This window comes from Comamonas terrae (assembly GCF_001544075.1).
GTDB lineage: Bacteria > Pseudomonadota > Gammaproteobacteria > Burkholderiales > Burkholderiaceae_C > Comamonas > Comamonas terrae.
In genome coordinates this window covers 1-55,488 of the sequence record NZ_BCNT01000005.1, presented here as the reverse complement: position 1 = coordinate 55,488, position 55,488 = coordinate 1, and the positions used below count along the sequence as shown (strand labels likewise).

The 55,488-nt window shown below is 67.0% G+C and carries 53 protein-coding genes (1 of these 53 only partly in view); 24 read left to right on the top strand and 29 right to left on the bottom strand.

The window, feature by feature from the left end; translation table 11 throughout:
* A protein-coding gene (locus Cte04_RS08695; protein ID WP_066475512.1) for an IclR family transcriptional regulator crosses the window boundary here: on the top strand, positions 1-562 show its 3' portion. It extends 266 nt beyond the left edge of the window; 562 of the gene's 828 nt are visible here — the last part of the coding sequence; its start codon lies beyond the left edge, outside the window; its stop codon occupies positions 560-562.
* A gap of 9 nt (positions 563-571) precedes the next feature.
* Here the strand turns inward: Cte04_RS08695 and Cte04_RS08690 are convergent, their stop codons facing one another.
* Positions 572-1,417 (bottom strand): IclR family transcriptional regulator, encoded by an 846-nt coding sequence (locus tag Cte04_RS08690; protein ID WP_066475510.1) that lies wholly within the window; start codon positions 1,415-1,417, stop codon positions 572-574.
* Positions 1,418-1,598: 181 nt separating this feature from the next.
* Between Cte04_RS08690 and Cte04_RS08685 the strand changes: the two genes are divergently transcribed.
* Both Cte04_RS08685 and Cte04_RS08680 read left to right on the top strand, forming a co-directional pair.
* Positions 1,599-2,585, top strand: a complete 987-nt coding sequence (locus Cte04_RS08685) for a Bug family tripartite tricarboxylate transporter substrate binding protein (protein ID WP_066475509.1) — start codon at positions 1,599-1,601, stop codon at positions 2,583-2,585.
* A 168-nt stretch (positions 2,586-2,753) separates the two neighbouring features.
* Complete coding sequence (locus tag Cte04_RS08680) at positions 2,754-5,105, top strand: cytochrome P450/oxidoreductase (protein ID WP_066475508.1); 2,352 nt, start codon at positions 2,754-2,756, stop codon at positions 5,103-5,105.
* 15 nt (positions 5,106-5,120) lie between these two features.
* Here the strand turns inward: Cte04_RS08680 and Cte04_RS08675 are convergent, their stop codons facing one another.
* Positions 5,121-6,971 (bottom strand): methyl-accepting chemotaxis protein, encoded by a 1,851-nt coding sequence (locus Cte04_RS08675; RefSeq protein WP_066475505.1) that lies wholly within the window; start codon positions 6,969-6,971, stop codon positions 5,121-5,123.
* A 158-nt stretch (positions 6,972-7,129) separates the two neighbouring features.
* Here Cte04_RS08675 and Cte04_RS08670 point away from each other — a divergent pair, with 158 nt between their 5' ends.
* Entirely contained in the window at positions 7,130-8,248 is a 1,119-nt protein-coding gene (locus Cte04_RS08670) for a 3-deoxy-7-phosphoheptulonate synthase (RefSeq protein WP_066475503.1), read from the top strand.
* Positions 8,249-8,352: 104 nt separating this feature from the next.
* Here the strand turns inward: Cte04_RS08670 and Cte04_RS08665 are convergent, their stop codons facing one another.
* Both Cte04_RS08665 and Cte04_RS08660 read right to left on the bottom strand, forming a co-directional pair.
* Positions 8,353-8,862, bottom strand: coding sequence for a GNAT family N-acetyltransferase (locus Cte04_RS08665; RefSeq protein ID WP_066475501.1), 510 nt, complete (start codon positions 8,860-8,862; stop codon positions 8,353-8,355).
* A gap of 623 nt (positions 8,863-9,485) precedes the next feature.
* Complete coding sequence (locus Cte04_RS08660) at positions 9,486-9,806, bottom strand: DMT family transporter (RefSeq protein ID WP_066475500.1); 321 nt, start codon at positions 9,804-9,806, stop codon at positions 9,486-9,488.
* Between the two features lie 273 nt (positions 9,807-10,079).
* Between Cte04_RS08660 and fos the strand changes: the two genes are divergently transcribed.
* Entirely contained in the window at positions 10,080-10,490 is a 411-nt protein-coding gene (gene fos / locus Cte04_RS08655) for a fosfomycin resistance glutathione transferase (protein WP_066475498.1), read from the top strand.
* On the opposite strand, the gene Cte04_RS08650 is transcribed toward fos, so the two are convergent.
* The 7 genes from Cte04_RS08650 to Cte04_RS08620 all read right to left on the bottom strand — a co-directional run bounded on the left by Cte04_RS08650 (position 10,481) and on the right by Cte04_RS08620 (position 17,643).
* Entirely contained in the window at positions 10,481-10,987 is a 507-nt protein-coding gene (locus Cte04_RS08650) for a putative toxin-antitoxin system toxin component, PIN family (RefSeq protein ID WP_066475496.1), read from the bottom strand. The two genes, fos and Cte04_RS08650, sit on opposite strands and share 10 nt — an antisense overlap.
* A complete protein-coding gene (locus Cte04_RS08645) occupies positions 10,984-12,273 on the bottom strand; it encodes a THUMP domain-containing class I SAM-dependent RNA methyltransferase (RefSeq protein ID WP_066475493.1) in 1,290 nt (429 codons plus the stop codon). Before Cte04_RS08645 ends, Cte04_RS08650 begins: the two co-directional genes overlap by 4 nt.
* Before the next feature lie 156 nt (positions 12,274-12,429).
* Complete coding sequence (gene rbsD, locus Cte04_RS08640) at positions 12,430-12,825, bottom strand: D-ribose pyranase (RefSeq protein WP_066475492.1); 396 nt, start codon at positions 12,823-12,825, stop codon at positions 12,430-12,432.
* A complete protein-coding gene (locus tag Cte04_RS08635) occupies positions 12,822-13,847 on the bottom strand; it encodes a ribokinase (protein ID WP_083526578.1) in 1,026 nt (341 codons plus the stop codon). Before Cte04_RS08635 ends, rbsD begins: the two co-directional genes overlap by 4 nt.
* Before the next feature lie 137 nt (positions 13,848-13,984).
* Positions 13,985-14,977, bottom strand: coding sequence for an ABC transporter permease (locus Cte04_RS08630; protein WP_066475491.1), 993 nt, complete (start codon positions 14,975-14,977; stop codon positions 13,985-13,987).
* On the bottom strand, positions 14,974-16,584 hold the full coding sequence (locus tag Cte04_RS08625) for a sugar ABC transporter ATP-binding protein (protein ID WP_157081900.1): 1,611 nt from the start codon (positions 16,582-16,584) through the stop codon (positions 14,974-14,976). The genes Cte04_RS08630 and Cte04_RS08625 overlap by 4 nt, the downstream gene beginning before the upstream one ends.
* Before the next feature lie 111 nt (positions 16,585-16,695).
* Entirely contained in the window at positions 16,696-17,643 is a 948-nt protein-coding gene (locus Cte04_RS08620) for a sugar ABC transporter substrate-binding protein (RefSeq protein ID WP_066475487.1), read from the bottom strand.
* Positions 17,644-17,832: 189 nt separating this feature from the next.
* On the opposite strand from Cte04_RS08620, the gene Cte04_RS08615 reads away from it, so the two are divergent.
* The 3 genes from Cte04_RS08615 (at position 17,833) to Cte04_RS08605 (ending at position 20,528) form a co-directional block, all read left to right on the top strand.
* Positions 17,833-18,171 carry a tRNA-binding protein gene (locus tag Cte04_RS08615; protein ID WP_066475485.1) on the top strand — a complete coding sequence of 113 codons (339 nt, stop codon included), beginning with the start codon at positions 17,833-17,835 and terminating at the stop codon, positions 18,169-18,171.
* Positions 18,172-18,195: 24 nt separating this feature from the next.
* A complete protein-coding gene (locus Cte04_RS08610; protein WP_066476148.1) occupies positions 18,196-19,428 on the top strand; it encodes a DUF711 family protein in 1,233 nt (410 codons plus the stop codon).
* A 176-nt stretch (positions 19,429-19,604) separates the two neighbouring features.
* Positions 19,605-20,528, top strand: a complete 924-nt coding sequence (locus Cte04_RS08605; protein WP_066475484.1) for an aspartyl/asparaginyl beta-hydroxylase domain-containing protein — start codon at positions 19,605-19,607, stop codon at positions 20,526-20,528.
* An 86-nt stretch (positions 20,529-20,614) separates the two neighbouring features.
* Here Cte04_RS08605 and Cte04_RS08600 read toward each other — a convergent pair whose 3' ends face one another.
* From Cte04_RS08600 to Cte04_RS08565, 8 genes are all read right to left on the bottom strand, one after another.
* On the bottom strand, positions 20,615-22,231 hold the full coding sequence (locus tag Cte04_RS08600) for an RNA polymerase factor sigma-54 (RefSeq protein ID WP_066475481.1): 1,617 nt from the start codon (positions 22,229-22,231) through the stop codon (positions 20,615-20,617).
* A 6-nt stretch (positions 22,232-22,237) separates the two neighbouring features.
* The gene (gene lptB, locus Cte04_RS08595; RefSeq protein ID WP_245633329.1) at positions 22,238-23,002 is read right to left on the bottom strand and encodes an LPS export ABC transporter ATP-binding protein; all 765 of its coding nucleotides are present in this window, start codon (positions 23,000-23,002) and stop codon (positions 22,238-22,240) included.
* 5 nt (positions 23,003-23,007) lie between these two features.
* Positions 23,008-23,667 (bottom strand): lipopolysaccharide transport periplasmic protein LptA, encoded by a 660-nt coding sequence (lptA, locus tag Cte04_RS08590; protein ID WP_066476145.1) that lies wholly within the window; start codon positions 23,665-23,667, stop codon positions 23,008-23,010.
* A 111-nt stretch (positions 23,668-23,778) separates the two neighbouring features.
* Positions 23,779-24,429, bottom strand: a complete 651-nt coding sequence (locus tag Cte04_RS08585; RefSeq protein ID WP_066475477.1) for a thiol:disulfide interchange protein DsbA/DsbL — start codon at positions 24,427-24,429, stop codon at positions 23,779-23,781.
* Positions 24,430-24,632: 203 nt separating this feature from the next.
* Entirely contained in the window at positions 24,633-25,358 is a 726-nt protein-coding gene (locus Cte04_RS08580; RefSeq protein WP_066475476.1) for an SPOR domain-containing protein, read from the bottom strand.
* Positions 25,359-25,380: 22 nt separating this feature from the next.
* Complete coding sequence (gene argS, locus Cte04_RS08575) at positions 25,381-27,090, bottom strand: arginine--tRNA ligase (RefSeq protein ID WP_066475475.1); 1,710 nt, start codon at positions 27,088-27,090, stop codon at positions 25,381-25,383.
* 81 nt (positions 27,091-27,171) lie between these two features.
* Complete coding sequence (locus tag Cte04_RS08570) at positions 27,172-27,618, bottom strand: DUF2214 family protein (RefSeq protein WP_066476143.1); 447 nt, start codon at positions 27,616-27,618, stop codon at positions 27,172-27,174.
* A gap of 159 nt (positions 27,619-27,777) precedes the next feature.
* The gene (locus Cte04_RS08565; RefSeq protein ID WP_066475471.1) at positions 27,778-28,713 is read right to left on the bottom strand and encodes a LysR family transcriptional regulator; all 936 of its coding nucleotides are present in this window, start codon (positions 28,711-28,713) and stop codon (positions 27,778-27,780) included.
* A 944-nt stretch (positions 28,714-29,657) separates the two neighbouring features.
* Between Cte04_RS08565 and Cte04_RS08560 the strand changes: the two genes are divergently transcribed.
* The 7 genes from Cte04_RS08560 to Cte04_RS08530 all read left to right on the top strand — a co-directional run bounded on the left by Cte04_RS08560 (position 29,658) and on the right by Cte04_RS08530 (position 34,597).
* Positions 29,658-31,850 (top strand): malate synthase G, encoded by a 2,193-nt coding sequence (locus Cte04_RS08560; RefSeq protein WP_066475468.1) that lies wholly within the window; start codon positions 29,658-29,660, stop codon positions 31,848-31,850.
* Positions 31,851-31,995: 145 nt separating this feature from the next.
* Entirely contained in the window at positions 31,996-32,682 is a 687-nt protein-coding gene (locus Cte04_RS08555; protein ID WP_066475465.1) for a CsgG/HfaB family protein, read from the top strand.
* Positions 32,683-32,695: 13 nt separating this feature from the next.
* Positions 32,696-33,064, top strand: coding sequence for a DUF4810 domain-containing protein (locus Cte04_RS08550; RefSeq protein ID WP_083526577.1), 369 nt, complete (start codon positions 32,696-32,698; stop codon positions 33,062-33,064).
* A 1-nt stretch (position 33,065) separates the two neighbouring features.
* Positions 33,066-33,737, top strand: a complete 672-nt coding sequence (locus tag Cte04_RS08545; protein WP_083526576.1) for a DUF799 domain-containing protein — start codon at positions 33,066-33,068, stop codon at positions 33,735-33,737.
* 102 nt (positions 33,738-33,839) lie between these two features.
* Entirely contained in the window at positions 33,840-34,094 is a 255-nt protein-coding gene (locus tag Cte04_RS08540; RefSeq protein ID WP_245633328.1) for a cysteine-rich CWC family protein, read from the top strand.
* Between the two features lie 48 nt (positions 34,095-34,142).
* The gene (locus tag Cte04_RS08535) at positions 34,143-34,331 is read left to right on the top strand and encodes a 4-oxalocrotonate tautomerase (RefSeq protein ID WP_066475461.1); all 189 of its coding nucleotides are present in this window, start codon (positions 34,143-34,145) and stop codon (positions 34,329-34,331) included.
* 77 nt (positions 34,332-34,408) lie between these two features.
* The gene (locus tag Cte04_RS08530; RefSeq protein WP_066475458.1) at positions 34,409-34,597 is read left to right on the top strand and encodes a 4-oxalocrotonate tautomerase; all 189 of its coding nucleotides are present in this window, start codon (positions 34,409-34,411) and stop codon (positions 34,595-34,597) included.
* Between the two features lie 156 nt (positions 34,598-34,753).
* On the opposite strand, the gene Cte04_RS08525 is transcribed toward Cte04_RS08530, so the two are convergent.
* The 10 genes from Cte04_RS08525 to Cte04_RS08480 form a co-directional block, all read right to left on the bottom strand.
* Positions 34,754-35,644, bottom strand: coding sequence for a 2-hydroxy-3-oxopropionate reductase (locus Cte04_RS08525; protein ID WP_066475457.1), 891 nt, complete (start codon positions 35,642-35,644; stop codon positions 34,754-34,756).
* A gap of 25 nt (positions 35,645-35,669) precedes the next feature.
* A complete protein-coding gene (locus Cte04_RS08520; protein WP_066475455.1) occupies positions 35,670-36,470 on the bottom strand; it encodes an HpcH/HpaI aldolase family protein in 801 nt (266 codons plus the stop codon).
* Between the two features lie 21 nt (positions 36,471-36,491).
* The gene (garD, locus tag Cte04_RS08515; RefSeq protein WP_066476137.1) at positions 36,492-38,057 is read right to left on the bottom strand and encodes a galactarate dehydratase; all 1,566 of its coding nucleotides are present in this window, start codon (positions 38,055-38,057) and stop codon (positions 36,492-36,494) included.
* 168 nt (positions 38,058-38,225) lie between these two features.
* Positions 38,226-39,227 (bottom strand): Bug family tripartite tricarboxylate transporter substrate binding protein, encoded by a 1,002-nt coding sequence (locus Cte04_RS08510; RefSeq protein WP_066475453.1) that lies wholly within the window; start codon positions 39,225-39,227, stop codon positions 38,226-38,228.
* Between the two features lie 52 nt (positions 39,228-39,279).
* On the bottom strand, positions 39,280-40,575 hold the full coding sequence (locus Cte04_RS08505; protein ID WP_066475451.1) for a glucarate dehydratase family protein: 1,296 nt from the start codon (positions 40,573-40,575) through the stop codon (positions 39,280-39,282).
* Between the two features lie 22 nt (positions 40,576-40,597).
* Positions 40,598-41,893: a TRAP transporter large permease gene (locus tag Cte04_RS08500; protein WP_066475447.1), complete on the bottom strand. Its 1,296-nt coding sequence runs from the start codon at positions 41,891-41,893 to the stop codon at positions 40,598-40,600.
* A gap of 8 nt (positions 41,894-41,901) precedes the next feature.
* Positions 41,902-42,384, bottom strand: coding sequence for a TRAP transporter small permease (locus Cte04_RS08495; RefSeq protein WP_066476136.1), 483 nt, complete (start codon positions 42,382-42,384; stop codon positions 41,902-41,904).
* Between the two features lie 100 nt (positions 42,385-42,484).
* Entirely contained in the window at positions 42,485-43,450 is a 966-nt protein-coding gene (locus tag Cte04_RS08490; RefSeq protein ID WP_066475446.1) for a TRAP transporter substrate-binding protein, read from the bottom strand.
* A 79-nt stretch (positions 43,451-43,529) separates the two neighbouring features.
* Entirely contained in the window at positions 43,530-44,480 is a 951-nt protein-coding gene (locus Cte04_RS08485) for an SMP-30/gluconolactonase/LRE family protein (protein ID WP_217997574.1), read from the bottom strand.
* 170 nt (positions 44,481-44,650) lie between these two features.
* A complete protein-coding gene (locus Cte04_RS08480; RefSeq protein ID WP_066475444.1) occupies positions 44,651-45,457 on the bottom strand; it encodes an NAD-dependent epimerase/dehydratase family protein in 807 nt (268 codons plus the stop codon).
* A gap of 61 nt (positions 45,458-45,518) precedes the next feature.
* Here Cte04_RS08480 and Cte04_RS08475 point away from each other — a divergent pair, with 61 nt between their 5' ends.
* The 9 genes from Cte04_RS08475 (at position 45,519) to Cte04_RS08435 (ending at position 55,470) form a co-directional block, all read left to right on the top strand.
* Complete coding sequence (locus Cte04_RS08475) at positions 45,519-46,337, top strand: FadR/GntR family transcriptional regulator (RefSeq protein ID WP_083526575.1); 819 nt, start codon at positions 45,519-45,521, stop codon at positions 46,335-46,337.
* A gap of 235 nt (positions 46,338-46,572) precedes the next feature.
* Entirely contained in the window at positions 46,573-47,553 is a 981-nt protein-coding gene (locus tag Cte04_RS08470) for a Bug family tripartite tricarboxylate transporter substrate binding protein (RefSeq protein WP_066475439.1), read from the top strand.
* A 45-nt stretch (positions 47,554-47,598) separates the two neighbouring features.
* Complete coding sequence (gene kdgD / locus Cte04_RS08465; RefSeq protein WP_066475438.1) at positions 47,599-48,510, top strand: 5-dehydro-4-deoxyglucarate dehydratase; 912 nt, start codon at positions 47,599-47,601, stop codon at positions 48,508-48,510.
* A gap of 58 nt (positions 48,511-48,568) precedes the next feature.
* On the top strand, positions 48,569-49,546 hold the full coding sequence (locus tag Cte04_RS08460; protein WP_066475437.1) for a Bug family tripartite tricarboxylate transporter substrate binding protein: 978 nt from the start codon (positions 48,569-48,571) through the stop codon (positions 49,544-49,546).
* A gap of 234 nt (positions 49,547-49,780) precedes the next feature.
* On the top strand, positions 49,781-50,746 hold the full coding sequence (locus Cte04_RS08455) for a 2-hydroxyacid dehydrogenase (protein WP_066476131.1): 966 nt from the start codon (positions 49,781-49,783) through the stop codon (positions 50,744-50,746).
* Between the two features lie 37 nt (positions 50,747-50,783).
* A complete protein-coding gene (locus tag Cte04_RS08450; RefSeq protein WP_066475435.1) occupies positions 50,784-52,121 on the top strand; it encodes an enolase C-terminal domain-like protein in 1,338 nt (445 codons plus the stop codon).
* Positions 52,122-52,189: 68 nt separating this feature from the next.
* On the top strand, positions 52,190-53,638 hold the full coding sequence (locus tag Cte04_RS08445) for an aldehyde dehydrogenase family protein (RefSeq protein WP_066476129.1): 1,449 nt from the start codon (positions 52,190-52,192) through the stop codon (positions 53,636-53,638).
* Positions 53,635-54,585 carry a DMT family transporter gene (locus Cte04_RS08440; RefSeq protein WP_066475433.1) on the top strand — a complete coding sequence of 317 codons (951 nt, stop codon included), beginning with the start codon at positions 53,635-53,637 and terminating at the stop codon, positions 54,583-54,585. Before Cte04_RS08445 ends, Cte04_RS08440 begins: the two co-directional genes overlap by 4 nt.
* A 117-nt stretch (positions 54,586-54,702) precedes the next feature.
* Positions 54,703-55,470, top strand: coding sequence for a class II glutamine amidotransferase (locus Cte04_RS08435; RefSeq protein ID WP_066475431.1), 768 nt, complete (start codon positions 54,703-54,705; stop codon positions 55,468-55,470).
* The last annotated feature ends 18 nt before the right edge of the window (positions 55,471-55,488 follow it).

Below are 55,488 nucleotides of genomic sequence, written 5' to 3'. Positions count from 1 at the left end.
GGGGCCGCTGGCCATCCAGATGGGCCTGATCAGCCTGCAGCAGGCCGATCCCGTGCGCATGGCGATCGCCGAGCTGCCCGCGCTGGCGCAGGAAGTGGGCTATACCGTTTCGGTGGCCATGTGGAGCGGCCAGGGGCCGACCATCATCCGCGTCGAGGAAGGGCCCACCCATGTCTACGTGGCCATGCGCCACGGCACGCCGGCCTCGCTGCGCCACACGGCCACGGGCAAGATCTTCGCGGCCTTCGGTGCGCCGCAGCGCATCGAGCCGCTGCTGGCGGCCGAAGGCCACAGCCTGGACGAGCCGGCCTTCGCCCGGGAGCTGGAAACCATCCGCGCCAGCCATCTGAGCGTGGTCGAGAACCAGCTGCTGTCGGGCGTGAGCGCGCTGGCCGTGCCGGTGTTCGACGGCTTCGGCCAGCTGGTGCTGGCGATTGCGGCCATCGGCCCCTCCGTCACGCTGGCGCTGGACCCGCAGGGCCTGCCCGCCCAGCGGCTGCAGGCCCAGGCGCGCCGCCTGTCCCAGCGCCTGGGCGCCCCGGGCATGCAGCCCGAGGCCTGAGCTCCAGGTCTAAGGGCGGTATCCCATCGAGGCGCTGACCCGCGCCGCCTCGGCGCGCAGGGCCAGCGCCACCTTGCCTTCGGGCTCGGCATCGAAGCCGCCGCTGGCGCCCAGCGCGCACAGCACGGCCACCACATGGCCCGTATAGTCGAACAGGGGCGCGGCCACGGCGCTGATGCCGGGCAGATTGGTATCGCGGATGGCGGCGCAGCCGGCTGCCCGTATCTCCTCGCGCAGCGCCTGCAGCGGCTGCCGAGCATCCAGCAGGGCCCGCCGCGCGGGCGGGGCCGCTGCCAGCTCGCGCTCGGCCAGGGCATCGATCTGGGCGCTATCGTCCATGAAGGCAAAGAAGGCGCGGCCCGTGGCCGACCACAGCAGGGACATGACCGAGCCCACGCGCGCATTCACGGTCACGGGCAGGCTGGGCTCCTCGATGCGGACGATGGTGGGCCCCAGATTGCCCATGACGGCCACGAAGCTCGTGACCTGCAGGCTTTCGCGCAGATGCACCAGGGCAGGCTCGGCCATGCGGATCGGGTCGTTCTGGCGCATGGCGGCCAGCCCGATGCGGATGGACTCGCGCCCCAGCGCGTACTGGGTGCCGCCGCGGTCCTGCTCCACCAGGCCCTCGGCCATGAGGCTGGCCAGATAGCGGTGCACCTTGGCCGGGCTCTCGTCCACCGCCGCGCCTATGGCCGTGAGGCTGGCCCGCCCGCCCAGGTCCGCCAGGGCCTTGAGCACGGCCAGGCAGGTCTCGGCGGCCTGCACGCGCTGGCGCCGCGGGCCGCGCTCCGATCCGGCCTCGCCGCCCTCTGCCGGTACCGGCCCGGAATCTTGTGTTGCATCGGATTTCATAGCTGGCAGTGCATTCCAGGAAACGTTTGCCGCCGATTTTCCCGAGATTTTTGCGGTATCTCGCGGGTTATCCCTCGGCATAAATTACGCAATGCGTAGAAAAATTACGCAAACGCATTACAACGCAAACGCGAGGCCCGGAGCAGCCCCGTAAACCCGCAATCCCCTGGAGACAACACCGATGCAAAAACGCCTCTTCACCGCCTCGTTCCTGGCCACCAGCCTGCTCTGGGCCGCGGGCGCACCCACAGCCGCCCTGGCCCAGGACCGTTTCCCCAGCAAGAACGTGCGCTGGATCGTGCCCTATGCGGCCGGCGGCGGCTCGGATTTCCTGGCCCGCACCATAGGCCAGGCCTGGGGCGGCCAGGTGCACCAGCCCATCGTGGTGGACAACCGCCCGGGCGGCAACACGGCCATCGGCGCATCGGAGACCGCGCGCGCTCCGGCCGACGGCTACACCGTGCTCTCGGCCGACAACGGCACGCTGATCTTCAACCCCGTGCTCTACAAGAGCCTGAGCTACAACCCCGGCAAGGACCTGGCGCCCGTCACGCTCATGGGACGCTTTCCCATGATCCTCGTGGCCGGCCCCGGCACCCAGGCCAGGACCGCCAAGGAATTCCTGGCCGAGGCCAAGGCCAGCAAGGAAGGCATCAACTACGCCTCGGCCGGTGCGGGCAGTCCGCACCACCTGGCCATGGAGCTGTTCAAGAGCGAGGCGGGCCTCAAGCTCACGCATGCGCCCTACCGCGGCGCGGCGCCGGCCCTGGCCGATGTGGCGGGCGGGCAGATTCCCGTGATGATGGTGGACCTGGCCGCAGGCGCGGGCTTCATCAAGGGCGGCAAGGTGCGCCCCCTGGCCGTGGCCAATGCCACGCGACTGCCCCAGCTGCCCGATGTGCCCACCTTCGGCGAACTCGGCCTGCCCCAGGTGCAGGCCGCCGCCCTGGTCGGCATGGTGGCGCCTGCCAAGACGCCGGCCCCGGTGATCGCCGCACTCAACAAGCAGGTCGTGGCCGCGATCAACGAGCCCGCCGTCAAGCAAAAGCTCATCGACTTCGGCGTCGAGCCCGTGGGCAACACACCCGAGCAGTTCCAGGCCCTGATCCAGAGCGAGAGCACGCGCTGGCACAAGCTGATCAAGGACCTGAACATCACGCTGGATTAAAACGCTCCCCCTGAGCGGCTACGCCTTGGCGGCCCCGCCGCTTCCCCCTCTCTCGCTGCGCGGGAGGGGGACGACGCCCTCGCTGCGGGGCGGCCCTTGCTCGGCGCCCCTGAGTCGGGACATGCCTAGTCCAGACGCAGCGCCATGGACTATTGACCCGTCTCCACTATGAACGCTTCTGCCGCAAAGACTTGCCCCATCGACCACAGCCAGCTCACCCGGCCTTCGGGCCAGACCGGCCCCACCGGCTGCCCGGTGAGCCACGGCGCCGCCGCCTTCGACCCCTTCAGCGATGGCTACCAGCAGGACCCACCCGAATACGTGCGCTGGGCGCGCGAGCAGGAGCCCGTGTTCTACAGCCCGCAGCTGGGCTACTGGGTGGTCACGCGCTTCGACGACATCAAGGCCATCTTCCGCGACAACATCACCTTCAGCCCGTCGATCGCGCTGGAGAAGATCACGCCCACGGGCGAGGAGGCCAACGCCGTGCTGGCCTCGTACGGCTTTGCGCTCAACCGCACCCTCGTCAACGAGGACGAGCCGGCCCACATGCCGCGCCGCCGTGCGCTGATGGAGCCGTTCACGCCGGAAGCACTCAGGCACCACGAGCCCATGGTGCGCCAGCTGGCCCGCGAATACGTGGACCGCTTCATTGACGACGGCCGCGCCGACCTCGTCGACCAGATGCTGTGGGAAGTGCCGCTCACCGTGGCCATGCATTTCCTCGGCGTGCCCGAGGACGACATGGACACGCTGCGCCAGTACAGCATCGCCCACACCGTCAACACCTGGGGCCGCCCCAAGCCCGAGGAGCAGGTGGCCGTGGCCCATGCCGTGGGCAACTTCTGGCAGTACGCGGGCAAGGTGCTGGACAAGATGCGCGCCAACCCCGAGGCCGACGGCTGGATGCAGTACGGCATCCGCAAGCAGAAGGAGCTGCCCGAGGTCGTCACCGACTCCTACCTGCACTCCATGATGATGGCCGGCATCGTCGCGGCCCACGAGACCACGGCCAATGCCACGGCCAACGCCGTCAAGCTGCTGCTGCAGCACCCCGAGGCCTGGCAGGCCATCTGCCGCGATCCTTCGCTGATTCCGGGCGCGGTGGAGGAATGCCTGCGCCACAACGGCTCGGTCGCCGCCTGGCGGCGACTGGCTACCAAGGATGTGGTGGTCGGCGGCCAGCCCATTCCCGCCGGCTCCAGGCTGCTCATCGTCACCTCGTCGGCCAACCACGACGAAGGGCATTTCGTCGATGCCGACTTCTTCGACATAGAGCGCGACAACGCCAGCGACCACCTGACCTTCGGCTACGGCTCGCACCAGTGCATGGGCAAGAACCTGGCACGCATGGAGATGCAGATCTTCCTCGAGGAGTTCACGCGCCGCCTGCCCCACATGCGGCTGGCCGAGCAGGAGTTCAGCTACGTGCCCAATACCTCGTTCCGCGGCCCCGAGCACCTGTGGGTGGAATGGGACCCGGCGCAGAACCCCGAGCGCACGAATCCCGCGCTGCTGCAGCTGCGCCAGCCCGTGCGCATCGGCGAGTCCTCGCATGGCCAGACCAGCCGCAGCATGCGGGTGGACAGCGTGGAGGCCATCGCCGAGGACGTGCTGCGCGTGCGCCTGGCGGCGGCCGACGGCCGCCAGCTGCCGCGCTGGACCCCGGGCTCGCACATCGACCTGCAATGCGGCGATACGGGCATCTCGCGCCAGTATTCGCTGTGCGGCGACCCGCAGCAGGCCGGCACCTACGAGATCGCCGTGCTGCGCGAGGAGCACAGCCGCGGCGGCTCGGCCTGGGTGCACAGCCATCTCCAGCCCGGCATGCAGGTGCAGGTGCGCGGCCCGCGCAACCACTTCGTGCTCGACGAAGGCGCCCGGCACCTGATCCTGGTGGCCGGCGGCATAGGCATCACGCCCATCGCCGCCATGGCCGCGCGCGCCAAGGCGCTGGGCATTCCATACGAAATCCACTACAGCGCCAGGCAGCGCAAGCGCATGGCGCTATTGGAATCATTGCAGGCCCTGCATGGCGAGCGCCTGCACGTCTACGCCGGCGAGGAAGGCCGGCGCGCCGACTACGGCGCGCTGCTGGCCGCCGTGCGCCCCGGCGCGCAGATCTATGCCTGCGGCCCGCAGCGCATGCTCGACGGCCTGGAGCAGGCCAGCCGCCACTGGCCCGAGGATAGCCTGCGCGTGGAGCATTTCTCCACCACGCTGGGCGCGCTGGACCCGAGCAAGGAACACGGCTTCGAGGTCGAGCTGCGCGAATCGGGCATCACGCTGCAGGTGCGCAGCGACCAGACCCTGCTCGACGCGCTGCGCGGCGCCAACATCGACATCGAGAGCGACTGCCGCGAAGGCCTGTGCGGATCGTGCGAGGTGCCGGTGCTCGCAGGCGATGTGGACCACCGCGACATGGTGCTCACGCGCAGCGAGCGCGCGGTCTGCACCAAGATGATGAGCTGCTGCTCGCGCGCCAGGACGAAGGACGCAAAGATCGTGCTGGGGCTGTAGCCCCGGCATCCGCCTTCAGTCCGCCAGCGCGGGCTCGGGCAGGCTGCGATGCCGGCCTGCCCCCGCATCGTGGGACTGCAGCTTGAAGCCGGCCACCACTTCGGCCAGCTGATGCGCCTGCTGCTGCAGCGATTGCGCGGCCGCCGTGGCCTGCTCCACCAGCGCGGCGTTCTGCTGCGTGCTCTGGTCCATTTGCGTAACGGCGCTGCCGACTTCGGCAATGCCCCGGCTCTGCTCCTGGCTGGCATTGCTGATCTCGGCGACGATGGCCGTGACGCGATTGACGCTCTCGACCACGCCCTGCATGGTGGTGCCGGCTTCATGCACCAGGCGGCTGCCGGTGCTGACCTGGCTCACTGAATCGTCGATCAGCGCCTTGATCTCCTTGGCGGCCTCGGCCGAACGCTGCGCCAGCTGGCGCACCTCGGCGGCCACCACGGCAAAGCCGCGGCCCTGCTCGCCGGCGCGCGCGGCCTCCACGGCCGCGTTGAGCGCCAGGATGTTGGTCTGGAAGGCAATGCCGTCGATGACCTGGATGATGTCCACGATGCGGCGCGCCGAGGATTCGATGCCGCCCATGGTCTGTACCACCTGGCCCACCACGGCGCCGCCCTGCGTGGCCACTTCGGAGGCATTGCCCGCGAGTTCGCTGGCCTGGCGCGCGCTGGCCGCGTTCTGCTGCACGGTGGCGGTCAGCTGCTCCATCGCGGCGGCGGTCTCCTCGAGCGAGCTGGCCTGCTGCTCGGTGCGCGAGGACAGGTCCTGGTTGCCGCTGGCGATCTCGCTGGTGGCGATGCGCACCGATTCCGAGGACTGGCGGATGCGCAGCAGCACGGCGGCGATCTTGTCGGTGAAATGGTTGAAGGCCGTGGCGATCTGGGCCAGCTCGTCCTTGCCCGCGGTGTCCAGGCGGCGCGTCAAATCGCCCTCGCCCGAGGCAATATCCTCCAGCGCATCGCGCACGGCAAAGAGGCGGCGCAGCAGGCGGTTCACGCTGGCCGACAGCAGCGCCACGGCCGCCGCCACGCACAGCGCCGCGATCAGCATTTCCATCTGCAGCAGCTTGTTCGCCGCGGCCGTGGCCTCGGCCTTGTCCACGGCCACGCCCAGCAGCCAGGGCGTGCCGTCCACGCGAGCCGCATAGACCAGCTGCGTTGCGCCATCCACGTCCACCTCGGCGCTGCCGCCGTCCTGCGCCAGCTTCTGCAGCAGGGCTGCATCGAGCTGCGCCGCGATGGCGGTGGAAGGCTTCATGACCAGTTCCGCCTTCGCATAGGCCAGGATGTTGGACTGCCCGTCCAGCAAGAACGCAAAGCTCTTGCCCGTGGCATGGATGGCGTTGACCTTGCGCGTGACGGTGTCCAGGTGCATGTCCGTACCGACCACGGCCGTGTACTGGCCCGCCGACCCCACGGGCTCGACGAAGCTGATCGTCAGCTTGCCGGTGCTGGCATCGATGTAGGGCGGCGTCACGCCGGGCTTGCCGGCCTGCACGGCCTGCTTGTACCAGGGACGCTCCGTGCCCACATAGTTCTCGGGCATGGGATGGGCGAACACATGGGCGCCGCTGGCATAGACGAAATAGGTGTCGTCGAAATCGCCGGCCTGCTTGGCCGCCAGCAGGAAGGGCACGGGTTCCGGCTTGCCCACGGCCTGCTGCAACGAGCTGGTGATGCGCTGCTTGTCGCGCACCCACTCGGCAAGGTCGTCCGCATGCAGCCGCGTGAGCTGGCCTATGCGCTCGTTGAGCGACTGCCCGGCACCGCTGCGCACAGAGAAAAAGGTGGAAAGCGCCAAGGCCAGCAGGGAGAGCGTGGTGATGGCGACGCAGATGCCGATGAGGCGTGCGCGCAAAGTGTGGAACATAAAAAGCGACTCCGGATAGGGTAAAAAAATTGTGGCGAAGTCGCAGCAAGAAATATGCCGCGATTACGCGGCGTGCACAGGCCTTTTTCACCGCTTCATGCCAGCCGCCAAGGCCCACGGCCACGCTCGGACGGCGGCAGGCGGCGACAATACCGGCCATGACTTCTTCCACGCCCCACAAGGCGGCCCCCGCCGAGCAGCGTCTGCGCACGCTGGACACCACCCGTATCGACGACACCCGCATCAAGGCCGTGCGCCCGCTGCTGACGCCGGCACTGCTGCAGGAATGGCTGCCCGCGCCCGATGCCGCCCAGCAACTGGTGGAAAGCAGCCGCGCCGCCATCTCGCGCGTGCTGCACGGCCAGGACGACCGCCTCATCGTGGTCGTCGGGCCCTGCTCCATCCACGACCACGACCAGGCCATGGACTATGCGCGCCGGCTCAAGATCCAGGCCGACGCACTGGCCCAGGACCTGCTGGTGGTGATGCGCGTCTACTTCGAGAAGCCGCGCACCACCGTGGGCTGGAAGGGCTATATCAACGACCCCTACCTGGACGGCAGCTTCGCCATCAACGAAGGGCTGGAGCTGGCGCGCCGCCTGCTGCTGGACGTGCTGGCCGAGGGCCTGCCCGTGGGCACGGAGTTCCTGGACCTGCTGAGCCCGCAGTTCATCAGCGACCTGGTCAGCTGGGGCGCCATCGGCGCGCGCACCACCGAGAGCCAGAGCCACCGCCAGCTGGCCAGCGGCCTGTCCTGCCCCGTGGGCTTCAAGAACGGCACGGACGGCGGCGTCAAGGTGGCCAGCGACGCCATCCTCGCGGCCCAGGCCTCGCATGCCTTCATGGGCATGACCAAGATGGGCCAGAGCGCCATCTTCGAAACGCGCGGCAACCAGGACTGCCATGTGATCCTGCGCGGCGGCAAGCAGCCCAACTACGGCGCGGCCGACGTGCAGGCCGCCTGCGAGATGCTGGAAAAGTCCGGCCTGCGCCCGCAGGTGATGATCGACCTCTCGCATGCCAACAGCAGCAAGCAGCACCGCCGCCAGATCGAAGTGGCCGCCGACATCGCGGGCCAGATCGCCGGCGGCGATGCGCGCATCACCGGCGTGATGATCGAAAGCCACCTGCACGAAGGCCGCCAGGACATCACGCCGGGCCGGGAACTGCAGTACGGCGTGTCGCTGACCGATGCCTGCATCAGCATGGAGCAGACGATTCCCGTGCTGGAGCAGTTGGCGGCGGCTGTGCGCCAGCGCCGGGCCGCACGCGCATAACGCGGCCTGCCATCAAAAGCAAAGCCGCCGGCACTTGCCGGCAGATTGGTCAGTGCAGATTCATTTCAAAACCAGGTACCGACAAGCGCCTGCCGCTTCGGTTTTCATAGCTCCAGCGTCAGCCTCAGCATGTCCTTGTGCTGCACGCCCCGTTCCCACAGCGGTGTTGTGTAGTTGAGCAGGAAGAAATCTCGCTCGATGTCGGTCACGCGAAAGCCCGCGCGCTGGTAGAACAGCAGCTGGTCGCCAAAGCTGCCCGTTCCCACCTCCAGCTGCCGGACGCCGCGCTCGCGCGTCCAGGTAATGGCGCGCTGCAGCAGGGCCGAGCCTATGCCATGCTGCTGCCAGGCCGGGGCCACGGCGATATTCATCAGTTCCCAGGCCTGCTGGCCGTCGCCCAGCGGCACCAGCACGCAGACCCCGACCAGCGTGCCCACGCCGCTGGGCGTGAGCTGCTGCGTCAGCCGGGCGGCAAAGCAGGTGGAGCCGGGCAGGTAGCGCCTGACCTTCTCGCGCGACGGATCGGCCAGCAGCAGCAGCGGCCAGGGCGCCTCGGCCGGATTCATGCTCGTCACATGCCAGGCAGGAGAAGCGGAAGCAGGTGCGGAACTCATGCGCACCCTTCCGCCAGGAAAAGCCGCAGGCGCACGGGCCGGGCGCAGCCGCCGGGCGGGGCGGCCCTGTCCGCTGCTGCGTCTGCCTGCTGCAAAGCTTGTTCACGCGCCATGTCCACTTTCCGTGCGGACGGCATGCCTGAACGCCGTCCGCCTGTTGCTGTTGTCAATGCCCATAGGGTAGCAGCCGGCACCGCCTGCTGCGCAAAACCGCAGCCGCCATGCAAGAACAAGCTTCTCGCCCTCGGCCGTGCCGGCCTGCACCGGCATCACATGCCGGCGCCGTGCAGCCAAATCGATTGTGGTTTATACTTACCAAGGGTTAATACTTAGTTGTTAACCCTAATGAACGGTGTTGAGATGCCCGCCGTTCCCTGCTTGCAGTGCATCTCCGGATTACCAAAGGAACATTCACCATGCGCCAAGCCATTCAATCCCTGATCAGCTTTATCCAGGAAGCCCGCGAATTCCACCTGGAAGTCGCCAACCAGTAAGCAACAACCAGGTTGCTGCAGAAAGAGCCGCTGATCGAAGCGGCTTTTTTGTGCCTGCACGACGCCATGTCGGACAGGGAAGCTGGTAGTTCTGGCGGCCCGGCACAGGCCCGGCAGGCAGCCGCCGCATCAGGAGCTGGACGACAGCTTCATCAGCACCAGCCCCGTGACGATCAGCACGGCCGCGCCGATGCGCAGGGGCGTGACCTGCTCGCCCAGCACGGCAATGCCCACCACGAAGGCGCCCACGGCACCGATGCCGGTCCAGATGGTGTAGGCCGTGCCCAGCGGCAGCGAGCGCATGGCCACGGACAGCAGGCCGAAGCTGGCCGCCATGGCCACCAGCGTGATGAGGCTGTACCTGAGATTGCTGAAGCCCTGGGACTGCTTCATGGTGAAGGCCCAGACCACTTCCAGAATGCCGGCGACCAGCAGATAGACCCATGCCATAACAAATTCCCCCGGATGTCGATGGCCAGGCCGTCCCGGCAAGCGCGCAAGTGCATGCGCATGCGTGCGGCATCTGCGATGCCCTGCAGGGCCGTCCCTGCGCACGATGGAAAGACGATGTTAGGCGGTCATGGCGTACCGGACCAAAACCCGCCGGCCGCTGGGTGGTTGGCATGCCACAAGGGCATCGCGCTTCGCGGGCGCCCCCAAAGGGCCTGAATCGCAGGCACACTTGCACGCCATGCACTTGCTGCCACTTTCCATCGGATCCGCATGCTGACCGGTCTGAACCATCTCACCCTGGCCGTGACCGATCTGCCACGCAGCATCTCGTTTTACGCCCGGGTGCTCGCGTTCAGGCTGGATGCGCAGTGGCATGCCGGCGCATACCTTTCACTGGGCGAGCTGTGGCTTTGCCTGAGCCTGGATCCGTCCCGTGCCATGGCCGAGAGGCCGGACTACACGCACTACGCCTTTTCCGTGGCGCAGGACGACTTCCCGGCCTTCGTGGCCCATGCCCGCAGGCATGGCGTCCGGCAATGGAAGGACAACCGCAGCGAAGGCGATTCCTTCTACTTTCTGGATCCGGATGGACACCGGCTGGAGGCCCATGTGGGCTCGCTGGCATCCCGCCTGGCGCGCTGCCGGCAACAGCCCTACGCAGGCATGGTTTTCTACGACTGACCGGCCGTGGCGACTTCCACCTCGGCCTCTTGCAGCAGCAAGATATTGCCCACCGTGGCCCCGTAATGGGTGGCCACGCGCTTGCGCTGCTTGAGCACGGCCCTGTCCTTGCTGACCAGCACGGCGCGGTGCTGGCTGGCCAGGTCGAGGAAATGCTGGTCGTCCGGATCGGTGCAGGTGAAGCGGATCTTGGGCGCCTCGGCCACGTACTCCACGGCGGCGTCGAACGCGGCCAGCACGCCTTCGGCCGTCTTGCCGTAGAAGGCCACGCGCGGCGCGATCTGGCTGTAGTGCAGCACGCGCTCGAGCTCGATGCGCTGGGCCCGGTCGGCAATCCAGCGCAGCTCGCCGCGGGCCACAAGCTCGCGGATCGGCGGCACATGCGGATCGTCGAAGATCAGCAGATCCAGCACCACATTGGTGTCCAGCACCACGGGGCGCGGCAACGGGCCCTCGTAGCCGTCGTTGCACGACGGCCACTTCAAGACGATCTTCATTGCGCGCTGCCTTCGGCGGCCGGTGCGTCGCCGTCGCCCTTGCGGGGCTTGACCGCCCCCTTGACCATGTCGAAGCGGAACAGCCGGCATTCGATGGGGCCGTTCCACATGGGCGTGCGGCGCGATTCCTTGAGGCGCATCTTGCCGGGCAGCTTGAGGTCGGGCGTGAGCATCCAGGCGCTCCAGCCGCTGTAGTTCTTCTTCCAGTGCGCGGCCAGCTGGCTGAAGAACTCGCCGCCGTCCTCGGTCTGCGCGGTCTCGCGGCCCGCGCGCTCGACCACGCCCATGCGCTCGCGGGCATTGCGGCCGGCGCTGCCGGCTGCGGCGATGCGCTCGCCGTAGGGCGGGTTGAGCAGCATCATGCCGGGCTGCCCGCCGGGCGGCATGCGCTGCAGCGCGTCGCCGCCACGCAGCTGCACGGTGTCGGCCACGCCGGCGCGTTCGGCATTGCGCTGCGCAAAGTCCACCATGCGGAAGGAGATGTCCGAGCCGTAGATGCCCACGGGGCTCTCGGGCAGGATGCGGCGCTCGGCCTCGTCCAGCATGGCTTCCCACACATGCTTCTGGAACGGCACCAGCTTCTCGAACGCGAAGCTGCGCAGAATGCCGGGCGGAATGCGGCGAGCGATCTGCGCGGCCTCGATCACCACGGTGCCGCTGCCGCAGCAGGGGTCGTACAGCGGCTGGGGCTGGGGCCCGTGCGGGTCCCAGCCCGTGGCGGCGATCATGGCGGCGGCCAGGGTTTCCTTGAGCGGCGCGTCGCCCTTGTCTTCGCGCCAGCCGCGCTTGAACAAGGCCTCGCCCGAAGTGTCGATGTAGATCGTGGCTTCGTCGGTGGTCAGGTGCAGGTGCACGCGCACATCCGGGTGGCGGGTCTCGACGCTGGGGCGCTCGTCGCCGCGCTTGGCGCGGAAGCGGTCGGCGATCGCATCCTTCACGCGCAGGGCGGCGAAGTTGAGGCTGGTCAGCGGGCTGTGCTGGGCCGTGGTCTCGATCTTGAAGGTCTGGCGCGTGGTGAACCAGATCTCCCAGGCCACCTCGCTGGCGGCACGGTACAGGTCGTTCTCGTTGCGGTACAGCGTCTGCGACAGCTGCACCAGCACACGCTGGGCCAGCCGGCTGTGCAGGTTCAGAAGCATGGCGTCGCGCCACATGGCGCGCACGTGCACGCCGCCGCGCCCGACCATCAGATCATGGCCCTTGAGGCCGGTGATGGCATGGACCTCGTCGGCCAGAAAGCCCTCGACGCCGGCGGCGCAGGGCAGAAACAGGTGCAATTGGTTCATAGCAGGGCGCCAAGGATACGCGAGACGCCCCGGCCACGGGGCGCGGTGGGCTACTGCGGCAGGGTGAGGGCTCAACGCCGGAATATGACTGAAAACAGCCTCATGCACCCATGCATCAAGCGCTCGTAGCTCCTTTTTTTGACAATCCGTCCTCTTTCAGAACGTCACACCGGAGATCAGCATCACATTGGCATACGGCGTGCATTCGCCGGTGCGCACAATGGCCCGGGCCGTGGCGCACTGGTGCTTGAATTCCTCATGCGGGACGACGGCGCCCAGGCTTTGCGCCCATAGGCCGGGCAGCCAGTCCGGCAGCTGCGTGCGGCCGGCCATGGTTTCCTGCGCCAGCACCACGCGCTCGACCTGCATTTCGGCCGCCACGGCCTCCAGCACCTGGGCCAGCGACGGCACGCCGGGGCTCACGGCCAGGTCGATGCGCTCCACGCCGTCCGGAATCGGCAAGCCCGCATCGCAGACCACCAGCTTGTCGCCATGGCCCAGGCGGGCAATGACCGAGGACAGCGGCGCATTGAGCAACAGGCCCTTCTTCATGCCTTCGCTCCTTCCACGCGGGCTGCGGCAAAGGCCTGTACCTGCGCGCGCAGCGGTATCGAGGGCTGTGCGCCGGCCTTGCCTATGCACAGGCTGGCCGCGTGGATGCCCCAGGAGACGGCATCGGCCAGCGGGCAGCCTTCGGCCAGATGCGTGACCATGGCACCCAGAAAGGTATCGCCGGCCGCCGTGGTGTCCACCACGGGCACTTCTGGCGCCGGATGGAGGGAGACATGGGGCGTTCCGGCCGGGCCGCCGAGCGCCACCGCGCCCTGGGCCCCCAGCGTGACGACGACCTGGCGCACGCCGCGCGCCAGCAGGCCAAGGCCCGCGCGCGCGGCGGACTCGGGCGTGTCCACGGCCTCGCCGCTCAGAGCCGCCGCCTCGTGCTCGTTGACCACCAGCGTATGGATCAGCGGCCACCAGTGGGCGGGCACCTCGCGCACGGGAGAAGGATTGAGCACCACGCTGCAGCCGGCCGTGCGGGCCGCGAGCAGCGCCTGCTCGACCACGGGCGGCGGCGTCTCGAACTGCAGCACCAGGAAGTCGGCCTGGCCCAGCGCATTGAGCAAGGCCTCCTCGGGCAGCTCCAGCCGCGCATTGGCGCCGGGCACCACGCAGATGCGGTTCTGCCCGCCGGGCTCCACCATGATGACCGCCGTGCCCGTGGGCACGCCCTCGTGCACGCTGACGTTGTCCATGTCCACGCCGTCGCCATGCAGGGCCAGCCGCAGCGTGTTGCCATGGTGGTCGCGGCCCACGCTGCCGAACAGCGAGACCTGGGCGCCGTGGCGTGCGCAGGCCACGGCCTGGTTGCCGCCCTTGCCGCCGGGCAGGTAGTGCAGGTCGCTGGCCGCCACGGTTTCGCCTGCGCCGGGCATGCGCTCGAGCGTGAGCACCACGTCCATGTTGAGGCTGCCGACCACGACGATGCGCGCGCCGCCGTGGGGCAGCAGCGCCTTCTGCGCGGCGTCCAGTCCCGCGCTGCGGGGCAAGGCAGAGGATGAAAGCGGGGCCACCATGGTCTGAACTCCTGCTGCGACGTTACAAAAGACCGCATGCCATTCTCGCGCACGCGCTTCAAGGGGACTGGCACGCCCCCGGCCAGAGGCGCCCGGCAAGGGCCGCCGGGCAGCCACTCCGCCGCGGTACAGGGGCATCACCCGGTCCTGCGCTGGCGCACGGTATCCACGATCACGGCCACCACGATCACCGCGCCGGTGATGATGCGCTTGCTGGGTTCGCTGGCACCGATCTGCGCCAGCCCGGCTTCGAGCACCGCAATGATGAGCACGCCGAAGAAGGTGTTGACCACCGAGCCGCGTCCGCCCATCAGGCTGGTGCCGCCGATCACCACGGCGGCGATCACCTGCAGCTCCATGCCCAGGCCGGCATTGGGATCGGCGGCCTCCAGCCGCGCCGACTGCATCAGCCCGCCCAGGCCGGCCAGCAGTCCCGTGAGGGCGAACACGGCAATGCGTATGGGGCGCGGATCGACGCCGGCCAGGCGCATGGCCTCCTCGTTGGTGCCTATGCCCACCACGTAGCGGCCGAACACCGTGCGGCTGAGCACCAGCTGGCCCAGGGCCACCACCAGCAGCGCGATGAAGAACGCGGCCGACAGGCCGCCGACCCACGGCGCGGCCAGGGCCCCCATGGCATCGCCCACATACTGGGTGCGCGAATCGGTGACCAGGTAGGCGGCCCCGCGCACGGCTTCCAGCATGCCCAGGGAGACGATGAAGCTGGGCAGTTGCCATGCCACCGCGATGCCGCCCGTGGCCGCGCCGCAGGCCAGCCCCACCAGCAGGCCCAGCGCGGCCGCGCCCCAGGGGTTGAAGTGCCACTGCAGCACGGCCGCCGCGCTGATGGCCGCGCTCAGCGCCAGTACCGAGCCCACGGACAGGTCGATGCCCGCGATGATGAGCACAAAGGTCATGCCCACGGCCATCACGGCCAGCGCCGGGATCTCGTTGGCAATGGACAGCAGCGTCTCGCGCGTGAGGAAGTATTCGGACAGGCTGCCGAACAAGGCCATCATGGCGGCCAGCACCACCAGCAGGCCCAGGTAAGTGCCCAGTTCCTGCCGCCAGGCACTGCGTGGCGCAGGCATATCGCCGGCAGAGCGGCTCGAAGACGTGGATGGATTCATGGCTGCGCCCTCTTTGCCTGCTTGCTTGTTGCGTTCCCGGGTCCTTGCTCGCCGGGCGCCGCCTCGCCAAAGGCGGCTTCCAGCAAAGCCTGCGCAGTCCACTGGCCGCGCTCGAAGGTGGCGACGATGCGGCCCTCGTGCATGACGCTGATGCGGTCGCACAGTTCCATGAGCTCGCGCAGGTCGCTGGAGACCACCATCAGCGCCTTGCCCCGGGCCGCCATGGCGTCCAGCTCGGCATACAGGTCGGCGCGCGCGCCCACGTCCACGCCGCGCGTGGGCTCGTCCAGCAGCACCACCGGGCAGTCGCGGTGCAGCCAGCGCGCGAAGATCACCTTCTGCTGGTTGCCGCCGCTCAGGGTGCCCACGGGCTGCTCGGTATCGCGGGCGCGGATGCGCAGGCGCTTGACCATGCGCTGCGCCAGCCCGGACTCGGCCGCCGGGCGCAGCCAGCCGCCCCGGGCCACGGCCTGCATGCCGCTGAGCGAGGTGTTCACGCGGATCGACTGGGGCAGCAGCAGGCCCTGGGCCTTGCGGTCCTCCGTCACCAGCGCAATGCCGGCGCGCATGGCCTGCATGGGGCTGCGCCAGTTGGGCACGGCCTTGCGCGCCGCCGTTCTCGCGCCCTGCGCCATGCCCTCTCCGGTCAGCTCGATGCTGCCGGCCTCGGCCCGGTCCGCGCCATAGAGCAGGCGCAGCAGCTCGGTGCGGCCGGCGCCCACCAGCCCGGCCACCCCCAGCACCTCGCCGGCGCGCAGCTCCACATCCACGCCCTGCACCCGCTTGCCGCGCCGCAGGCCACGAGCACGCAGCAGCACGGGCCCCGCCGTTCGCCGCGGCCGGGCATCCAGCGACTCCACCGCATGGCCCACCATGCGCTCCACCAGCGCAGGCTCGCTCAGGCCCTGCATGGGCAGCACGTCGACCAGGTGTCCGTCGCGCAGCACGGCCACGCGCTCGGCCACGCGCTGCAGCTCTTCCAGCCGGTGCGAGACATAGACCAGGGCCACGCCCCGGGCCTTCATCAGGTCGATCTGCGCGAACAGGTGCTCGATCTCCCTGGACGTGAGCATGGCCGTGGGCTCGTCCAGCACCAGCACACGGTTGCCGTCGCGCAGATTGCGCGCGATCTCCACCATCTGCTGCAGGCCTATGCCCAGCTGCCCCACGGGCGCCATGGGGTCGATGTGCTCCAGTCCCACCTTGGCCAGCTGCATGCGGGCCTGGGCGGCCAGCGCGCCGCGGTCCACCCAGCCCAGGCGCTGGGGCAGGCGGTCCAGCAGCAGGTTCTCGGCCACCGTGAGCGTGGGCACCAGGCCCAGCTCCTGCAGCACCATGCGCACGCCCAGGGCTTCGGCCTGGGTGCGCGAGCGCGGCGCAAACGGCTGCCCGTCCAGCGCCATGCGTCCCCGCGTGGGCTCCACCAGGCCGCACAGCATCTTGGCCAGCGTGGACTTGCCAGCGCCGTTCTCGCCCGTCAGCGCCAGGCATTCGCCCGCGCGCAGCTCTAGCGTGACGCCATCGAGCACGGTGCTGGGACCGTAGTCCTTGCCCATGCCCTCCAGCGTCATCGCCACTGCACCGCGCCCGGGCCGAAGATCATTCATCGCAGCCATCTCGGCACTCCCGCATGCATCGTCATCGCATGACCCTGGCGCCGCCCCGCAGCAAGGCTGCCGTCCCCGCAGGAACGGTGCCGAAGGCGACTCGTGGGGAGGTCATTTCGTCACGAGCACCACGTCGGTCTTGACCTCGGCCGGCATCTGGGCCTGCGGGGTCTTGTTCTTGACGGCCTTGAGCGCTTCCTCGATGCCGAACACCGCCTGCTTGGCTGCGAACTGGTCGGCCGTGGCCAGCACCCGGCCGTCCTTGAGCATGGGGTGTATGGCCTGGATGTTGTCGTAGCCCACGACGAAGACCTTGCCTGCCTTGCCCGCGGCCTTGACGGCCGCCACCGCGCCCAGCGCCATGGAGTCGTTGCCGGCCAGCAGAGCCTTCAGGTCCGGATGCTCGCGCAGCATGCCGGCCGCCACGGTGTTGCCCTTGTCGATTTCCCACTGGCCGGACTGCACGCCCACCACGGTCATCTTGCCGGCTTCCATCGCATCCTTGAAGCCCGCCGTGCGCTGCTGCGCATTGGTGGTGGTGGAAACGCCCTCGATGATGCCCACCTTGTCGCCGGCCTTGAGCTGCTTGGCCAGGTAGTCGCCCACCAGCCTGGCGCCGGCGCGGTTGTCCGGGCCTACAAAGGGGATCACCAGGCCTTTTTCCTGGAGCGCGGCGGGGTCCAGCCGGTTATCGATGTTGACCACGCGCACGCCGCGGTCCACGGCGGTCTTGAGCACGGGCACCAGCGCCTTGGAATCGGCTGGAGCGATCACCAGCGCATCGACCTTCTGCGCCACCATCTGCTCCACCATCTTGATCTGGGCGGCGGTGTCGGTCTCGTTCTTGATGCCGTTGCTCAGCAGCGTGTATTCGCCGGCGTGGGCCTTCTGGTGGGCCTTGGCGCCGTCCTCCATGGTGCGGAAGAATTCGTTGGCCAGCGACTTCATGACCAGGGCCACCTTGGGCTTGTCCTGGGCCCGGGCCGCAGGGCCCCAGGCACCCGCCAGAGCCAGTATCGACAGGCCCACCGTAACCACCGCATGACGACGTTGCAACATAGCGCTCTCCCGGGCCTGGGCCCTTGTGACGTGGATGAAACCGGCCGCTCGCATGCGCCGGCGAACGCTCTCTTATAGGCCCTGGGCTTGCCGCAAGAAGTAGGAAAAATCCTCTGCTGCCCACCACAAGCGTTGCTCTACAAACGCGCGCCGCGGCAGCGGCATGATGGGCGCCAAGGAGAAAACCGCATGGAAGAAATCAGCTGGAACGACTTCATGAAAGTGGAGCTGCGCGTGGGCCGCGTGGTGCAGGCCGAAGTATTCAAGGAGGCACGCAAGCCTGCCTACAAGCTGCAGGTGGACTTCGGCCCCGAGCTGGGGTTGCGCAAGTCCAGCGCCCAGATCACCCAGCTCTACCAGCCCGGGGACCTGGTGGGCCGCCTGGTGGTGGCCGTGGTGAATTTTCCGAAGAAGCAGATCGGCCCCCTGATGAGCGAATGCCTGGTGACGGGCTTTCACAATGCCGACGGCCATGTGGCGCTGTGCGTGCCGGATGGCGATGTGCCGCTGGGCACGCGGCTGCTGTAGCCGGCCGCAGGCAAAATGGGCTTCATGGACACTGCATTCAATCCCCTGGTACGCGTTCGCACCGTCACCGCCTTCGTCAGCATGCCCGCAGATGCCGTGCTGTGGCAAAGCTGCCTGACCCAGGCCAAGCAGCAGTGCGATGCCGTGGCCGATGCCATCGAAGCCCGGGGCTACCAGGTGCAGTCCATACGCATCGTGAGCAATCCGTTCGGGGAATTCATCGACGTTTCGGGTCTCGAGCCCGCATTGGCGGATCTGCAGCGCATCACGCAAATGCTCGGCGCCATCAACACGGGCAAACGCCGTATCCGCTTTGCCATCGGCGAGGCGCGCACCGCGCAGGAAATCGCGCTGCTGCCCTGGCTGATTGCCGCCCACGGCGACCTGTGCAATGCCTGCGTCAACATCGGCCTGGACGGCAATGGATTCCTGCAGGGCGAGCTGCTGCAGGCCAGCGTGCAGGCCATCCAGGAGATCGCCCGCAGCACGCCGCGCGGCGAGGGCAATTTCAATTTCACGGTCAACTTCAACTGCGCGCCCGGCATTCCCTACTTCCCGGCCAGCTACCACCGCGGCCGGCACCACGGCGCCCTGGTGCTGGGGCTGGAAACGCCGGACCTGCTGGTGGCCGTGCTCGCCGGACTGCAGGCGCAGCGCCGGCAGCTGGACCACGCGGCCTGGCTGCAACTGGCCTTCGATCATCTGAGCCGCTCGCTCACCGAACATGCCACCGCCATCCAGCACTGCGCCGACCGGGTGGCGCTGGCCGATGGCTGGCTTGTCGCGGGCATGGACACTTCGGCCGCGCCGTCCAGGTCCTGCGCCTCCATGGTCGATGTCTACCGGCTGCTGGGCGTGCCCCACTTCGGCGCCAGCGGCACCGTGGAAGCCTCGGCGCTGCTGACGCGGGTGTTCAAGTCGGTGGCCGGCGTCACGCAGACAGGCTTCAGCGGCCTGATGCTGGCCGTCACCGAGGACGAGGGCCTGGCCCGGGCCAGCCTCGACGGCGAGTTCGACATCCGCGCCCTGCTGACCTACAGCAGCGTCTGCGGCATTGGCCTGGACACCGTGCCCATTCCCGGCGACAGCAGCGCAGAGCAGATCGCCGCCGTCATGCGCGACACCGGCACCATGGCCTACCGCCTCAACAAGCCGCTGACGGTGCGGCTGTTCCCCGTGCCCGGGCTGGCGGCCGGCGACCGCACGGCCTTCGAGAGCGCGGACCTGTGCAACTGCGCCGTGCTGGCATTACCTTGATTCCCCCTGAGTCGCTTTGCGCCTTCCCCCTAAAGGAGGACGACGGCCTTTGCTGGGGCAGCCCCTGCTGCGGGACGGTCCTTGCTGGCCGTCCCTGGCTTGGAGCGCGCCCATCTCAAAGGCCACTTGATCTGCCCCATGCCCCTGCTGGGGGGTGATCGGTAAAATCCGGGCTTATGGCAAAAATCATCGTCCTGGCATTGGTGCTGCTCTTTTTCGGCTGCGGGCTGTACATGCACCTGCGCGGCAAGGTCCGGCACAAGGTGCTGCGCCAGCTGTTCGACCACTCGACGTTCACGGCACCGTTCAACGTCTTCATGCTGATGTTCAGCAAGGTGCCGCGCACGCCTTACCTGCCCACCAGCACCTTCCCCGAGCTGGCACCGCTGCAGGCCAACTGGCGCGAGATCCGCGAGGAAGCCGTCAACCTGCACAAGAACATGCAGATCAAGGCCGCCGCCAACAACGACGACGCCGGCTTCAACTCCTTCTTCAAGACCGGCTGGAAGCGCTTTTACCTCAAGTGGTACGGCGATGCCCACCCCTCGGCCATGGAGCTGTGCCCCAGGACCACGGCCCTGGTCAAGTCCATTCCCAGCGTGAAGGCGGCCATGTTCGCCGAGCTGCCGCCAGGCGCCAAGCTCAACCTGCACCGCGACCCGTATGCGGGATCGCTGCGCTACCACCTGGCCGTGCTGGCGCCCAACGACGACCGCTGCATGATCGAGGTCGACGGCCAGCCCTACAGCTGGCGCGAGGGCGAAGGCGTGATCTTCGACGAGACCTACATGCACTGGGCCGAGAACCGCAGCGAGGGCAACCGCATCGTGCTGTTCTGCGACGTGGAGCGGCCCATGACCAACCGCTTCGCGCAGTGGCTCAACCACTGGCTGGGCAAGAACGTGGTGGCCGCGGCCAGCTCGCCCAACAACGAAGGCGATCCGCGCGGCTTCATCAGCCGCATCTTCAAGATCTCGTTCTACATGGGCCAGTACCGCCGCCGCTTCAAGGCCTGGAACAAGACGGTCTACAAGATCACCAAGTTCGGCCTCATGCTGGCCGCGCTGGCCCTGCTCATCTGGTGGCTTGTGCCGAACTGATGCGCTGAAGGCCTGCGCGCGCTGCGCCGCCAATGGCCTGATCCCGGGCCCGCCAAAAAACCGCCCTGCGCTGCAGAGGCGGTTTTTTACAGCGCCTTGCGCAAGGTCGTGGTCGGGATCTTGAGCTGCTCGCGGTACTTGGCCACGGTGCGGCGCGCGCATTCGATGCCCTGTTCCTTGAGCATGTCGGCCAGCTTGGCATCCGACAGCGGCTTTCGGGGGTCCTCGGCATCGACGAACTGCTTGATCAGCGCGCGCACCGCCGTGCTGGACGCGCTGCCGCCGGTCTCCGTGCCCAGGCCCGAGCCGAAGAAGTACTTGAGCTCGAACGTGCCCTGGGGCGTGGCCATGTACTTGGCCGTGGTCACGCGGCTGATCGTGGACTCGTGCAGGCCCAGCGCATCGGCGATGTCGCGCAGCACCAGCGGGCGCATGGCCAGCTCGCCATGCACGAAGAAGTTCTTCTGCCGCTCCACGATGGCTTCGGACACGCGCAATATGGTGTCGAAGCGCTGCTGGATGTTCTTGATGAACCAGCGCGCCTCCTGCAGGCGCTGCTGGAGCAGGCCATGGCTTTCCTCGCCGCGGTGGCGGCGCAGCACGCCCGCATAGACGTCGTGCACCTTGAGCTGGGGCATGACGTCCGGGTTCAGCCGCACCGCAAACTCCACGCGGCCCGCACCTGCGCGCACCGGGCGCACGATGACGTCCGGCACCACGATCTGGCGCTCCACATTGGCAAAGCGCCTGCCCGGGCGCGGCTCCAGGCGCGCAATCAGGGCCATGGCCTCGCGCAGCGCTTCCTCGCGCGCGCCACACAGGCCGGCCAGCTTGCGCACATCGCGCCGGGCCAGCAGGTCCATGGGCTGGGCGCAGATGGATTGCGCCAGCTGCAGCAGGGACAGGCGCGCGGGCGTCGTGCCTTCGTCCTCGGCCTGCTGCAGCAGGTCGCGCAACTGCAGCTGCAGGCATTCGGCCAGATCGCGTGCCCCCACACCGGCGGGCTCCAGGCTCTGCAGCAGCTTGAGCGCGATGGCAAAGCGCTGCTCCAGTTCCTCGCGCTCTTCCAGGTCGCCACCGGCCAGGCCGGCGGCCAGCTCTGCCAGCGGCTCCTCGAGGTAGCCGTCGTCGTTGAGCGATTCGATCAGAAAGCTCAGCGCCGCGCGGTCTTCCGCGCCCAGGTGCAGGCTCAGCGCCTGGCGGTGCAGATGGTCGGTCAGGCTTTCATGCTCGCGCGCCAGGCTGATGGCGTCGTTTTCTTCGTCATCCGCCTGGCGGCCCTTGGCCGCCGGAGCTGCAGAGATATCCCATTCGCTGCTGCCTTCGCCGCCCCACTCCCCGTCCAGACCGCCGGCGTCGCCGTCGTCCGGGCCGTCATTGCCGCCGGTGTTCCATTCCAGCGTTTGCGGAGTTTCGGCGGGTGCGGGTTCCGCTATGAATTCGGAAGCTGCTTGCGCCTGGTATTCCGAATTCTCAGAGCGAAATTCATCTGCAATCAAGGATTCATTGGCGCTGGCAGCTATTGCTTCGTGAGCATCGGCTTCGCCTTCCGTCTCCCGTTCGAGAAACGGATTGTCGTTGAGCATCTGCTCCACTTCCTGCGCCAGCTCCAGCGTGGACAGCTGCAGCAGCTGGATGGACTGCTGCAGCTGCGGCGTGAGCGACAGATGCTGGGAGACCTTCAGCGACAGGCCAGGCTTCATGGACGCCTACATCCTGAAGTGCTCGCCCAGGTACACGCGGCGCACGTCGGCGTTGTCCACGATTTCCTCGGGCGTGCCCTCGGCCAGCACATGGCCGTCGCTGATGATGAAGGCGTGGTCGCAGATGCCCAGCGTCTCGCGCACGTTGTGATCGGTGATGAGCACGCCGATGCCGCGGTCCTTGAGGAAGCCGATGATGCGCTGGATCTCGATCACGGCAATGGGGTCGATGCCGGCAAACGGCTCGTCCAGCAGGATGAAGCGCGGCTGCGTGGCCAGGGCCCGGGCGATCTCCACGCGGCGGCGCTCGCCGCCGGACAGCGCCAGCGCGGGCGACTGGCGCAGGTGGTCGACGCGCAGCTCCTTGAGCAGGCTGGTCAGCCGCTCCTCGATCACTTCGCGCGTCAGATTTTTGCCCTGCTCATCCTTTTGCAGCTCGAGCACGGCGCGCACGTTGTCTTCCACGTTGAGGCGGCGGAAGATCGACGCCTCCTGCGGCAGATAGGACAGACCCAGGCGCGAGCGCTGGTGGATGGGCATGTTGCTGACGTCATGCTCGTCGATGAAGATCTGCCCGCCGTCGCTGCGCACCAGGCCCACGATCATGTAGAACGAGGTGGTCTTGCCCGCGCCGTTGGGGCCCAGCAGGCCCACGACTTCGCCCTTCTGGACGGAAAGCGAGACATCCTTGACCACCTTGCGGCTGCCGTAGGACTTGGCCAGGTGCCGGGCCTGCAGACGGCTTTCGGCCACGGCGTTGCTGCTGTCCATGCTCATTATTTCTTCTCGCCGCCGATGGTCAGGCTCTGGCGCAGGGGTTCGCCGGCAGGCACGGCCGGCTTGGCCGCGGCCCCCGGGGTCGCGCCCGGCGTGCCTTCCTTGGGCGCCATCACGGCGCGCACGCGGCCGCCCTGGCCCACCGAGGAGCTGGGCAGCCCGCCGCTGGTCTTCTGGCCGTCGACGGTGTAGACGTCGGTGATGTTGTTGTAGACGATGATCGAGCCCGTCACCTCGTCGCTGAGCTGGCCGCCACGGTAGCGGCGCATCTCGCCGCGGCGGATGAACTTGACGATGTCGGCCTTGCCGTCGTACTCGATGGTCTCGCCCTCGCCTTCGATGAATTCATCGGGCTGGCCGCGTTCGGTATCGCGCTTCTGGCGGAAAAAGGCGCGCTTGCCCGGCTCGGCCTTGACCACGCCGTACTGGTAGCCCTCGGCATCCTGGCGCACGTCCAGCTGGGCGCCGCGCAGCACGATGGTGCCCTTGGTCATCACCACATTGCCGGTGAAGACGCTGGTCTGGGCCAGTTCGTCGTGGCGCAGCGCGTCGGCTTCGATGTTCATGGGCTTGGCGCTGTCGGCCTTTTCGGCCTGCGCCATGCCGGCAAGGGCGGCCAGGGCCGCTGCCAGCACGAGGAGGGAAAGTCGTTTGGTCATGGAGGGCACGTTTCTTGCATACATTGTAGTCACACCCTTGGTCCGGACCCCGCCAGAAAAAAGCCCGCACAACGGCGGGCTGTCTGCAAAACGCTGGCGCAGCTTGGTGAATCAGGCCTTGCGGCTGGAGGCAACCAACTGGTCCACCACGCGCAGCACATTGGTCATGTTGCCGGCCTTGGTGCCGTCGGTGTAGTAGCGGCCGGCCACGCCCAAGGCGGGCACGCCTTCCACGTCATATTCCTGCTGCAGCTGCGTGGCCTTGCGCACCTGGTTGGCCACGGAGAAGGAGCCAAACATCTCCTTGAACTTGGCCATGTCCACGCCCTGCTTGCCCATCCAGTCGAAGATCTGGTCTTCCTTGGACAGGTTGATGCGCTCCACGTGGATGGCATGGAACACCTTGGCATGCATGGTGTTCACGAGGTTCATGCCTTCCAGCGTGTAGTAGAGCTTTTGCTGGGGCACGAAGGAGGCATTGAAGGCCACGGGCACGCGGTGCACGACCACGTCGGCCGGCGCCGCATTCTTCCAGGCCGCAAACTGGGGCTCGAAGGCATTGCAGTGCGGGCAGTTGTACCAGAAGAACTCGATCACCTCGACCTTGCCGGCAGGTGCGCTGACCTGGGCGGGCTTGGCCAGCTTGACATAGTCCTTGCCTTCCTTGGGCGCGGCGGCCTGGGCCCAGCTGGCGGAGGTGCCCAGCGTCAGGGCGCTGGCGGCGGCAGCCGAAGCGGCCAGGGAAAAATCGCGGCGTTTCATCTCAACAAACTCCTTGAGTTCAAGTCTGCAATATCTGAGGCGCCTGCCTCGCAAAAGTTCAACCAGCGCACAACTGGTACACCCCAAGCAAGAGACGGCCAGCAAGGGCCGCCCCGCAGCAGGGGCTGCCCCAGCAAAGGCCGTCGTCCCTCTTGGGGGCGCCCTGCCAGGGGAAGCCGCGCAGCAGCTCAGGGGGGGCAGCGCTACTTCGCCGCCCGCACCAGCGTCGATTCCACGCCGGCGCCGTCGAGCTTGCCCTTGAGTTGCTCGGCATCGTCGCGCTTGGTGAACGGGCCTACGCGCACACGAAAAACGGTGATGCCGTTCTGCTCGCGCTCGCTGATGCGGGCTTCCCAGCCCAGCATGGCCAGCTTGGCGCGCTGGGCCTCGGCCTCGTTCTGGCGGCGGAAGGCGCCGGCCTGGACGAAGTAGTTGAATCCGCTCTCGGCGGCCTGGGCCGCCTGCGCTGCCTTGTCCTTTTCCGCCTTGGCCTTGTCGGCCTTGTCGGCGGCGGCGGAGCGCTGGCGCACCAGGTCGCCCAGCGGGTCCGTGGAGGACGGCGCCCCATGGCCTGCGGCCGGCGTGCCAGGTACCGCAGGCACGGCCGGCACCGCGGGCGTACCGCCGGCCACGGCCGGCGGCTGCACGGTGGCCGGTGCGGCGGCGCCGGTCGCCGGCTCGTTCGCGCCGGGGGCTGCCGGAGCCACGGCCGGGGGCAGCGGCGCCTTGCTTTGCAGCGGCGCGTTCGGGTCCCAGTTGCGGTTGCGTTCGGCTTCTGCCGCATCGCGGTCCGTGTTGTTGCCGCCCTTGTTCAGGAACGGAACCGGCACCTTGGTCACATACACGGCGACGGCCAGCGCAGCGCCCAGGCCGATGATCATGCCGAAGATGAGCCCCAGGATGGTGCCGCCACGTTGCTGTTTCTTCATAAGTCGCTTATCGCAGTGTCAATTACATGCGCTCGGGTGCGTCCACACCCAGCACGGCCAGACCATTGTGCAACACCTGGGCCGTGGCGGCGACCAGGGCCAGGCGTGCCAGCCTGACCTTTTCGTCGTCGACCAGGATGCGCTCGGCGTCGTAGTAGCTGTGGTAGCTCGATGCCAGATCGCGCAGGTAGAAGGTCACGTCGTGCGGCGCATTGCCTTCGGCGGCGGCCGTCAGCATCTCGGGGTACTTGGCCAGCATCAGCATCAGGGCCTGGGCCTGCGGGCCTTCCAGCGCCGACAGGTCCACGTCCTGGAGGGCTTCGACTCCCGCGCCCCCCTGCTCCTGCCAGCCACGCAGCACGGACTGGATCCGCGCATGGGCATACTGCACGTAGTACACGGGGTTGTCGTTGTTCTGGGCCACGGCCAGGTCCACGTCGAAGGTGTACTCGGTGTCGGGCTTGCGGCTGAGCAGGAAGAAGCGCACCGCGTCCTTGCTGGTCCACTCGATGAGGTCGCGCAGCGTGACGTAGGAGCCCGCGCGCTTGCTGATCTTGACCTCTTCGCCATTGCGCACCACGCGCACCATGGTGTGCAGCACATAGTCAGGATAGCCGGCGGGAATGCCCACGTCGGCGGCCTGCAGGCCGGCGCGCACGCGGGCGATGGTGCCGTGGTGGTCCGTGCCCTGGATGTTGACGACCTTGGTGAAGCCACGCTTGAACTTCTGGATGTGGTAGGCCACATCGGGCACGAAGTAGGTGTAGTGCCCGTCGGACTTGCGCATCACGCGGTCCTTGTCGTCACCGTAGTCGGTGGACTTGAGCCACAGCGCGCCGTCCTGCTCGTAGGTATGGCCGTTGGCGATCAGGCGCTGCACCGCGTCCTCGACATAGCCGTTGGTGTAGAGGCTGGACTCCAGGTAGTACTGGTCGAAGCGCAGGTTGAAGGCCTGCAGGTCCTTGTCCTGTTCGTTGCGCAGGTAGGCCACGGCGAACTGGCGGATGTTGTCGTAGTCCTCGACATCGCCGTTGGCGGTGAATTCGCGGTCGTCCGCCTTGACGGTTTCCTTGTTCAGGAAGGCCTGGGCAATGTCGGCGATGTAGTCGCCGTTGTAGAACTTCTTGGATTCCGGGTTCTCCGGATCGGTGGGCCAGCATGCGTCGCCGGGCTTGAAGCCCTTGGCGCGCAGCTGCGTGCTCTTGGTCAGCGTGTCGATCTGCACGCCCGCGTCGTTGTAGTAGAACTCGCGGTGCACCTTCCAGCCCTGGGTGGCGTAGAGGTTGCTGATGGCGTCGCCGATGGCGGCCTGGCGGCCGTGGCCCACGTGCAGCGGGCCCGTGGGGTTGGCCGAGACGAATTCGACCAGGATGTTTTCACCGCGGTCGGCCTGGTAGCCGAACCTGGCTCCTTCAGCGAGCACTTCGCGCACCACCTGCTGCTTGGCGGCGGGCTTGAGGCGGATGTTCAGAAAGCCGGGACCGGCGATCTCGATGGCATCCACCCATTGCCGGAAGGCCGGCGTGGCTTCGAGCGCGGCCTTGAGCTGTTCGCCCAGTGCGCGCGGATTGGCCTTCAGGGGCTTGGCCAGCTGCATGGCCGCCGTGCAGGCGAAGTCGCCATGGGCTGCCACCTTGGGATTTTCAAACGCAGCGCGTGCGCCGGCGCCGGGCGATAGTGTTTCGAGCTCGGCAGCCAGGGCCGCGAGCAATTCCTGTTTGACGGAGAGCATCGGGCGATTTTACGTGGGCGCCCGCATCCATGCTGCGGCCAACGGGCAATTGCGCGGCGCACGGGCCACGGCGCGTTGCCGCTACATGCCGCGCGCCCAGAAGATGGCGACCACGGCGATCACGGGGATCACATGGGCCTGCCACATGACCCAGCGGCGGGTCTGGGCGATGGCGCCCTCGGAAGGCAGCTGGCCCGAGGCGTCCAGCGCCCGTTTCCAGCGCCGGAACGCGAGGGTGGGCTTGATGGACAGCAGCGCGCCGACGACGAACAGGGTCATCTTGAGATGGAACAGGGGCGAGCCCGTATAGCCGGCAAGGCCCTTGACGCCCCAGAACAGGCGGGCCAGACCGGTGAGCAACAGCAGCACGGCAACGATGCCGTAGATGGCATCGAGCCGCGCCAGGCGCTGCACCACCGCGGCATTCATCCATTCGCTGCGGCACAGCGCCGCCTGGCTGGTCACAAAAACCACCAAGGTCAGGATCGCCAGCAGGTGAAGGCTGGCCAATACGGCTTCAAGCGTCATGGTTTGTCTGTAGATGCTGCAGGTGCGCCACACTATCGCACAGGAGCCGCAGCCCAGGCAAAGGCGCCCGACCCCATTCGTGCGCCTTTGCGCCTGCGCAACCGGCTGCATCGGCGGCCGCAAGCCAAACCGCCCTTCAAGGGGCCGTGGTCGCAGAGGTCAGCTCTCGGGGCCGGTGCGCCAGAAATCGGGCTGGTCATAGTGGTGCTTGAGGTAATCGATCCACATGCGAACGCGCAGCGGCATGTGCTTGCGCTGGGGAAAGATCACGAAAATGCCGTTGGGCGGCGCCGCGAACTCCTCCAGCACCGGCACCAGGCGGCCGGCGGCGATCTCGGACTCCACCTCCCAGGTGCTTCGCCAGGCAATGCCCCAGCCCCCCAGGCACCAGTCGTGCAGCACCTGGCCGTCCGAGCAGTCCAGCGGGCCGCCGGGCTTGAAATGCACGACTTCGCTGGTGCCGCTTTCGGGATGCGGAATGCGGAAGGCCCAGCCGCGCGTCTGCGAGGCATCGCTGGACAGGGTCAGGCAGTCGTGCTGGGTCAGCTCGCTGGGATGGCGGGGAATGCCGCGGCGCTCCAGATAGCCGGGCGTGGCCACGCACAGGCGGCGGTTGTCGGCAATGCGCACGCTGACCAGGGCCGAATCGGGCAGGTCGCCCACGCGCACCGCGCAGTCGAAGCCTTCGCCGGCCAGGTCGACCACGCGGTCGGACAGGTTCAGCGAGATCGTCACCTCGGGATGCAGGTCGCGAAAACGCGGCACCAGCGGCGCCACATGGCGGCGGCCGAACCCCGCCGGCGCCGTGATGCGCAGATGGCCCGTGGCCTTGACGCCGCCGGCCGAGACGCTGGCCTCGGCATTGGCCACGTCGGACAGCAGGCGCTGGCAGTCCTCCAGGAAGGCGCTGCCTTCGTGCGTCAGAGAGATGCGGCGCGTGGTGCGCACCATGAGCTTGACGCCCAGATGCTCTTCCAGCGCATCGAGGCGCCGCCCCATGATGGCCGGCGCCACGCCTTCGGCCTTGGCGGCCGCCGTCAGGCTGCCGCGCGTCGCCACTGATACAAAAGACTCAAATGCTTTGAGCTTGTCCATGACTGCTCCTGTATGGTTCTTTCTTGTCTCCTGCACAAAGCATGCGCTATTGATTCAAGAGCGCATACCGCACAAGCAGCCTTTATTTCAGGGATAACTTATTCTTTATTTCTTCTAACTCGGGCGTCAGGCGCTATCAATTTCCGCATCTTATTGAAAAGCGGAAATTTCGACGCACTGTCATATGAAACGCATTTTTCGTCTATTTTTACCCACAAGTCATGAGTTAGTTAGAAATTTGTGAATTTATATACCTAAATATAAAAATTTGCACAAGCCTGACGCGTCCAGTCGTGCAGCAAGGCCTATCCGGCCGGAGCTACCGCATTTTTCTCAACAGCGACAATCATTTGGCGCCCGCACCTCCTTGGTCTGACATACAGATTTCGAGCAATGCACTCGGCCTTTGGGGCGTTCCCCTGCCCCCCATGCACGCTCCCGCAGGGCCGGCCGGACGGCCGATACGCGCGGGCGGCGATACAAACAGCAACAGAGTGAGCTGCTACAGCCTGCTGAGTCGGCCCCTACTTCCGCAGCAGGCCTGCATTGCCCGTATCCATTGTGCGATGGGCCCGGATACGGCAATCCCATGGAAATACCAAGCCCCCCCTCTTTGGCGGCCCCTGCCGGCACGACAACACGGCTGCAGCCCGGGCATGACGTTCAGGTATCGGCGGCACGATCCGCGAGCACGGGGAGCAATAGGAGCCGGCCCGATGGAAGCAGTGTCTGCAGGGCATACGCCCACTGGCCGGGGAGCGGAGCCTGCATCCGCAAATACCCGATGATTAGTTACTTAAATATCATTAGTTTCCAACTTTTTTGAATATTTACGTACTCGAATAATTCAAATACAGTGCCGGAACAAGCTGCCCATGCTGGGCATGTGCAGCGCGTTAGATATAGATATCTCCAACAGACAAAGTATCCATCCGAGGTTTCCAATGACTGATCGCACTCAAGTCCACGGCCTGCAAGTCGCCACCGAGCTGTACAACTTTGTGAACACGCAAGTGCTGCCCGGCACCGGCGTGAACCAGGAGGCCTTCTGGAAGGGCTTTGACGAAATCGTCGCGGACCTGGCTCCCAAGAACGCCGCCCTGCTGGCCGAGCGCGACCGCCTGCAGGCCGAGCTGGACACCTGGCACAAGGCCAACCCCGGCCCCATCACCGACATGGCGGCCTACCGCCAGTTCCTGACCACCATCGGCTATCTGGTCGAGTCGCCCAAGGGCGCCAAGGCCACGACCGAGAACGTGGACGCCGAGCTGGCCGTCCAGGCCGGCCCGCAGCTGGTGGTGCCCATTCTGAACGCCCGCTATGCGCTGAACGCCGCCAATGCCCGCTGGGGCTCGCTGTATGACGCGCTGTACGGCACCGACGTGATCAGCGAAGAAGGCGGCGCCGAAAAGGGCAAGGGCTACAACCCCGTGCGCGGCGCCAAGGTCATCGAGTTCGCCCGCAACTTCCTGGACCAGGCCGTGCCGCTGGCCGCCGGTTCGCACAAGGATGCGACCGCCTACGCCGTCGAAGGCGGCAAGCTGGTGGTGACGCTCAAGGACGGCAGCAAGACCGGCCTGAAGGACGCCGACAAGTTCGTGGGCTACCAGGGCGATGCCGCCGCGCCCAAGTCGGTGCTGCTGAAGAACAACGGCATCCACATCGACATCGTCATCAACAAGTCCACGCCCATCGGCAGCTCCGACGCCGCCGGCGTGTCCGACGTGGTGGTGGAAGCCGCGCTGTCCACCATCCTGGACCTGGAAGACTCCGTGGCCGCCGTGGACGCCGAGGACAAGGTGCTGGGCTACAGCAACTGGCTGGGCATCCTCAAGGGCACGCTGACCGAATCCTTCGAGAAGGGCGGCAAGACCGTGACCCGCGGCCTGAACGCCGACCGCGAGTACACCGGCGCCGACGGCAAGCCTCTGAAGCTGCACGGCCGCTCGCTGATGTTCGTGCGCAACGTGGGCCACCTGATGACCAACCCCGCCATCCTGTGGGGTTCGGAAGGCAAGGAAATCCCCGAAGGCATCATGGACGCCGTCGTGACCACGGCCATCGCCATCCATGACCTCAAGGGCAACGGCGCCAACGGCATCCGCAACTCGCGCACCGGCAGCGTCTACATCGTCAAGCCCAAGATGCACGGCCCCGCCGAAGCCGGCTTCGCCAACGAGCTGTTCGGCCGCGTCGAGAAGCTGCTGGGCCTGCCCGAGAACACCGTCAAGCTGGGCATCATGGACGAGGAGCGCCGCACCTCGGTGAACCTGAAGGCCGCCATCGCCGCCGCGCCCGCCCGCGTGGCCTTCATCAACACCGGCTTCCTGGACCGCACCGGCGACGAGATGCACACCGCCATGTATGCCGGCCCGATGGTGCGCAAGGCCGACATGAAGGGCTGCGCTTGGCTGCCCGCCTACGAGAAGAACAACGTGCTGGTCGGCCTGGGCCTGGGCCTGCGCGGCCGCGCCCAGATCGGCAAGGGCATGTGGGCCATGCCCGACCTGATGAAGGCCATGCTGGAGCAGAAGATCGCCCAGCCCAAGGCCGGCGCCAACACCGCCTGGGTGCCCTCGCCCACCGGCGCCACGCTGCACGCGCTGCACTACCATCAGGTCAACGTGGCCGAAGTGCAGAAGGAGCTGGAAAAGACCGACGCCGACGCCGAGCGCGACAACCTGCTCAACGCCATCCTGCAGGTGCCCGTGTCCACCAACCCCCACTGGAGCGACGCCGAGAAGCAGCAGGAAGTGGACAACAACGTCCAGGGCATCCTGGGCTACGTGGTGCGCTGGATCGACCAGGGCGTAGGCTGCTCCAAGGTGCCCGACATCCACAATGTGGGCCTGATGGAAGACCGCGCCACGCTGCGCATCTCCAGCCAGCACATCGCCAACTGGCTGCAGCACGGCATCGTGACCGAAGCCATGGTGCGCGACAGCTTTGCGCGCATGGCCAAGGTGGTGGACGAGCAGAACGCCGGCGACCCCGCCTACAAGAGCCTGGTGGCCAACCCCGAAGGCGCCGCCTTCCAGGCCGCGCTGGACCTGGTGTTCAAGGGCAAGGAACAGCCTTCCGGCTACACCGAGCCCCTGCTGCACGCCTGGCGCCTGAAGGTCAAGGCCGGCGCCTGATCCGCTAGACCAGAAAAAAATCGACTGATTGAGCAATGGCACCTTCGGGTGCCATTGTTTTTCCCGCGTTAAGCAGATATGCGCTCGATGAAATGAATCATTCTGTTACATTGTTTGATTCAATTTATTCATCATCAAGACATTCATGCGCGCTTATTTCTCTCTGGCAGCTCTGGCTTTGGCAGTGGCACCCGTTATGTTGGCAGGTTGCGCCACCGAGTCTTCCCAGTCATTGGCAGTGGAGAAAACCCAGAGTTCCGCACGCAGTTATGCCGGACCGCGCAGCCCAATTGCAATAGGCAAGTTTGATAACCGCTCCAGCTATCTGCGAGGCGCCTTTTCCGACGGAGTTGACCGCCTGGGCAGCCAAGCCAAGACCATTCTCATCAGCCATTTGCAGCAAACCAATCGCTTCAATGTGCTGGATCGAGACAATATGGCGGAAACCAAGCAGGAAGCCGGCATCCAAGGCACAACCCAGAAGCTCAAGGGCGCAGATTATGTGGTGACCGGGGATATTTCCGAATTCGGCCGCAAGGAAACGGGCGACAAGCAGCTATTCGGTGTCCTGGGCCGGGGAAAGACCCAGGTGGCCTATGCCAAGGTCACGTTGAACGTTGTAGACATCCGTACCTCCGAGGTGGTTCGCTCGGTTCAAGGCGCGGGAGAATTCCAACTGAGCAACCGCGAAGTCATTGGCTTTGGCGGCACCGCCAGCTATGACTCGACACTCAATGGCAAGGTGCTGGACCTGGCGATCCGGGAAGCCGTGGATCGCCTGGGAGAAGCGGTAGACAACGGAGCTCTGCCTGCATTGGCCTCCCAGCGCTGAAAGGCCCATCCCCATGAAAACCACTGGACCCACAACAAGCATTGCAGCAGCGATATTGCTGAGCGCGCTGGCAGGCTGTGCGGCACCCAACAAAGGGCTTTACAACTGGAATGGCTATCAGGCGCAGGTTTATAGCTACCTGAAAAGCGATGCACCTTCCGCCGACGAGCAAATCCTGTTGCTTGAGCAGGGCGTACAGAAAACGGCGGCGCAAGGCGCCCACCTGCCTCCGGGCTACTACGCGCATCTGGGGCTGCTCTACTTGAATGCCGGCCGCACCGATCAAGCGATCACGGCCTGGGAACAGGAAAAGAAAATATTTCCGGAATCCACCCAGTACATCGATTATTTGATCAATAACATGAAGAAGAACCGGAGCTGATATGTCCCCTCGTTTGATCCGGCGCATTCTGCGATGGAGCGCTCTGCTCACCATGGCTGCCTGGCTGGCAGGCTGCGCAGCTCCGCAGAAAATGGACTACAGCGCACTCCGATCCGCCAAGCCGGCGTCCATTCTGGTATTACCACCAGTGAATGATGCACCCGAGGTACAGGCGTCAGCCAGCGTCCTGTCGTATGCCACATTGCCGCTTGCGGAAGCCGGCTATTACGTGATGCCCGTCACTTTGGTTTCCGAAACCTTCCGGCAAAACGGCATGGAGATCGCAGGCGACATCCATGAAGTTTCACCCGCCAAGCTGAAGGACATCTTTGGCGCCGATTCTGCGCTCTATATCACGATCACGCGATATGGCACCAGCTACCAAGTCATCAACAGCGTTTCCGTTGTGAGCGCACAAGCCAAGTTGGTGGACCTGCGCACCGGCATCACGCTATGGAACGGGAGTGCATCCGCCTCCAGCGATGAAGGCGGCAACAACAGCAGCGGCGGCCTAGCCGGAATGCTGATCACAGCACTGGTCAAGCAAATCATCAACACCGCGACCGATGCTTCGCATACGGTTGCCGGAGTGGCAACGAATCGCCTGCTCGCAGCGGGACGTCCGGGAGGGTTGCTGTACGGACCACGTTCCCCCCTATACGGCAAGGACTGAGGCCTGGCGGCCATGCCAGCCGTCGCTAGCGCCGATATTGCAGGTCAGGTGAAGGTCTGCCGCCTGCAGAGACTGGAATCCGAATGGTTTCCAGTCTCTACAATGATGCGCAACCATGTGCAAAACCGATACACCGTGTCGACGACCGCTTCCTCGTTGAACTGCCCGCTATGCGGCCAGCCCAACCGGTGCGCCATTGCGGCTGGCCTGCCGGCCGAAAGCTGCTGGTGCATGCGGGCCGAGATCCCGCGGCAGGCGCTGGCCCGGATCCCCGAGCCGCAGCGCGGCAAGGCGTGCATCTGCCCGGCCTGCGGCCGCCGCCAGCCCGGCGATGAACCGCCGCCTTCCGCCGCGTGATCCAGCGGCGGACACCACCGATTTCCACAACCTGTTCCAAGAGACCTCATGCCCACCTATCACGTCGAACTGTTTGAAGGCCGCACCGTCGAGCAAAAGCGCAAGCTGGTCGAGGAGATCACGCGCGTGACTTCCGAAGTGCTGGGCAGCGCCCCCGAGTCGGTGGACATCATCATCACCGACGTCAAGCGCGAGAACTGGGCCACGGGCGGCAAGCTCTGGTCCGAGCAGACATAAGGCAAGAGCCGCTGCCGTCCCGATATCATCGGCAACGCAACCGCTTTTCAAACGCCCAACGCATCCAAGGAGAAATCATGCCCACCTACCACGTCGAAATGATGGAAGGCCGCACTGTCGAGCAAAAGCGCAAGCTCGTGGAAGAGATCACGCGCGTCAGCGTGGAAGTGCTCGGCGGCTCGCCCGAATCGGTGGACATCATCATCACCGACATCAAGCGCCACGACTGGGCCACTGGCGGCAAGCTCTGGTCCGAGCGCCAGTAGAGTGGGCACGCGCCCCATGAAAAAAGCAGCTTTGAAAGCTGCTTTTTTTATCGGCGGGCCGCCACAAGATGAATGGCCGCCCCTCGCGCAGGGGCAGCGTCCCCACGCAGGGGGAGCGTGGGCAACCGTCCTTCGAGGATGAAGCGGGATGCGGCCTCAGCCGATCTCGTGGTCCGCCATCAGCTCCAGCGCCTTGACCAGCGCGGAGTGGTCCAGCTGGTCATCGCCATGGGCGGCGCAGACCTGCATCAGCTGCGCGGCGCCGGCGGTCTGCGGCAGCGCCAGTCCCAGCTCTCGCGCGCCCTGCAGCGCCAGGCCCAGGTCCTTCTGGTGCAGGGCGATGCGAAAGCCCGGCGCGAAAGTGCGCTTGATCATGCGCTCGCCGTGCACCTCGAGGATGCGGCTGGACGCAAAGCCGCCCATCAGCGCCTCGCGCACCTTGGCCGGATCGGCGCCGGCCTTGCTCGCGAACACCAGCGCCTCGCCCACGGCCGCGATGTTCAGCGCGACGATGATCTGGTTGGCAACCTTGGTGGTCTGGCCGTCGCCGTTGCCGCCGACCAGGGTGATGTTCTTGCCCATCTTCTCGAGCAGCGGCCGCACCCGCTCGAACACCGCCGGCTCGCCGCCGCACATGATGGTCAGCGAGGCCGCCTTGGCGCCCACCTCGCCGCCGGACACCGGCGCGTCGATGTAGTCCGCACCCAGCGCGTTGATCTTCTGTGCGAAGGCCTTGGTGGCCATGGGCGAGATCGAGCTCATGTCGACGATCACCTTGCGCTCGCCGCCGCCGGCCTGCAGCGCAGCCGCCACGCCGTTCTCGCCGAACAGCACCGCCTCCACGTCCGGCGTGTCGGGCACCATCAGGAAGACGACCTCGGCGTGGCTTGCCACCTCCTGCACCGTGGCGCAGGGCACGGCGGCCGAGGCCTTGATGGCATCGGGCACGCGGCGGGCCGCGCTCACGTAGACCGTGTGGCCGGCGTTGATGAGGTGCAGCGCCATCGGCGCGCCCATGATGCCGAGGCCGATAAATCCGAGCTTCATGTCTTTGTCCTTGCAAGTGGAAGATTCAATACGAGTCCGAGGCCGGCGCGGGCCCGGACGCGGGTGCGCCGGCCCGCATGGCCTGCAGCAGCTGCTGCGCGCCGGCGGCCATCAGCCGCGCGTCGGAGCTGACGGTGACGAACTGGAAGCCAGCGGCGATCCGCGCCAGCGCGCTTTCGGGCGCGCCGTTGTGGATGCCGGCCATGATGCCATGGGCCTTGGCGCGCTCCAGGATGTGGTCCACGGCCTGCTGCGCCTTCGGGTCCAGCCCGTCGAACACCGGCCGGCAGCCCAGCGACAGCGACAGGTCGCTGGGCCCGATGTAGACCGCGTCCAGCCCTTCCACGCCCATGATGGCGTCGAGGTTGTCCAGCGCCTGCGCGGTCTCGATCATCGCGAAGGTCACGATGGTGTCGTTGGCATGCGCGGGGTAGTCGGCGCCGCCATACAGCAGCGCGCGCACCGGCCCGAAGCTGCGTGTGCCGCGCGGCGCATAGTGCGTGTAGGCCACGAGCTTCTGCGCGTCCTCGCGGGTGTTGACCATGGGGCAGATCACGCCGTAGGCGCCGGCATCCAGCGTCTTCATGATCACGCCGGGCTCCAGCCACGGCACGCGCACCACCGGCACCGTGGCCGTGGTCGAGATGGCCTGCAGCATGGAGACCATGGCCTGGTAGTCGACCACGCCGTGCTGCATGTCGATGGTCAGCGTGTCCCAGCCCTGGTGGGCCATGGTCTCGGCGGAAAAGCCGTTCGGTATGGCGAGCCAGCCGTTGACGGCGGCGCCGCCGGAAGCCCAGATCTCGCGGAGTCGGTTGGGTCGCATGGTTTGCTCCTTGTCTTCAATTCAGGTCACGGGTGCCGGGTTGAAAAGCACCAGGGCGTTGTGCAGCTTCCAGTGCTCGGCCCAGGTCTTCTTCCTGCCGCTGGCCACGTCGAGCATGAGCCGGAACATCTCCCAGCCCATGTCCTCTATCGAGGCCTCGCCGTCGGCGATGCGGCCGGCGTTCACGTCCATCAGGTCGTGCCAGCGCCGCGCGAGGTCGCTGCGCGTGGCCACCTTGATGACCGGCACCTGCGCCAGCCCGTAGGGCGTGCCACGCCCCGTGGTGAACACGTGCAGGTTCATGCCGGCGGCCAGCTGCAGCGTGCCGCAGATGAAGTCGCTGGCGGGCGTGGCCGCATAGACCAGGCCGCTGTGGATGCCCCGGTCGGTAAGTTTCTGCCCCGGCGAGAGCACGCCGGTGATGGGCGCGGTGCCGCTCTTGATGATGGAGCCCATGGCCTTCTCGACGATGTTCGACAGGCCGCCCTTCTTGTTGCCCGGCGTGGTGTTGGCGCTGCGGTCCACGCGGCCCTTGTCGAGGTAGGCGTCGTACCAGGCCATCTCGTCGATCATGGCCTGGGCCACCTCGGGGCTGGACGCGCGCGCGGTGAGCTGGTCGATGCCGTCGCGCACCTCGGTCACCTCGCTGAACATCACGGTCGCGCCCGCGCGCACCAGCAAATCGGTGCAGAAACCCACGGCCGGGTTGGCGGTGACGCCGCTGAAGGCATCGCTGCCGCCGCACTGCACGCCCACCACCAGCGCGCTGGCGGGCACAGTCTCGCGCCGGCGCCGGTTCAGGCGCTCCAGGTGTGCCTGTGCACGCTTCATGATGGAGTCGATCATGGACATGAAACCCACATGGGCCTCGTCCTGCAGGCAGACCACGTCCAGTTCGGGCTCGCACTCGTCGACGATGGGAAACGAGCCCGGCGGCAGCAGGCGCTCCGGCTGCAGCTTCTCGCAGCCCAGGCTGACCACCATGACCTCGCCGCCGAAGTTAGGGTTGCGGCTGATGTTGCGCAGCGTGCGCTGCGGTATCTCGGCGCCCACGGCGTCTATGGCCACGCCGCAGCCGTAGCTGTGCTCCAGCCCGACCACGTCGTCCACATTGGGATACCGGGGCAGCAGCTCGGCCTTGATGCGGCGCACCGCGAAGTCGAGCACGCCGGCCACGCACTGCACCGTGGTGGTGATGGCCAGGATGTTGCGCGTGCCCACGCTGCCGTCGGCATTGCGGTAGCCCTCGAAGGTATAGCCCTTGAGCGGCTCCAGCACCGGCGGCTTGACAGTAGCGATGGGCAGGCCCTGCAGCGAGCGCGCCTCGGGCATCTGCAGCAAGCGCTCGTGCACCCAGCTGCCGGCCGCAATGGCTTTCAGCGCATAGCCTATGACCACGTTGTAGCGGCGCACCGCGCCGCCTTCGGGAATGTCCACAAGCGCCACCTTGTGCGCCTGCGGCACCTTGTCGCGCAGAACCAGGCCCGAGGGCAGCACGCTGCCCGCGGGCAGGCCGCCGTCGTTGGCGACGATGGCGACGTTGTCTGCCGGGTGCATGGCGATGGAAAGCGGGGTTCGGGTACTCATGGCGATCTCATCTCGGTTTTCTATGGGCGCTTCGCGCCGTCCGTAGTTCATGAAACTGGCGCACCCCATCAGCGGACACCGAGGAAGGGCCGCCCCGCACCGACGGTGTCGTTCCCCTCCCGAAGAGAGAGGGGGAAGCGGCGCAGCCGCTCAGGCGGTGCCTCATATTCACTCCGCCTTGATGCCGGCCGCCTTGATGACCTTGGCCCACTTGGCCACCTCGGCCTTCTGGTAATCGGCCAGCTCGGCCGGCGTCATGCTCGAGGGCAACATGCCGAAGGCCTTGAGGCGGGACTGGACCTCGGGCGTGGCGACGATCTTCATGATCTCGGCGTGCAGGCGGTCGACGATGGGTTTGGGCGTGCCGGCCGGCGCGAACACGGCCTGCCACGAACCCATGTCGAAGCCTTTTTCGCCGGCCTCGGCGATGGTGGGCACATCGGGCAGCGACTCCAGGCGCCTGGAGCTGGTCACGGCGATGGGGCGCAGCTTGCCGGACTGGATGTGCGGGCCGACGACCAGCGCGGTGTCGAACATCATGTCCACCTGGCCGCCGATCACGTCCTGCACGGCCGGGCCGCTGCCCTTGTAGGGCACGTGGGTGAACTTCACGCCCGTCTGGTAGGCCAGCAGCTCCAGCGCCATGTGGTTGGAGGTGCCGCTGCCGGGCGAGGCCGAGGACAGGCCTCCGGCCGCCGCCTTGGCCTTGCTCGCGGCCAGCACGTCGGCCAGCGTCTTGTAGGGGCTGGCGGCCGGCACCACCAGCACCAGCGGGCCCGAGCCCAGCATGGCCACCGGCGTGAAGGATTTGACGGGGTCGTAGTCGAGCTTGGAATACAGGCTGACGTTGATGGCATGCGAGCTGATGGTGCCGCCGAGGATGGTGTAGCCGTCGGCCGGCGCGCGCGCGGCCAGGGCCGAGCCCACGCTGCCGCCGGCGCCGCCCTTGTTCTCGATGACTACCGGCGTGCCCAGCGCCTTGCCCAGCGGTTGGGCGATCACGCGCGCCAGCGTGTCGGTGTTGCCTCCGGGCGGGAACGGCACCAGGTAGGTGATGGGCTTGCCCGTGGGCCAGCCGCCCTGCGCCAGCGCGGGTGCTGCGGCAAAGCCGGCACCCAGCAGCAGGGCACCGGCGGAGAGAGAGCATTGGATCAGCGTGCGGCGTTGCATGGTGGTTGTCTCCTGTGGGGTGATAGCGTCTTGGCGCGCTTGGGAATGGGCTTCAGAAACGGGGCTGCCGGCCCGTGAAGGCCGGGTCGTACTTGCGCATCTGCCCCAGGTCGTCGCGGTTGCGGATGCCGCAGCGCAGGTAGTTGTCGTGCAGGCGCGCCAGCGCCTCGCGGTCCAGCGTCACGCCCAGGCCCGGCGCCGTGGGCACGCGCAGGCTGCCCTGCTCGAAGCGCAGGCGCCCGCCTTCGATCACCTCCTCGTCCTGCCAGGGGTAGTGGGTGTCGCAGGCGTAGGTAAGCAGCGGCACGCTGGCGCACAGGTGCGTCATCGCCACCAGGCTCACGCCCAGGTGCGAGTTGCTGTGCATGGACAGGCCCAGGTCGAAGGTGCGGCACAGCGTGGACAGGCGCTGCGTGGCGCGCAGACCGCCCCAGTAGTGGTGGTCGCTGAGCACGATCTTCACCGGGCAGCCCATCTCGGCATTGCGGCGGAATTCGGCGAAATCGGTGACCACCATGTTGGTGGCCAGCGGCACGTCGCACTCTCGTGCCACGGCGGCCATTCCTTCCAGCCCCGGCGCCGGGTCTTCGTAGTATTCGAGCACGCCGCGCAGCTGCTGCACGATCTTCAGGCTGGTCGCCACCGTCCAGTTGCCGTTGGGATCTATGCGCAGCGGCGTGCCCGGGAAGGCCTCGGCCAGCGCCAGGATGCCCGTGGCCTCCTGCTCGGGCGGCAGCGCGCCGGCCTTGAGCTTGATGCTCTGGAAGCCATACCGGTCGATCATGCGCCGCGCCTGGGCCACCAGTTGCTGCGGCTCCAGGGCCTCGCCCCAGGCGTCGGGCGCATAGGGTTGGTCGATGTGCTCGGAGTACTTGTAGAACAGGTAGGCCGAGAACGGCACGCTGTCGCGCGCCGCGCCGCCCAGCAGGTCGACCACCGGCGCCTGCGCGAGCTGGCCCTGCAGGTCGAGCATGGCGACCTCGAAGGCGCTGACCACCTTGGCCACGGTCTTGGACACGTGGGTGCCCGGCGCCAGCGACACCTGCTGGCCCAGGAACTCCGAGGCCGTCAGCTTGGGGGGCGCCACCAGGGCCGCGACGCGGCTTTCCATCTCGTTGAGCGCCCAGGGCGACAGGCCCACCAGGGCCGGCGCGGCCTTGGCCAGTGCATCGAGCATGGGCTGGTCGCCGTAGCTTTCGTTGATGCCGACCAGGCCCGAGGCGGTTTCGATCTCGATGATGGAGCGCAATGCCCAGGGCTCGTGGATGCCGGCGGCATTGAGCAGCGGCGGATCGCGGAAGGCGATGGGCGTGACGCGGATGTGGCGTATGGCGTGCGAGGTACTCATGGGCAATCGGTGTGGCGCAAGCTCAGCTGACCTTCATGAACATGCCGGGCAGCCAGGTGGAGAACGCCGGCACGAAGGTGACCACGGCCAGCGCGAAGATCAGCGCGCCGTAGAACGGCCAGATGGTGCGCATCACCGTGCCCACCGAGACGCCGCCGATGGCGCAGCCCACGAACTGGGTCGTGCCCACGGGCGGCGTGTTCAGGCCCAGCGCGCAGTTGATCAGCATCACGATGCCGAACTGCACCGAGCTCATGCCGTAGTGCTGGGCGATGGGCAGGAAGATGGGCGTGCACAGCAGGATGGTGGCCGCCATGTCCAGGAAGGTGCCCAGCACGAACAGGATGATGTTGATCAGCAGGAAGATCACCCAGGGCTTGCTGGTGACCTGGGCCAGCATCTGGCCGGTGAGCTCGGCCACGCCGTACAGGCTGATCAGATAGCCGAAGGTGCTGGAGATGCCGATCAGCAGCAGGATGATGCCCGTGGTGCGCACGGCCTTGGAGGCGGCCTTGATGAAGGCCTCCTTCGTCAGTGTGCGGTACAGGAAGAGGGTCAGCGCCAGCGCGTACAGCACGGCCACGGCGGCCGACTCGGTGGCCGTGAAAATGCCCGACAGAATGCCGCCCAGGATCAGCACCACGACCATCAGGCCCGGCAGCGCCGAGGCAAAGCTGCGCGCCACGATGCTCCAGCCCGGGAACGAGCCCGCGGGATAGCCGCGGCGCACGGCCACCAGATAGGCCGCCACCAGGTTGGCCACCGTGAGCACCAGGGCCGGCAGCAGGGCTGCGAGGATCAGCGCGGCGATCGAGACCTTTCCGCCCGCGGCCAGCGCGTAGATGATGAGGTTGTGGCTGGTGGGCATCAGCGCACCGACCAGGGCCGCATGCGTGGTCACGTTGACCGCGTAGTCGGCGTGGTAGCCCTCCTTCTTCATCATCGGGATCATCACGGCGCCCATGGCGGACACATCGGCCACGGGCGAGCCCGAGACGCCGCCGAACAGCGTGCAGGCCACGACGTTGGACATGCCCAGGCCGCCGCGCACGTGGCCGATCAGGGCGCGCGCGAAGTTGACGATGCGGTCGGCGATGCCGCCATACAGCATGAGTTCGCCGGCAAAGATGAAGAACGGAATGGCCAGGAAGGAGAAGATGCTCATGCCCGAGGTCATCTGCTGGAAGCCCACCTCCAGCGGCAGGCCCTCATACAGCAAGGTGGCCAGGGCGGACAAGCCGATGGAGAAGGCCACGGGCACCCCGAGCAGCAGCAGCAGTGCGAAGCTCACGCACAGAATCAGCAATGGAATCGTCATGGCGCCTCTTAATTGGCTTGTACCTCGCGGCCGTGCGCGAGTGCGATGAGATGTTCGATCGAAAAGAGCACGATCAGCACCCCGCAGATGGAGGCCGGCACGTACTTCCACCCTTCGGAGATGCCCAGCGTGGGCAGGCGGTAATCCCAGACGGATTCGGCCAGCGAGATGCAGCTCCAGGCCATGGCCGCGCCGAACAGCAGGATCAGGCCGTGGATCAGGAACTCCATCTTCAGGCGCAGCCAGTCCGGCGCCAGCACCAGAAAGGACTCCAGGCCGATATGGCCCGAATCGCGCACGCCCACGGCGACGCCGAACATGGTGACGTACAGCACCAGCAGCAGGGCCAGGCTTTCGGCCCAGGTCGGTGTGTCGTTGAGCACGTAGCGGCCGAACACCTGCCAGCTGACCGCGGCGATGACCGCGATCAGGCCCAGGACGCCCAGCCACATGCACAGGCGCGCCAGCACGCCGCAGATCTTGGTGTACATGTTCTTGGATTCGACAGGCCGCAAGCGCTTTGTTCATCGGCGCAAGCAGCTATTGTTTTTGATATGCAAGCGGCTCCGCAGGGGCCGCCCGCAGCCGCCGTTACTGGACTTCCTGCACCCGCTTGACCAGGCTCTTGAGCTGGGCGTCGGTGATGAACTTGTCGTACACCGGCTTCATCGCGGCCTGGAAGGGCGCCTTGTCGATCTCGATGATCTCGGCACCGCCGGCCTTGACGATGGCCAGCGAACGGGCCTCGCGATCGGCCCACTGCTTGCGCATATAGGGCACGGATTCCTTGGCGGCCTGGCGGATCCAGCCCTGTTCCTCGGCGGAGAGCCTGTCCCAGGCGCGCTTGGAGAACAGCAGGATCTCGGGCGCCATCGAATGCTCGGTCTTGGTGAAGTACTTGGCCACCTCGAAGGCGCGCGCGCTTTCATAGGTCGGGTAGTTGTTCTCGGCCGCGTCGATCAGGCCGGTCTTCAGGCCCGTGTACACCTCGCCCATGGGCATGGGCGTGGCGTTGGCGCCCATGGCCTCCAGCATGCTCACCCACAGGTCGGACTGCTGCACGCGCACCTTCATGCCCTTCATGTCCGCAAAGCTGCGCACCGCGCGCTTGGCCGTGAACATGGAGCGCGCGCCGCTGTCGTAGAACGCCAGGCCGACGAAGCCCTGCTTCTCGCAGGCCTTCAGGATGTCCGCGCCGATCGGGCCGTCCAGCACCTTGTGCAGGTGGTCCACCGAACGGAACAGGAAGGGCATGGTGGGCACGATGGTCTCGGGGCAGACATTGTTCATGGCACCGACATTGACGCGCACCATCTGCAGCGCGCCGATCTTGGCCTGCTCTATGGTTTCCTTTTCGCCGCCCAGCGCGCCGCTGGGAAAGACCTTGATCGTGTGCTTGCCGCCGGACAGCTGCTTGAGGCGCTCGCCCATGAAGCGCACGGCCGTGACCGTGGGGTAGTCGTCGGGGTGGATGTCGGAAGAGCGGAACTCGGTGGCCGCCGCCGTCAGGGATACCAGGCTGGCCGCAACGGCTGCCCATATTTTTCTGCAACGCATTTGTCTACCTCTTTCTCCGTGTGTGGATCCGAATCGGCAGGCCTCGCTGCATTGCCCAGGCCGCCCTTTTAAAGCGAGATCAAGACTCTCGGGACTTCCCATGGAGGGCGGCCCGGGGCCGGAACGCAGGTTCCGGCAAGCCCTGGACGCCCGGCCGCAGCGCAAACACGCCGCCGGCCAGCGGCTGATCGGACAGATCGATGTGATCAGGACGAATCGATGTGACGTACAGCACGTCGAGGTCGGAGCCGCCGAAGGCGCACATGGCGGGCTTCTTGACCGGCACGGCCAGCGAGCGGTCCAGCCGCCCGTCGGGCGTGAAGCGGTGCACCAGCCCCGCATCGTTGCCGCAGATCCAGTAGCAGCCATCGCTGTCCACAGCCGCGCCATCCGGGCGTCCGGGCAGCGGCTGCATGTCCACGAACAGCCGGCGGTTCGACGGCGTGCCGCTGTCCACGTCGTAATCGAAGGCCCAGACGGCCTGCACCTGCGGGTGCGAGTCCGACAGGTACATGGTCCGCCCGTCGGGGCTGAAGGCCATGCCGTTGGGCACGATGAGCGGACCCAGGTCCAGATCCGTGCAGGCACCGGCCGCCTGCTCCCGAGCACCGAACCGGTAGACCCTGCCCACGGCCTGCGCTGCACCCATGTCCTGCAGCATGGTGCCCGCGAGAAAGCGGCCCTGCCGGTCGCAGCGCCCGTCGTTGAAGCGCATGCCCGGCATGGCATGCCGCACAGGCGCCAGCCGCTGCGCATCCAGCGCTCCGCCCTCGCTGCCCAGCCCGTGCGACAGAAGGTACAGGCCATCTTCCAGGCCCGCGATCCAGTGGCCCGGCGCGCCATCCCAGGCCGCCAGGCAGGCCAGCATCTGGGGCGCCTGCCATTGGGTCTTTTGCGGCTGCGCGGCCTGCCAGCGGTGCAGGATGCCGCGCGGTATATCGGCCCAGTAAAGCGCCTGCTCCGCAGCGCGCCAGACGGGGCTTTCGCCGGTGGCGCAGCGGGCATCGACAACCAGTTCAGCACTCACCATTTCAGTCACTCCACTCTGTACCGTGCCACGCACAGCGCATGAAACTGGTGCGCTCCATCAGCGGACACCGAGGAAGGGCCGCCCCGCACCGAAGGTGTCGTCCTCCTCCCATAGCGCGCAGCGCGTAGAGAGAGGGGGAAGGCGCGAAGCGACTCAGGGGGTGCTTCATTTCAGAACGGCCCCTGCGCCGTGAAAGCGCCGCCCTGGTAGACGGCCACCGGGTCGCTGGCCGCGGGCGCGGGCTGCGCTTCCACCCTGGCACGCCAGGGTTCGGAGCTGTCCTTGGGCACATAGCCCAGGTGCGCGGCTTCGCGGTTGTCCCACCAGACGTCGCGGTTGGCCGAGGCACCGTAGACCACGGTATGGCCGACGCCGGGCGTGAACAGGGCCTTGGTGATCAGCTGCACCAGATCGTCATAGCTGAGCCAGGTGCTCATCATGCGGCGGTCCCTGGGCTCGGGAAAGGACGAGCCGATGCGGATGCTCACGGTCTCTATGCCGTAGCGGTCGAAGTAGAACGAGGCCATGTCCTCGCCGAAGGACTTGGACAGGCCGTAGTAGCCGTCGGGCCGGCGCCGCGCCGAGGCATCCAGTGTTTCACCCTGCCTGTAGAAGCCGATCACATGGTTGGAGCTGGCAAACACCACGCGCTGGACGCCGTGGCGGCGTGCCCCCTCGTAGATGTGGAAGATGCCCTTAATATTGGCCTCCAGCACTTCCTCGAAGGGCCGCTCCACCGAGACCCCGCCCATGTGCACGATGGCATCGCAGCCCCGGACCAGCGCATCGACGGCCGCCTTGTCCGCCAGATCGCAGGGCACCACTTCCTGCGCGGCATCGCGCGCCGGCTCCATGCCCGCAATGTCCGACAGCCGCAGCACTTCGGCAAAAGGCTGCAGGCGCTCGCGCAGCACTTTTCCCAGGCCGCCAGCGGCACCGGTCAGCAACAGTCGATGGAATTTCGAGGACGGATTCATAGGAAATGCGCCATGGTTAGTGATATGTTGTCATACAACGCAGACCGATTATCATCAGCACATGAGCAGCCCCACCCCGGAATTACCCGAGCCCCACCCCGTTTTTTTGCCGGCCCACGGAGAAGCCTTGCGCAAAAAAGCGGCGCGGGGCAGCCGCAACCTGGGCAATCTGCTCTATGAGGAATTCGAGAACAAGATTCGCCAGGGCCTGTTGCAGGAAGGCGAAAAGCTGCCCACCGAGTCCGAGCTGGTGCGCACCTACGAGGTCAGCCGCACCGTGGTGCGCGAGGCCATCTCCAAGCTGCAGGCCGCCGAACTGGTGGAGACCCGCCATGGCATTGGCACTTTCGTGCTGCCGGCGCGCCAGAGCGCCAGCCCGGTGCTCAGCGCCCACGAACTCAGCGAATCCGTGGACGTGCTGGCCGTGCTGGAGCTGCGCATCAGCCTGGAGACCGAAGCCGCCGGCCTGGCCGCGCAGCGGCGCCTGGCCGCCCACCTGCGCGCCATGGGGGAGGCGCTGCAGGCCTTCGAGCACAACTCCGGCAACGGCGGCGACACGGTCACGCCCGATCTGGCCTTTCACCTGAGCATTGCCCAGGCCACGGGCAACCGCTACTTCCAGGAAATACTGCAGCATTTCGGCTCGCTGCTGATTCCCCGCAACCGCATCACGTCCATCCATACCCCGGCGCGCGACCCTGACTACCTGCGCCGCGTCAACCGCGAGCACGAGGAAATCTATGCGGCCATCGAGCGCCAGGACGCGGACTCCGCACGCGCGGCCATGCGCATCCACCTGACGAATTCGCGCGAACGCCTGCGCCTGGCCCAGCGCCTGAGCCAGGCGCAGGACAGCGGCATCGAAACCCACGGCAACTGAGCACCGCCTTCCTTGCTTGCGCCCTTCTGGACAGGGGCTGCACCCCATGCCGGATCATAAAAACCCATAGCAGCCGGCACTGCCTACTCCTTGGCTTTCAGCACTTTTCGCCCCAGGTCGCAGGCACGCAGGCAGTGCCGCGCGCATGGCCGCTGATCTTTGACCTGGTGGAAAAACGCTAGACAACGACACCTCAAGTTGTATGATGACTGACAATAAATAGGAGGCAAAGCATATGCGCCGCTCGAATTTTCTGCGCTCCCTGGTGGCCGCGACGGCCGCGGGCCTGCTGTCCGCGCCGCTGCTGGCGTCGGCCGCCGAACAATGGCCTGCCAAGCCCATACGGCTCATCGTTCCCTATCCGCCGGGGGGCAGCTCCGACATCATTGCGCGCTCCATCGGCAAGGTGATGTCGCAAGAGCTGGGCCAGCCCATCGTCATCGACAACAAGCCCGGCGCCAACGGCAACCTCGGCGCCGAGTTCGTCGCGCGCGCCCAGCCGGACGGCTACACCTGGCTGCTGTGCGACCTGGGCGCGCTGGCCATCTCTCCCTCGGTCTACACCAAACTCGGCTTCGATCCGTCCAGGGACCTGCGCGGCACGGCCATGCTGGCCTACTCGCCGCACATGCTGGTGGTCCACCCCTCGGTGCCGGCCAGCAACCTCCAGGAACTGGTGGAACTGTCCAGGAGCAAGGACCTGAACTTCGCCGTGACCGCCACGGGCAGTGCGCCGCATCTGGCCGGCGTGGAACTGGCCCGCCTCACGGGCGCCAAGTGGGTCTACGTCCCCTACAAGGGCGGCGTGCAGTCGGTGCAGGACACCGTGGCCGGCCAGACCCAGGTGCTGATGAACGGCATGCTGGCCACCTATCCGCAGGTGCAAAGCGGCAAGCTCAAGCTGCTGGGCATTTCCAAGAGCACGCGCATGCCGCTGATCGCCGATGTGCCCACGCTGGCCGAGCAGGGTGCCAAGGGCTTCGAGTCCGGCACCTGGCAGGGCGTGATGCTGCCGGCCAGGACGCCCGAATCCGTCGTGCAGCGCGTCAACCAGGTGCTGCTGGCCGCCATCCGCTCGCCCGAAGTGCGCTCCCGGCTGACGGCGCAAGGCGCCGAGGTGGTCACGATGACGCCCGCCGAAACCCACAAGTTCTTCAACGCCGAGCGCGCGCGCTGGCGCACCGTGGTCCAGGCCGCCCACCTGCAGCTGGACTGAACTCTCCAACTCCCCGCCCCATTGCTGCTCCCCTGAAAGGTATTCATGAGCCCCCAAGAAGTCAAAAACGTGATGAGTTCCGGTCTGCTGTCCTTCCCCCTGACCGACTTCGACCGCAACGGCGACTTCAACGCCAGAGGCTATGCCGAGCGCCTGGAATGGCTGGCCCCATTCGGCGCCAGCGCGCTGTTCGCGGCCGGCGGCACCGGCGAATACTTCTCGCTGACCGGCGAGGAATATCCGCGGATCATCCAGACCGCCGTGGATACCTGCAAGGGCAAGGTGCCCATCATCGCGGGGGCCGGCGGCCCCACGCGTTTTGCCATCGAGTGCGCCCAGGCCGCCGAGAAGGCCGGCGCCCACGGCATTCTGCTCATGCCCCACTACCTAACCGAAGCCGGGCAGGAAGGCCTGGCCGCGCATGTGGAAGCCGTCTGCAAGAGCGTGAAGTTCGGCGTCATCATCTACAACCGCGGCGTCAGCCGCTTTGCGCCCGAGACCGTGGCGCGCCTGTGCGAGCGCAATCCCAATCTCGTGGGCTTCAAGGACGGCGTGGGCGACATCGAAGCCATGTCCGCCATGTACCTGACCATGGGCGACCGCCTGGCCTACCTGGGCGGCCTGCCCACGGCCGAAGTCTATGCCGCCGCGTACAAGGCGCTGGGCACGCCGGTGTACTCGTCCGCAGTCTTCAACTTCATCCCCAGAACCGCGATGCAGTTCTACGAAGCCGTGCGCACGGACGACCACGCCACCCAGCACCGCCTGCTCAAGGACTTCTTCATGCCCTACCTGAAGATCCGCAACAAGGGCCAGGGCTACGCGGTCAGCATCGTCAAGGCCGGCGCAAGAATCGTCGGCCACGATGCCGGCCCCGTGCGTGCGCCGCTGACCGACCTCAAGAGCTCGGAGGTCGAGGAACTGGCCGCCCTGATCGCCAGGCTGGGCCCGCAATAAACGGCAAACCGCGCAGCGGGGGCGTCAGACCTCCGCGCCCATTCCAAGGAGACAAGACATGAAAAAATTGCTGATCGCGCTAGGGGCCGCACTGGCCCTGGGCGCACAGGCGGCGGGCACTGCAGGCGCCACAGGCCAATGGCCCGAAAAGGCCGTCAATATCATCGTGCCCTTCCCCGCCGGCGGCTCCACCGACACCGTGGCGCGGGCCATGGCCCAGAGCATGGGCGAACAGCTGGGCAAGCCCTTCGTGGTCGAGAACCGGCCCGGCGCCACGGGCACCATAGGCGCCGGCGCCGTCAGGCGTGCGCCGGCCGATGGCTATACGCTGCTGGTGGCGTCGCTGGGCCCCTTCGTCGTGACGCCGCACCTGGTGAAGAACGTGCCCTATGACGCGGCCCGGGATTTCGACTACATCACCGTTCCCGTGCAGGCACCCAACGTGCTCGTGGCCAGCCCGCGCCAGAAGGCCCGCACCGTGGCCGAGGTCATCGCCGCGCTCAAGGCCAACCCGGGCAAGCTGAGCTTTGCGAGTTCGGGCAACGGCTCCTCCGACCATCTGTCGGCCGAGCTGTTCTGGCAGCAGACCGGCACCGAAGCCATGCACGTGCCCTACAAGGGCGGCGCGCCCGCCATCACCGACCTGCTGGGCGGCCAGGTGGACTTCTCGTTTCAGAACGTCAACGCCGTGCTGTCCCACCTGCGCAGCGGCAAGCTGCATGCCATTGCCGTGACCGGCACGCGGCGCTCGCCCGTGCTGCCCGATGTGCCCACGCTGGAAGAAGCCGGCGTCAAGGGCGCCGAGGTCTATTCATGGCAGGGCCTGGCCGCCCCCAGGGGCCTGCCGGCCGACGTGAAGGCCAGGCTGGCCAAGGCCGCCATCGCCGCCGTGAACCAGCCCGATATCCGCAAGCGCTTTGTGGAGCAGGGCCTGGAAATCGTGGGCAACACGCCCGAAGAGTTCACGCGCTTCCAGGCCCAGGAAAACGAGCGCTGGAAGCAGCTGATCCAGGCCCGCAAGATCACGGCGGACTGAAATGAAACACCCCCTGAGTCGCTTCGCGCCTTCCCCCTCTCTCGCTTTGCGGGAGGGGGACGACACCTTCGGTGCGGGGCGGCGCGGCCGGCCCGGGCCCGTCCCCGGTGCCCCTCGCCTTTGGCCGCGCCAGTTTCGAACTTGACCTCTGATCATCTGCGCAAGCTCTTTCATCTGCGCAAGCCTTTTTCACCGGCGGGCTTTCAGCCCCGCAAGTTCCAAGGATTCCAAGGCATGGCGAACATCCGACCACGCGTTCTCCAGTACGGCAGGATGCCGCTGCCCCAGCTCGACGCCGAGCTGACCCAGGCCTATGAAGTGACGCTGCTGTCCGAACAGCCCGACCGCGAGCAATTTCTCGCCGAGCAGGGCGCGCAGTTCGAGTACCTGGTGACCTCGGCCGCCATGGGCCTGCCCGCGCATGTGGTCGATGCCCTGCCCCGCCTCAAGTTCGTCAGCAGCTTCGGCGTGGGCTTCGACGCGCTGGACCGGGACGCGCTGCTGCGCCGCGGCGCGCGCGTGGGCTACACGCCCGGCGTGCTGGACGACTGCGTGGCCGACATGGCCTTTGCGCTGCTGCTCGACGCGGCGCGGGGCCTGAGCGAATCCGACCGCTTCGTGCGCCGCGGCGACTGGGCCCGCGGGCGCTTCGGCGTGCGCACGCGCGCCAGCGGCAAGCGCCTGGGCATCCTCGGCATGGGCCGCATCGGCAGCACCGTGGCGCGCCGCGCCGCCGGCTTCGACATGGAGGTGGCCTACCACAACCGCCGCCCGGTCGAGGGCTCGCCGCACCGCTACCTGCCCTCGCTGCTGGAGCTGGCGCGCTGGGCCGACTTCCTGGTCATCACCGCTGCCGGCGGCGACGGAACGCGCCACCTCGTCAATGCCGAGGTGCTGGCCGCGCTGGGTCCGCAGGGCTTTCTCATCAACGTGGCCCGCGGCAGCGTGGTCGACGAAGCCGCGCTGGCCGATGCGCTGCAAACCCGCCGCATCGCCGGCGCCGGGATCGACGTGTTCGAGGACGAGCCCCGCCCGCTGCCCGCCTTGCTGGCGCTGGACAACGTGGTGCTCGCGCCCCACATCGCCAGCGGCACGCACGAGACCCGCCGCGCCATGGCCGACCTGGTGCTGCGCAACCTGCAGCAGTTCATCGCCACCGGCCGCCCCGCGGCCGAGGTGCCGTGGTCCGCCGCGCAGTGACCGCCTTTTTCCTCCGCATCTGTTGAACGAGCCTTCCATGTCCACCACACCGACCATCACCGAGATCGAAGTCATCCCCGTCGCGGGCCGCGACGGCATGCTGATGAACCTCAGCGGCGCGCATGCGCCCTTCTTCACGCGCAACATCGTGCTCATCCACGACAGCAGCGGCCACACCGGCGTGGGCGAGGTGCCCGGCGGCGAAGGCATACGCCAGGCGCTGGAGGACAGCAAGAGCGTGCTGCTCGGCCAGTCCATAGGCCGGCACCTGCAGCTGCTGCAGCGCGTACAGAAAGCCCTGGAAGGCCGCGACACCGGCGGGCGCGGCCTGCAGACCTTTGACCTGCGCATCGCCGTGCATGCGGTCACCGCCGTCGAATCCGCGCTGCTCGACCTGCTGGGCCAGCACCTGGGCGTGCCCGTGGCCGCGCTTCTGGGCGAAGGCCAGCAGCGCGACCGCGTGGAGATGCTGGGCTATCTGTTCTTCGTCGGCCCCAGCCACCAGACCGACCTGCCCTATGTGAAGCCCGGCGAAGACAAGCTGGGCAGCGACGAATGGACCCAGGTGCGCCACATGGAGGCCATGACGCCCGAAGCCATCGTGCGCCAGGCCGAAGCCGCGAATGCGCGCTACGGCTTCAACGACTTCAAGCTCAAGGGCGGCGTGCTGGCCGGCGAAGAGGAAGTCGAGGCCGTGGCCGCGCTGGCCAGGCGCTTCCCCGGAGCCCGCGTCACGCTGGACCCGAACGGCGGCTGGCTGCTCAAGGACGCCATCCGCCTGATGCGCGACATGCGCGGCGTGCTCGCCTATGCCGAGGACCCCTGCGGCGCCGAGGGCGGCTTCTCGGGCCGCGAGGTGATGGCCGAGTTCCGCCGCGCCACCGGCCTGCCCACGGCCACCAACATGGTCGCCACCGACTGGCGCCAGATGGTGCATGCGCTGTCGCTGCAGTCGGTGGACATTCCGCTGGCCGACCCGCACTTCTGGACCATGGCCGGCTCGGTGCGCGTGGGCCAGACCTGCCGCGACTGGGGCCTGACCTGGGGCTCGCACTCCAACAACCACTTCGATATCTCGCTGGCCATGTTCACCCACGTGGCCGCCGCCGTGCCCGGCAAGGTCACGGCCATAGACACGCACTGGATCTGGCAGGACGGCCAGTACCTGACGACGAACCCGTTCCAGATCCGGAACGGCTTCGTCGACGTGCCGCAGACCCCGGGCCTGGGCGTGACCGTGGACCGCGCGGCACTGCAGCGCGCCAACGCGCTGTACCTGGAGCACGGCCTGGGTGCGCGCGACGACGCCATCGCCATGCAGTACCTGATTCCGGGCTGGAAGTTCGACAACAAGCGTCCCTGCATGGTGCGCTGATCAACTCTTACTTCAATAGCTGCCAGCGCTTGTCCCGTATGCGCTGGCGGCCTGAAAAGCAACAAGCCATGAACCAACACCACAACCTCATCAACGGCCAGTGGACGCCCGGCCAGTCCTATGCCCCCAACATCAACCCCAGCAACCTGTCCGATGTGATCGGCGAATACGCCCAGGGCGGCGCCGAGGACGTGCAGGCGGCTGTCGCCGCTGCCGCTGCCGCTTTTCCCGCCTGGTCCACCTCGGGCATCCAGGCGCGCTCCGACGCGCTGGACAGGATCGGCAGCGAAATCCTCGCGCGCAAGGAAGAGCTGGGCGACCTGCTGGCTCGCGAAGAAGGCAAGACCCGCCCCGAAGCCACGGGCGAAGTGGCCCGCGCCGGCCAGATCTTCAAGTTCTTTGCCGGCGAATGCCCGCGCCTGGCCGGCGAGACCCTGCCCTCGGTACGTCCCGGCATAGCCGTGGAAATCACACGCGAACCCATCGGCGTGGTCGGCCTTATCACGCCCTGGAACTTCCCCATCGCCATCCCCGCCTGGAAGATCGCCCCGGCCCTGGCCTTCGGCAACTGCGTGGTCCTCAAGCCCGCCGACCTGGTGCCCGGCAGCGCCTGGGCCCTGGCCGACATCATCCACCGTTCGGGCATTCCCGCCGGCGTGTTCAACCTGGTCATGGGCAGCGGCCGCGTGATCGGCGAGGCCCTGGTGAATCACCCCGAGGTGGCGGCCATCAGCTTCACGGGCTCGGTGGGCGTGGGCCGTGGCATTGCCGAAGCCTGCGTGAAAAGCGGCAAGAAGGTGCAGCTGGAAATGGGCGGCAAGAATCCCCAGGTCGTGCTCGACGATGCCGACCTGGCCCAGGCCGTGGAGCTGTCGGCCCAAAGCGGCTTTTATTCCACGGGCCAGCGCTGCACGGCATCCAGCCGCCTCATCGTCACCGACAAGATCTACCCGGCCTTTGTCGAAGCCCTGCAGGCGCGCCTGGCACGGATCAAGGTGGGCGATGCGCGCGCCGCCGGCACCGACATGGGCCCTGTGGTCAGCCAGGCCCAGTTGGAGCAGGATCTTTCCTATGTGGAAATCGCCAGGGCCGAAGGCGCGCGGCTGGCTGCCGGCGGCAGCCGCGTGGCCTGCCACACGGGCAGCGGCCAGAGCGGCTTCTTCATGGCGCCCACGCTGTTCGTGGATACCGAGGCCGGCATGCGCATCAACCGCGAGGAAGTCTTCGGCCCCGTGGCCAGCGTGATCCGCGTCAAGGACTATGAGGAAGCGCTGGCCGTGGCCAACGACACGCCGTTCGGCCTGTCGGCCGGCATTGCGACCACCAGCCTCAAGCACGCCACGCACTTCAGGCGCCACAGCCAGGCCGGCATGGTCATGGTCAACCTGCCCACGGCGGGCGTGGACTACCACGTGCCCTTCGGCGGGCGCAAGGGCAGCAGCTACGGCCCGCGCGAGCAGGGCCGCTATGCGCAGGAGTTCTACACCACGGTCAAGACGGCCTATACCTTGGCATGAATACGGTAGTGGCTTCCCCTGCGTCCCAGGCCTGCGGCTGGAGCCGGCCGCTCACCGTGGCCGCCGTGGCGCTGCTGTGCTGCCTGCTGTGGGGCAGCTCCTATCCGGCCATCAAGAGCGGCTATGCGCTGTTCTCCATTGCGCAGGCCGATCTGCCGGGCAAGCTGCTGTTCGCGGGCTGGCGCTTTGTGCTGGCCGGCGGCTTCGTGCTGGTCACCGCCGCCGTCATGGGCAAGCCGGTGCTTCGCACCCTTGGTCGGCATCCACGGCAGCTGCTGGCCCTGGGCTGTGCGCAGACCACGCTGCAATACGTGTTCTTCTATCTGGGCCTGGCCTACACCACGGGGGTCAAGGGCTCGATCATGAATGCCACGGCCACCTTCTTCAGCGTGCTGATTGCGCACTGGTTCTATGCCAACGACCGTCTCTCTCCGGCCAAGGCCCTGGGCTGCGCCGTCGGCTTTGCCGGCGTGCTGACCGTGACTCTGGGCGGCAATGGCGAGCTGGGCTCCGGCTTCAGCTGGCTGGGCGAAGGCTCGGTCGTTCTCGCGGCCCTGATCCTGGCCGCCTCCAGCATCTACGGCAAGCAGCTGTCGCAGCGCATGGACGCCATGGCCATGACCGGCTGGCAGCTGGGCCTGGGCGGGCTGGTACTGGTGCTGATAGGCGGCCTGAGCGGCGGCGGCATGGGCCTCCCGTCGCTGCAGGCCCTGGTGCTGCTGGTCTATCTGGCTCTGCTGTCGTCCGCTGCCTTTACCCTGTGGAGCCTGCTGCTCAAATACAACCGCGTGAGCCAGGTCACCATCTACAACTTCACGGTGCCGGTGTTCGGCTCGGTGCTGTCGGCCCTGTTCCTCGGCGAGACCCTGTGGGCCTGGCACTATGTGCTGGCCCTGGCCATGGTGTGCCTCGGCATCGTGCTGGTGACGCGCGAGCCCGCCCGTTGAGAGCGAGGCGGCAAGCCGCTTGCGCTCTTGCCGCCTCGCCCCACGGATTGATCTACACTGGATTTCGGGCGCTCTGCGCCGCCCTGTATAGATCCATCTGAAGAGAAGATTTCCGCCATGTGCCAATTGCTGGGGATGAACTGCAACACGCCCACCGACGTGCGGTTTAGCTTTTCGGGCTTCACCCAGCGTGCCGGCAACACCGGCGATCACACGGACGGCTGGGGCATTGCCTTCTTCGAGGACAAAGGCCTGCGCCACTTCGTCGACCACGAGCGCGCCATCGACTCGCCGGTCGCCAAGCTCATCCGCGAATACCCGATCAAGAGCACCAACGTCATTGCCCATATCCGCAAGGCGACGCAGGGCGTGGTCAGCCTGCAGAACTGCCATCCCTTCGTGCGCGAGCTCTGGGGCCGCAACTGGGTGTTCGCCCACAACGGCGATCTCAAGAATTTCGCTCCCAAGCTGCATGCCCACTTCCATCCGGTCGGCAACACGGACAGTGAGCAGGCGTTCTGCTGGATCATGCAGGAGCTGTGGAAATCCCATGCGGGCCTGCCCAGCGTCAAGGAACTTACCCACACGCTGCGCGAACTGGCCGCCCGCATCTCGCCCCATGGCACCTTCAACTTCCTGCTGTCCAACGGCGAAGCGCTGTGGGCCCATGCGACCACCCATCTTTGCTACATAGAGCGCCGCCATCCGTTCTCGCAGGCCCATCTGTCCGATGAGGACCTGAGCGTGGACTTTGCCCATGAAACCACGCCGCAGGACAAGGTCGCCATCGTCGTCACCGCCCCGCTGACCAACAACGAGACATGGACCCCCATTGCATCGGGCGAACTCAAGGTCTTTGTCCAGGGCGAATGCCTGAAGCTCTGAGCCAAGCCCTTGCGCTGC

What these genes read in the sequence shown, in the direction of transcription:
- Cte04_RS08690 (WP_066475510.1), bottom strand. Translation starts at nt 1,417, where the DNA reads ATGAAATCCGATGCAACACAAGATTCCGGGCCGGTACCGGCAGAGGGC.
- Cte04_RS08685 (WP_066475509.1), top strand. Translation starts at nt 1,599, where the DNA reads ATGCAAAAACGCCTCTTCACCGCCTCGTTCCTGGCCACCAGCCTGCTC.
- Cte04_RS08680 (WP_066475508.1), top strand. Translation starts at nt 2,754, where the DNA reads ATGAACGCTTCTGCCGCAAAGACTTGCCCCATCGACCACAGCCAGCTC.
- Cte04_RS08675 (WP_066475505.1), bottom strand. Translation starts at nt 6,971, where the DNA reads ATGTTCCACACTTTGCGCGCACGCCTCATCGGCATCTGCGTCGCCATC.
- Cte04_RS08670 (WP_066475503.1), top strand. Translation starts at nt 7,130, where the DNA reads ATGACTTCTTCCACGCCCCACAAGGCGGCCCCCGCCGAGCAGCGTCTG.
- Cte04_RS08665 (WP_066475501.1), bottom strand. Translation starts at nt 8,862, where the DNA reads ATGAGTTCCGCACCTGCTTCCGCTTCTCCTGCCTGGCATGTGACGAGC.
- Cte04_RS08660 (WP_066475500.1), bottom strand. Translation starts at nt 9,806, where the DNA reads ATGGCATGGGTCTATCTGCTGGTCGCCGGCATTCTGGAAGTGGTCTGG.
- fos (WP_066475498.1), top strand. Translation starts at nt 10,080, where the DNA reads ATGCTGACCGGTCTGAACCATCTCACCCTGGCCGTGACCGATCTGCCA.
- Cte04_RS08650 (WP_066475496.1), bottom strand. Translation starts at nt 10,987, where the DNA reads ATGAAGATCGTCTTGAAGTGGCCGTCGTGCAACGACGGCTACGAGGGC.
- Cte04_RS08645 (WP_066475493.1), bottom strand. Translation starts at nt 12,273, where the DNA reads ATGAACCAATTGCACCTGTTTCTGCCCTGCGCCGCCGGCGTCGAGGGC.
- rbsD (WP_066475492.1), bottom strand. Translation starts at nt 12,825, where the DNA reads ATGAAGAAGGGCCTGTTGCTCAATGCGCCGCTGTCCTCGGTCATTGCC.
- Cte04_RS08635 (WP_083526578.1), bottom strand. Translation starts at nt 13,847, where the DNA reads ATGGTGGCCCCGCTTTCATCCTCTGCCTTGCCCCGCAGCGCGGGACTG.
- Cte04_RS08630 (WP_066475491.1), bottom strand. Translation starts at nt 14,977, where the DNA reads ATGAATCCATCCACGTCTTCGAGCCGCTCTGCCGGCGATATGCCTGCG.
- Cte04_RS08625 (WP_157081900.1), bottom strand. Translation starts at nt 16,584, where the DNA reads ATGAATGATCTTCGGCCCGGGCGCGGTGCAGTGGCGATGACGCTGGAG.
- Cte04_RS08620 (WP_066475487.1), bottom strand. Translation starts at nt 17,643, where the DNA reads ATGTTGCAACGTCGTCATGCGGTGGTTACGGTGGGCCTGTCGATACTG.
- Cte04_RS08615 (WP_066475485.1), top strand. Translation starts at nt 17,833, where the DNA reads ATGGAAGAAATCAGCTGGAACGACTTCATGAAAGTGGAGCTGCGCGTG.
- Cte04_RS08610 (WP_066476148.1), top strand. Translation starts at nt 18,196, where the DNA reads ATGGACACTGCATTCAATCCCCTGGTACGCGTTCGCACCGTCACCGCC.
- Cte04_RS08605 (WP_066475484.1), top strand. Translation starts at nt 19,605, where the DNA reads ATGGCAAAAATCATCGTCCTGGCATTGGTGCTGCTCTTTTTCGGCTGC.
- Cte04_RS08600 (WP_066475481.1), bottom strand. Translation starts at nt 22,231, where the DNA reads ATGAAGCCTGGCCTGTCGCTGAAGGTCTCCCAGCATCTGTCGCTCACG.
- lptB (WP_245633329.1), bottom strand. Translation starts at nt 23,002, where the DNA reads ATGGACAGCAGCAACGCCGTGGCCGAAAGCCGTCTGCAGGCCCGGCAC.
- lptA (WP_066476145.1), bottom strand. Translation starts at nt 23,667, where the DNA reads ATGACCAAACGACTTTCCCTCCTCGTGCTGGCAGCGGCCCTGGCCGCC.
- Cte04_RS08585 (WP_066475477.1), bottom strand. Translation starts at nt 24,429, where the DNA reads ATGAAACGCCGCGATTTTTCCCTGGCCGCTTCGGCTGCCGCCGCCAGC.
- Cte04_RS08580 (WP_066475476.1), bottom strand. Translation starts at nt 25,358, where the DNA reads ATGAAGAAACAGCAACGTGGCGGCACCATCCTGGGGCTCATCTTCGGC.
- argS (WP_066475475.1), bottom strand. Translation starts at nt 27,090, where the DNA reads ATGCTCTCCGTCAAACAGGAATTGCTCGCGGCCCTGGCTGCCGAGCTC.
- Cte04_RS08570 (WP_066476143.1), bottom strand. Translation starts at nt 27,618, where the DNA reads ATGACGCTTGAAGCCGTATTGGCCAGCCTTCACCTGCTGGCGATCCTG.
- Cte04_RS08565 (WP_066475471.1), bottom strand. Translation starts at nt 28,713, where the DNA reads ATGGACAAGCTCAAAGCATTTGAGTCTTTTGTATCAGTGGCGACGCGC.
- Cte04_RS08560 (WP_066475468.1), top strand. Translation starts at nt 29,658, where the DNA reads ATGACTGATCGCACTCAAGTCCACGGCCTGCAAGTCGCCACCGAGCTG.
- Cte04_RS08555 (WP_066475465.1), top strand. Translation starts at nt 31,996, where the DNA reads ATGCGCGCTTATTTCTCTCTGGCAGCTCTGGCTTTGGCAGTGGCACCC.
- Cte04_RS08550 (WP_083526577.1), top strand. Translation starts at nt 32,696, where the DNA reads ATGAAAACCACTGGACCCACAACAAGCATTGCAGCAGCGATATTGCTG.
- Cte04_RS08545 (WP_083526576.1), top strand. Translation starts at nt 33,066, where the DNA reads ATGTCCCCTCGTTTGATCCGGCGCATTCTGCGATGGAGCGCTCTGCTC.
- Cte04_RS08540 (WP_245633328.1), top strand. Translation starts at nt 33,840, where the DNA reads ATGATGCGCAACCATGTGCAAAACCGATACACCGTGTCGACGACCGCT.
- Cte04_RS08535 (WP_066475461.1), top strand. Translation starts at nt 34,143, where the DNA reads ATGCCCACCTATCACGTCGAACTGTTTGAAGGCCGCACCGTCGAGCAA.
- Cte04_RS08530 (WP_066475458.1), top strand. Translation starts at nt 34,409, where the DNA reads ATGCCCACCTACCACGTCGAAATGATGGAAGGCCGCACTGTCGAGCAA.
- Cte04_RS08525 (WP_066475457.1), bottom strand. Translation starts at nt 35,644, where the DNA reads ATGAAGCTCGGATTTATCGGCCTCGGCATCATGGGCGCGCCGATGGCG.
- Cte04_RS08520 (WP_066475455.1), bottom strand. Translation starts at nt 36,470, where the DNA reads ATGCGACCCAACCGACTCCGCGAGATCTGGGCTTCCGGCGGCGCCGCC.
- garD (WP_066476137.1), bottom strand. Translation starts at nt 38,057, where the DNA reads ATGAGTACCCGAACCCCGCTTTCCATCGCCATGCACCCGGCAGACAAC.
- Cte04_RS08510 (WP_066475453.1), bottom strand. Translation starts at nt 39,227, where the DNA reads ATGCAACGCCGCACGCTGATCCAATGCTCTCTCTCCGCCGGTGCCCTG.
- Cte04_RS08505 (WP_066475451.1), bottom strand. Translation starts at nt 40,575, where the DNA reads ATGAGTACCTCGCACGCCATACGCCACATCCGCGTCACGCCCATCGCC.
- Cte04_RS08500 (WP_066475447.1), bottom strand. Translation starts at nt 41,893, where the DNA reads ATGACGATTCCATTGCTGATTCTGTGCGTGAGCTTCGCACTGCTGCTG.
- Cte04_RS08495 (WP_066476136.1), bottom strand. Translation starts at nt 42,384, where the DNA reads ATGTACACCAAGATCTGCGGCGTGCTGGCGCGCCTGTGCATGTGGCTG.
- Cte04_RS08490 (WP_066475446.1), bottom strand. Translation starts at nt 43,450, where the DNA reads ATGCGTTGCAGAAAAATATGGGCAGCCGTTGCGGCCAGCCTGGTATCC.
- Cte04_RS08485 (WP_217997574.1), bottom strand. Translation starts at nt 44,480, where the DNA reads ATGGTGAGTGCTGAACTGGTTGTCGATGCCCGCTGCGCCACCGGCGAA.
- Cte04_RS08480 (WP_066475444.1), bottom strand. Translation starts at nt 45,457, where the DNA reads ATGAATCCGTCCTCGAAATTCCATCGACTGTTGCTGACCGGTGCCGCT.
- Cte04_RS08475 (WP_083526575.1), top strand. Translation starts at nt 45,519, where the DNA reads ATGAGCAGCCCCACCCCGGAATTACCCGAGCCCCACCCCGTTTTTTTG.
- Cte04_RS08470 (WP_066475439.1), top strand. Translation starts at nt 46,573, where the DNA reads ATGCGCCGCTCGAATTTTCTGCGCTCCCTGGTGGCCGCGACGGCCGCG.
- kdgD (WP_066475438.1), top strand. Translation starts at nt 47,599, where the DNA reads ATGAGCCCCCAAGAAGTCAAAAACGTGATGAGTTCCGGTCTGCTGTCC.
- Cte04_RS08460 (WP_066475437.1), top strand. Translation starts at nt 48,569, where the DNA reads ATGAAAAAATTGCTGATCGCGCTAGGGGCCGCACTGGCCCTGGGCGCA.
- Cte04_RS08455 (WP_066476131.1), top strand. Translation starts at nt 49,781, where the DNA reads ATGGCGAACATCCGACCACGCGTTCTCCAGTACGGCAGGATGCCGCTG.
- Cte04_RS08450 (WP_066475435.1), top strand. Translation starts at nt 50,784, where the DNA reads ATGTCCACCACACCGACCATCACCGAGATCGAAGTCATCCCCGTCGCG.
- Cte04_RS08445 (WP_066476129.1), top strand. Translation starts at nt 52,190, where the DNA reads ATGAACCAACACCACAACCTCATCAACGGCCAGTGGACGCCCGGCCAG.
- Cte04_RS08440 (WP_066475433.1), top strand. Translation starts at nt 53,635, where the DNA reads ATGAATACGGTAGTGGCTTCCCCTGCGTCCCAGGCCTGCGGCTGGAGC.
- Cte04_RS08435 (WP_066475431.1), top strand. Translation starts at nt 54,703, where the DNA reads ATGTGCCAATTGCTGGGGATGAACTGCAACACGCCCACCGACGTGCGG.